Here is a 57,671-nt window from a genome sequence, read left to right on the forward strand (position 1 = left end):
ACCGGCGAACTACCGGCTCCGCAGTAACCTGCATCACGCCGCTGAGGAGGAGATCCACGGCCCGTGGATGACGGTGGAGCTTGCCCGGCACGGGTACCGGATCTTCGCGGGCACGCTGTATCCGACGCTGCAGCGGATGCAGGACGAGGGCTTGCTGACCTCGCGTCACGACGTGGTGAACGGCAAGACTCGCCGGCAGCGATGACGACCAGGGGATCAGCTGCAGCAGCCCGACTGCGCGGTCGGCTTGGTCTCGGTGACGGTCAGCAGACCTCCGCTGATCCCCGTCGCGAGCCCGCGACCGGCCGGTGCGGAGATCGAGACCGCCTGCGGAGCCGGACCGCAGCACCCACCGGAGGCCTCCTCCGAAGCGACGGCGAGGTTCGAGGAGCAGACGCCGGTCTCCGGCAGGTTGAGCTGCACATCGCGAGCAGCCTCCCAGTCACCGGCCAGCGCCGCGACCACCGAGCGGGCCTGCTCGTACCCGGTCGCCAACAGGAACGTCGGCGCCCGGCCATACGACTTCGCACCGATCGCGTAATAGCCCTGCTCCGGGTGCGCCAACTCGTCGACACCATGCGGCGGAACCGTGCCGCAGGAGTGCTGGTTCGGGTCGATCAGCGGCGCCAGCGCACGGGTCGATCCGAGGATCGGGTCCAGATCGAGCCGCAACTCCGAGACGACCTCGTGGTCCGGCCGGAAGCCGGTCGAGTTCACGACGGTGTCCGCAACAACTTGCCGCTCGCCCGCCGAAAGCTCGACACGACCATCCGGAGTCCTCCTGGCAGCCTCGATCCGGAAGCTGCTGACCAGTTCTACCTGGCCGGACTGAACCAAATTCTTCAGTCTGGAGCCGAGAGCACCGCGGGCCGGCAACTCGTCGTCATCCCCGCCGCCATACGTACGAGCCTGGTCCGCGCCGCGCACCACCCAAACGACCTCCGTGCCTGGAACCTGGTCGGCCAGATCGCCGAGGTCGAGCAGGGTTGTGGCAGCAGAGTGGCCCGCGCCAACGACCGCAGTACGGCGGCCGGCGAAGCGGTCCCGATCACGGCCGAGCACATCGGGCAGAGCGCGCGAGATGTCGTCGGCGACTTCGGCTTCACCGCGGGCGGGGATTCCGGAACCACCTAGGACGTTCGGTCGACGCCAGGTCCCCGCTGCGTCGATTACGGCGCCGGCGAGGATCTCACTGCCGTCGGCGAGCCCGACAAGGAAAGGCGCCTCCTCGCGGCCCGCAGTACGGAGCCGGTCGAAGCCGACCCGGGTGACGGCGGCCGCCTGGGCGTCGTACCGGATGTGCTCGGCAAGCTCCGGCGCCTTGGCCAGCGGACCGAGGTAGGAGTCGATCAGGTCGCCGCCGGTAGGCAGGGTCTCCAGGTCGGGCGCGGTCCAGCCGGCCCGCTCGAGTAGGCGCCGGGCCGCGCTGTCGATGTCGTAGCGCCACGGGCTGAAGAGCTTGACGTGCCGCCATTCGTCGATTGCCGCGGCTACGTTCGGGCCTGATTCCAGTACGACGAAGTCCAGGCCGCGCTCGGCCAGGTGGGCAGCGGCGGCGAGCCCGACAGGACCTGCGCCGATCACCACGACCGGCAGGTCTGTCACCACGAGGTTCATTGAGTTTCTCCAAGTTGTGCAGGGGTTTTGACGAGCTGTCGAACGGTCGCCAGCACGAGGCCGGCCGAAGCAAGCAGTGTTTTGGGATCGACGCGGTCCGGTGTCTCGGCGGGGGTCTGGTAGCCGGGCATGCCCATCCCGATCCCAACGGCAGGTAGCCCTGCGGCGGCGTAGCGGCGGTTGTCCGACGCCACCGCGCCGGCCCGCAGCGGTACGCCTGTCTGGCGGCCGGCCTGATCGAGGGCGGCCAGCAGTGGCTCGGCCGGACCACCTGCCTCGACGGCAGCAGCGTCACCGAGCTGGGCCGCGCCGTCGATGTTGATCACATAGGTGCCGGACTGAACCTGAGGCGCATGGTGAGCCGAGCCTCGGGCTCCCGCCTCCTCACCATCGAGGAACGCCACGGTCAGCGCGACGCCAGGTTCATCGGCAAGGATGCGTGCGGCCTCGAGGACAACGGCAACACCTGAAGCGTTGTCGGCAGCCGCAGGCAGTCGCTGCTCCGGGTCGTCGCCCACCCCGTCGTAGTGGGCGGTCAACAAAACAGACACGGCGCCGGGTCGACTGAAGCGGCCGGCGCCGGGTCGACTGAAGCGGCCGTACACGTTGGTACCCGTGACAGTGATCGCCTGCAGGGGCATCGTCACGGTCACCTCACCGGCCAGTTCGGCATGGAGATCGGTACGGATCGACACGATCGGAACGTGACCGGTCGCCGGCCCCGCGATCATCTTGGGCATCCAGCCGGCCTCATCGACTCCCCGTGGAACCAGCAATCCGGCCGCTCGCTCGGACGAGGCGCGAGCGACTGTCGCTGCGTCGGCAGCCCTCACGACGACCCAGCGGTCTTGCCACGACTCAGCAGCTTCTGAGGTCAGCGGACCGGACAGCGGTTCGACCACCTCACTCGTGGTGAGCTGTTCGGCGAAGTCGCGCCGGTGTACCAGAGGCTGACCGTTGTAGCGCACGCTCGGAGTGGCCTGGAGTTCCTTCACGCCCGGGACAGTGAAGTTGTCCAGGGCAACGGATGCGCCGATCTGCTGCAGGCGATCTGCCAACCACTGCGCGGCAGCCTGACCGCCCGCGGTCCCGACACGGCGACCGGCATACCGGTCGGCCGCCAAGTCGTTGACGGTTGCCATCATCCGATCAGCGGAGGCGTCGTCGAGACTGGCAGCCGCGGCCACGAGCGGCCCCGGCGACGCCGTGGTCATCCGCAGCACCCACTGCCGGCGGCGACAGGCTCAGCAGCCGCGGTCGAACCGCAGCAACTGCCCGCCGCAACCGGCGCATCGGTACCACAGCAACCACCTGCGGCCTCTGCGGTCGAATCGCTACTCGGCGCGCTGCCGCAACAGCTTCCTGCTGCGGGCGGGTTGAAGGCTTCCGTCGGGCTGCTTGCGAAGCCGCCTGTCGGTGTCTCTGCGTTCATGTCTGTCAAACCTCCGTGTTGGTCAGTGAGGGAACTGGCGGTACGTCACGCTGCTGCGGGCCCGGCTACGTTGTGCTTCCGCACGGCAGGACGGCGTGCAGACCTGGCCGCATTCGTCGCAGAAGTCCACTCGCCCCCGGATACGGGTCAACCGCTGCAAGAGCTTCACCATCACAACCTCCTCGCCGCCGGGCGGCTGTCGCCGCCGGGACAACATTGATCTTCATCTAATCAGCGGTCCCCACCTTGCATCCTGTTTCGACAAGAGTCAAGATAGACACATGTCGAAACAGCAGCTTCTCGAGGAACGCAGCGGCGGATGCTGTACGCCGATCATGGTCGCGGCGCTGGATTCTGCTGCCGCCGGCGAGGGCGCGGCCGTGTTCAAGGCTCTCTCGGACCCGATTCGGCTCCGCCTGATGTCGATCATCGCGTCCGCCGGCAAAGAGGTCTGCGTGTGCGACATCACCGGCTACTTCGACGTCAGCGCGCCCACCATCTCGCATCACTTGCGCGTCCTCCGCGAGGCCGGACTGGTCGACTGCGAGCGCCGCGGCACGTGGGTCTACTACTGGCCACTGCCGGCGCGCCTGACCTGGGTTTCGACGCTGCTGTCAGTACCGGCCGCGGTCTGACGAGACCGCTTCACCTGCTGTTCATCGACGTACATCAATGTAGGCCGCGCACAGCGGCCGACCGTCAGGAGTTTCGCCATGCCCACGACCGCGGAAGACCTCGCTCTTCTCGATGTCGACACCGTACTGACACGCGCAGCGGACCGCCTCTCGGACCGCTTCGCCGGAGTCTTCAGTCCCGAGACCGTCGACCGCTATGTGCACGAGTCGTACGTCGCGCTGTTCCGCACGGCCAAGGTGCAGCGCCATCTGCCCGCGCTGGCTGAGCACTTCGCCACCGACCGGCTGACTGCCTTGGCTCACGCCAAAGGCGCGGTGACGAGCCCAGTGCCGCAGGTTCTGTTCCTGTGCGTCGCGAACGCCGGGCGCTCGCAGATGGCGGCAGCCCTGCTCAGCCACCATGCCGAGGGCAAGGTGGTCGTCCGCTCGGCCGGATCGCAGCCCGCCGGCGACATCGAGGAGCCGGTCGCGCCGCTGCTGGACGAGCTCGGCATCGAGATGATCGACGCCTACCCGAAGCCGCTGACCGACGACGTGGTCCGCGCTGCGAACGTGGTGGTGACGATGGGCTGCGGCGATGCCTGCCCGGTCCTACCCGGCAAGCGGTACTACGACTGGGCCATCGAGGACCCAGCCGGCCAGTCTGCCGACGTCGTCCGCAGGATCCGTGACGACATCGACACCCGCGTTCGCGCCCTGCTGGCCGAACTGACGCACGTCTCGTGACCTCCCCTACTCCGACCACTGGAGCTGAATCTGTGAGCGACCTCGTAGCCGAGACCAGGACCACCGACGACGGATCGGTCGTCGCCAGGCTCTCCTTCCTGGACCGGTTTCTGGCCGTCTGGATCCTGCTGGCCATGGGAGCCGGGCTGCTGCTCGGCCGCGTGGTCCCCGGCCTGGACGACGCCCTCGACGCGATCAAGGTCGGCTCGGTCAGCCTGCCGATCGCGATCGGCCTGCTGCTGATGATGTACCCGGTACTCGCCAAGGTCCGCTACACCGAGACCGCCCGCGTCACCGGTGACCGTCGCCTCCTGATCGCGTCCCTGGTGCTCAACTGGGTGCTCGGGCCGGCGCTGATGTTCGCGCTCGCGTGGCTGCTGCTGCCGGACCTCCCGGAGTACCGCACAGGTCTGGTGATCGTCGGCCTGGCGCGCTGCATCGCGATGGTGCTGATCTGGAACGACCTGTCCTGCGGAGACCGCGAAGCGGCCGCAGTACTGGTGGCGATCAACTCCGTCTTCCAGATCATCGCGTTCGCGGCGCTCGGCTGGTTCTACCTGCAGATCCTGCCGGGCTGGCTCGGACTCGAGACCACGAGCGCCGAGTTCTCCGTCGCCGCGATCGCGCTGAGTGTCCTGGTCTTCCTGGGCATCCCACTTGTCGCCGGGTATCTCACCCGGACGATCGGCGAGCGCATCAGGGGCCGCGACTGGTACGAGAGCCGCTTCCTCCCGAAGATCGGCCCGATCGCGCTGTACGGCCTGCTGTTCACGATCGTCATGCTGTTCGCACTCCAAGGCGAGGCGATCACCAGCCAGCCGCTCGACGTGGTGCGCATCGCCCTGCCGCTGCTCGCGTACTTCCTGATCATGTTCGGCGGATCGTTTGCCCTCGGCCACCGTCTCGGCCTCGGCTACGCCAGGACCGCCAGCCTGGCTTTCACTGCCGCAGGCAACAACTTCGAGCTCGCCATCGCCGTCGCGATCGGCACCTTCGGTGTCACCTCGGGACAGGCCCTGGCCGGCGTGGTCGGACCGCTGATCGAGGTGCCGGTTCTCGTCGCGCTGGTCTACGTGTCACTGTGGGCGAAGCGGCGTTTCTATCCCGAGACTGTCAACTAACACCGCTGCAAGGAGCGCCTCCGTGTCTGACATCCTCCCCGAAGTCCTGTTCGTCTGCGTGCACAACGCCGGCCGCTCGCAGATGGCCGCCGCGTTGCTCGACCACCATGCCGCCGGGCGTGTCGTCGTCCGGTCCGCGGGCTCGCAGCCGGCCGACCAGCTCAATCCGGCGGTCGTCGCGGCGATGGCCGAGCTGGGCCTGGACATCTCCAAGGAGTTCCCCAAGCCGCTCACCGACGACGCCGTCAAGGCCTCCGACGTGGTCATCACGATGGGCTGCGGCGACGAGTGCCCGTACTTCCCCGGCAAGCAGTACCTCGACTGGAAGCTCGAGGACCCGGCCGGCCAGGGCATCGACGCGGTACGGCCGATCCGTGACGAGATCGACACCCGCGTCCGCGCGCTCCTCGCCGAGCTCGTACCGTCCACCGGCTCGGTCAGCTGAACCGGCCAGTCAGACCACCGCGCGAGGTGCGCGCGGTGGTCATCGGCGGTGGCCAAGCAGGTCTGGCCACCGGGTTCTACCTGCGCCGCGCCGGCCTCGTTCCCGGCGAGGACTTCGTGATCCTCGATGCGGCCGAGCAACCCGGCGGCACCTGGGCCCGGATGTGGCCGACCCTCCGCACCTTCTCACCCACCCAGCACTCATCACTGCCAGGCTGGATGATGCCCGCCTGGACGGCCGACGATGGCTATCCACTGGCAGCTCACGTGGTCGACTATCTGACCCGATACGAGGCGCGCTACCAACTCTCCGTACTGCGGGGCGTGCGGGTCTCGTCAGTCCGGTACGGCGACCGCGGCCGCCTCGCCGTTTCCACCGATCACGGCAACTGGATCGCCGAGCACGTCGTATCCGCAACGGGTACTTGGTCCAGGCCGTTCGTCCCGACGTACCCGGGCCGGTTCGGCGGGCGCCAGTTGCACACAGCGCAGTACCGACAGGCTGTTGACTTCGCTGGTGAGCGGGTGATGATCGTTGGCGGCGGCAACTCCGCGGCTCAGATCCTCGCCGAGGTGTCCGAAGTCGCCGACACCACTTGGGCCACTCTCCGCCCGCCGCGCTTCCTGCCCGACGACGTCGACGGCCGAGCACTCTTCGAGATCGCCACCAAGCGTCGTCGGATGCGCGAGTCGGGCGGACCCGACACCGGCGGCGTCGCAGGACTGGGTGACATCGTCATGGTCGACAGCGTCCGTGCCGCCCGCGACCGCGACGTGCTCCACGCCCGCGGCCCGTTCGAACGACTCACCGAGTACGGCGCCCGCTGGCCCGACGGCTCCCAGCTCACCGTGGACACCATCATCTGGTGCACTGGCTTCCGCCCCGCGCTCCATCACTTGGCGCCCCTGGCTCTGCGCGCTCCCGACGGCCTCATTCCCACCGAAGGCACCCAGGCCGCCAAAGAACCCCGCCTACACCTGGTCGGCTACGGCGACTGGACCGGGCCCGCCTCGGCAACCCTCATCGGAGTAGGCCAAAGTGCCCGCGCTCTGGCAGTCAGGATCACAGAAGCTCCTTGAGCAACCCCCGGACCTGCAGTTCGATCTCGTCCCGAATCCGCCGCACCGCGGCCGGCGAGCGGCCTTCAGGATCATCGATCGGCCAATCCAGGTAGCGCTTCCCCGGGTACACGGGGCAAGCGTCTCCGCACCCCATCGTGATGACGACGTCAGCAGCCCTGACGACCTCGTCCGACAACGGCTTCGGATAGGTACCACCGAGGAACACGCCCACCTCGTCCATGGCAGCGATCACCGTGGGATCGACGGCCGCAACCGGAAACGACCCGGCCGACCTGACCAGGATCCGGTCGCCGGCCAGTTGGTGCAGCAGACCCGCCGCCATCTGGGAGCGCCCCGCGTTGCGCACACAGACGAACAGCACCTCAATGCCGGAGCCGCTCGTCTTGCCACTCGCCTTCGCCAGGGCAGTGAGCCGATCCGCCGCGAAACTGGCGGTCAACGACGGCAAGAACCTCCGGATCCGCGATCTCGAGGCAAGCATCTCGTAGCTCTCATCGACATACCGTCCGACCGTCTCAGGCGAGAAGACGCCGGCGAAGCGATCTGCCAGTTGCGCCGCGATGTGCTCGAGTTGCCGATGGACGACCGCTCCAGCAAGGTCCATCGAACTTCGGCCGCCGCCGGCAGGCTGGGCTGTGGACGTATGCTCCGGAACCTCGATACCCAGCAACGTCGCCAACTCCGCCAGCGCGTGATGGGTCGGCCGGTAATAGGTGAACGACTGCCGCCGCTCCCGGAGCAGCAGCCCCGCCTCGCACAGTTGCCGCAGGTGGTGACTGATCGTCGTCTGTGCCCCATCGGCCTCAGCCGCTAGCTGACCTCGGCTGACCTCTCCCCCAGGATGCGTCAGCACGATACTCATCAACCGCAGCCGTACCGGATCCGCAACCGCACCCAGCAACCTAGCGCGGTACTCCGCGTCCTGCCGCGACAACGGCACTTCCAGCGACGGCCGATGAGGCGGATTTGACATGCGTCGATCTTCACATTCGTCTATATGCCGGTCAAGCAAGTGCCCGCTCAGATCGAACCGTCAGCCACTCTCGCCCACGCGGTGATCAGGCCGGGTGCCGCGCCACAGGCTGTAGGCGAAGACGCCGAAGAATGCCGTCGTGATGGCTGTCCCCCACGGCGCGACGCCCGACAGCGTGAAGGCGAGGAACCCGCAGATCACCGACAGCGGGGACCACCATTTCACCAGTCCGGCTCGCCACGCGGCGACGGCGGCGAGCGGCAGCGCGAACACGAACCCGGCGATCCCCGGCGTCACGATGACCGGCACGCCCCACATCGTTTCCATCACTTCCTGCACCCGCAGTGTGGTGTCGACGCCCGCGACCTGGCCGATCGCCGAGTCGTAGTAGTCGATCATCAGCAGCCCGGGCAACGTCGAGATTCCGAGCCAGCCGAGGAACGCTGCCACGTTGGCGATCCAGATGCCGCGATTGCGCACATAGCCGGCGAGCAGGATCGCGGGGACGATCCAGAACGCGTATCCGAAGTGGAAGCCGACCGACTTGAACTGCAGCGGGTCGGGGTTGGCGGCGTACGCCTCATAGAGCACTCGACCGTCCTCACCGACGGCCGGGTCTCCCACGGCTCCGATGGTCACGAACAGGCCCGCGAGAACGGGGGCGGCGACGAGGAACCAACGGCGGGCCGCGCGGCCCGACGCGACACCACGGCGGTGGGCGGCGGAGCCTTGGGCAGCGGGACGCTGGGTGGCGACCATCGAGGTCGCGAGGCCGGCGTCGGCGGACTGGGAATGCATGGGATCAACCTCCTTGGCGATACCTCCACGATGCGTTCGGCACCCGTCCGCCACATCGGCCGCGAGGCCGACCTTCTTCTCAGCCGCGCGATGGAGGTCCGTCGATTGTCGGGTCGCCCGCGACGACGAGGCCATGCTCGTAGGCGTAGATCACCGCGTGCACCCGGTCGCGCAGCCCCAGTTTGCCGAGCACGTTGCTGACATGGGTCTTGGCGGTCGCGTCGGACACGAACAACTGACCGGCGATGCCGGCGTTCGACAGCCCGCGCCCCAGCAGCGCCAGCACCTCGCGCTCTCGGGGTGTCAGCGCCGACACCTCCGGATCGGACGATGCGGGACGCGGCGCCGGCAGACGCACGAACGCGTCGATCACCCGCCGCGTGACTCCCGGCGCCAGCAGTGCGTCGCCGGACGCCACCACCCGGATCGCAGCCACCAGTTCCTCGGCCGGCGCATCCTTGAGCAGGAACCCGGACGCACCGGCGCGCAGCGCCTCGAAGACGTACTCGTCGAGGTCGAAGGTGGTCAGCACGAGGATCCGCGACGGCGTGCCCTCGCCGACCAGGCGGCTGGTGGCCGCAATGCCGTCCAGCACCGGCATCCGGATGTCCATCAACGTCACATCGGGCCGGAGCCGCCGGACAACCTCCATCGCCTGCTCGCCGTCCGACGCTTCCCCCACCACGCGGAGGTCCGGCACATCCTCGAGTAGCGACCGGAAGCCGGCGCGCACCATCCCCTGGTCGTCAGCCACGACGATGCTGATCACAGTCGCTCCCGCATCGGCAGGCTCGCCTCGAGCTGGAAGCCGCCGTCCGGACCGGGGCCTGTCACCACTGACCCGCCGTACAGGGCGACCCGTTCCCGTACGCCGACCAGGCCGTGACCGCCGGCACCCTCCTGGGCACCCCGGCCGTTGTCGGCGACGGTGACCGTGAGGGTGGTCTCGCCGTACACCAGGCGCACGCTGGCCTGGCCGGCCTGCGCGTGCCGCAGCGCGTTGGTCAGGCCTTCCTGCACGATTCGGTACGCCGCGAGGTCCATACCGGGTGGCAAGTCGACACGCTCGCCCTCGACACACACGTCAACCCCCAGGCCCGCCGACCGTACCTGCTCCACCAGTCGGTCGAGTTCGCCGAGCCCCGGCTGCGGCGCCAGTGAGGGCGAGTCGCCGTCCTTGCGCAGTACGCCGAACAGCCGCCGCATTTCCGCCAGCGCCTGCCGGGCGGTCGTCTCGACGGCAGCGAGGTCAGCCGCCTCTCGCCGCTGCTCCGGCCCCAGGCGCCGGCGTACCGCCTGGGTCTGGATCGCAACAACACTGATCGAGTGCGACACGATGTCATGGAGCTCACGGGCGATCCTGGCCCGCTCCTCTGCCACCGCGGCCGCGGCCCGCGCTTGCTGCTCCCGCTCCATCCGGTCGGCCCGCGCGACCACCTCCGCCAGTCGGGCGGAGCGCTGGCGTAGACCGACCCCGACCGCGAACGGCCCGCCCAGGAACACGATCGCCGCCGCCACGTCACTCGGCTCGAGCCCCTCGACGACCATCCCCGCCAGGAAGGGAACTCCCAGCACCGCGATCCCGGCATAACTACGCGGCGGGACAAGCTCGGCGCCAAGGGTGAACGACACCAGTACCAGCGCCAGCAGAGTGGAGAACTGCCCCTCAGGATTGACCGCCAGATTACTGCCGATCACCACCGCGGCAACCGCAATCGGCCAACGCCGCCGCCACGCCAGCGCAGCCATCGCCGGAACGGCGACCAGCGCGTGCCAGACCGGCGTCCGCACCGTGCTGCCGAAAACCGACTCGGCCACAACCAACACCACGAACGCGCCCGCGAGCAAGGAGTCGCCCACCGGCGGCGCGGAACGCACCATCCAGGAACGCGCTCGGGAGCCATCAACCGCGACCACAACCCGACGCTAGCGCAGCCGAGACCCGCCAGACATCGGCCACACGACCGAGATCCCCACAACACAGCGCCACCTGCAGCTCGCCGTCGACGACGACCAACGCGTCCAACACGTCGGTACGTACCCGGCTACGGTCGACGGCACCGACCACGGGATCGACCACGGGCTCCCGGGGCGCGGTAACCACGGACTGGCGGCGACGGTGGCATCAGTCGCCTTAGCAGGCCCCGTGACGAGCCAGAACTCGGTGATCGTTCAACCGGAATGCAGCGCAGCCGACGGCCCGAAAGACCCGCGATCCGGAGCCGGATGACATTGGCGTATTCCTGAGCCAGCTCGACTGGAGCGATGTGCTCCTCGATCATGTGCTCGCCCAACCACAGCTGCACGCTGTAGTAGCTGGGAGATCGCCTGGTCACGGGGTGCGTGCCACGCGATGGCTCACTTGTCACTCAGGCCTCTCACAACATCGACAACCATCGCTGCCGCCACGACCCCGGTGCCTACGATCAAGATCCACATCTGAGTAACCACTGTTGGATCACCATCGCCTTTGCCGGATTGACTTGGCCTCTTGTGGCGAAGCTATGGGCTGGCGGGCGGCACTGACTGTACAAAATGTGTGACTCACGGCTAGGCATCCTGTGGAGACGATCCAGTAGCAGGCATGGATGACCAGGCGCAGCCGATCGGCCGCCGTGTGCGGTACTGGCGTCAACGTCGTGGCATCGACCGCCAACGCTTCGCCGACATGGTGGGTCGATCTACGTCTTGGTTGGACAAAGTCAAGAAGGGCGACCGTAATCTTCTGCGCTTACCGATGCACTCAGTATTGCGCCGGAGGTACTAACGGACGGTCCGGCGGCCCGTCGCGCCGCGGACTGCGTGGACGCTGCCGAAGTGCGAGCAATTCGGTCTGCGCTGGGTCGCTACCCCGTATTTTCCGTCAGGATGTCGAATGCGATGCCGTCGTCGATCGCTTGGGGAACAACCATCGGCGCAACAGGGTCTTCGCCGCGCAAACGTGGCGGCACCTCGAGTGGCTGCCCCTGACGCGGCTGAATGAGGGCGGTCGCGCATTGGAGTACGTCACGAGTATCGATCCAGCGATGATCGCGTCACTGCCCGCCTGAGCGTAGGGCGAACTATCTGCTCGACTTGACCACTTCGTACACCTACACCGGCCGCTACCCAGAGGCGGTCCAGTCTCTGACTGAGGCCGAGCGACTGGCCCCGCAAGAGGTCCGATGCAGGCCGTTGGCTCATGGCCTACTTCGAGCGCTTCTCAACAGCACCACGGGATCACTCAGCCAGACACTCCAGCTGTCAGGCGAAGGGAGAAGCGTCGGCTTCGGCCCGGAACGTCTCGGTGACCTCGTCGGCCAGCTCCTCGTCCAGCGACTCGGTCAGCTCCTGGCCGCGCTCGGACTGGGTGAGCGACGACTTGGTCGGCGGACGCTTGCGTGGCTTGCCCTTGTCGGGCCCACCGGTGACCTCCTTGTAGCCCCCGAGCCGCAAGGCGTCGCGCGCCAGGGAGGGTACGGCGTCCCCGATCTCTGCGGCCAGGTCGCGGACCAGGCTCGGGTCCCGGCTCCGGTCGCGCGCGAACAAAGTGTCGGCGTCACGGATCAGCGACTCCCGCATCCGTGTCGCCTCCTCGCTCTCGCTGGTGCCGGCCTTCCGGTGGATGCGCACGATGGCCACGCGCGCCGCGAGCCGTTCGGGCAGCTGCTCGGGCAGTCGGACGAGGCCGTCGATCTCGCGCAGCCACCTCAACGCCTGGTCCACATCGCCCGTGTCCTCTGCGATCCGCGCGGTCAGCAGCCGGATGTCGATGTACGTGTCGGTGTCGTGCCGATCGGCCGCGACGCCCGCCCACCAGTCGGCCCCGGTCAGTGCCTCAGCGAACCGGTGCAGCGAGGCCAGGGCCTCCACCTCGATCGCGGCAGTGAACGGCAGGCTGACGTCGGTGCGTCGCTCCGTCAGTACGGTCAGTGCGTCCTCGGCCTTGCCTGCGTCGAGGAGACGCCGAGCCGTCAATGACGCCTGGCGGGCCCAGGTCAGGTCGTCGGCGGCGGCCAGCAGCTCGGGTTGGACCGTGAGGCCCAACCGGGCGGAGAGGTAGACCTGGCTGGAGGTGGGAAGCTCTTCGACAATCCCGGCCAGCTCCTCGACCGCTCTCTGGTTGAATGCGCGGTCCAGGGTCGCAGTGGCCTGGCCCAAGCAGAGCCGGTAGTACAGCTCCTCGACCTTGGCCGCGAACGAGTTCTGCTTCGCGAAGTACCGGTACGCCGCACGCTGGATCCGCTCCACCACTCGCGGCGAGCTGGCTAGGACCAATGGCAGGACGACCTTGCGCAGGTCGGGTCGAGCGACGAGTTCGTGGGGGCTTAGGCGCTGCACGAGCGCGACCTCTCGTGCCAGTCTCTCGAACAGCTCACGGGCGCGGCTGTCGGTCATGTCCGACAGGCCTGACGGCCTGGCCAGCACGTGACGGATCACATCAGGGGTGATTCGGCGAACAACCATGCACCCGTTCACGAGCCGCCGGACATCGGCGTCGTCGATGTGCGCGACGACACGTCGGTACAGGTATGGCAGCGAGACCTCGTTCATGCTGAACAGGAACTGCTGTTGCGCTTCCTTGCTCGACATCCCGTCCTTGAGCCGGTCGCGCAGGTAGTCCGCGGCCAGCCGCAGGCTCAGCGGCTGAGTGGAGACCGCTCGCTCGACCGAGGACAGGAACTCCTCGGGCAGCTCGAAGCCGGCCAGCGACCTACGGAGGAGCTGCATGGCCGACTCGCGGTCCAGCCCCGTCAGATGCAGGTCAACAGTCTCGTGCCGGTCCATGGGCACTCGACCGCACATCACGACCCGCAGTCGCGGGCTGTGGTCTTGGAAGCGGTCGAGGAATCCCCACAGGGTGTCAACCGCCTCGGGTGACTGGCGCTGAGCCACCTCGAAGGTGTCCAGCACCCACAGGTGAGGATGATCACGCTTGCCGACGGCGGTCTCAACGATGCCGGCATAGCGCGCGAGGAGAACCTCCTCGTCGGCGATCGTGTCCTCCGTGCGCACGGTCACCTCGCTCTTGGAGGCGCGCGGCGCCAACCGCGACACATCCGCAGCCGCGATCGTGGTCCGCACCGCCTGGCTGAGGGCGACCGCTTCGGCGGCGACCTTGGGGAACAACGCGGCCAACTGGCCTGCGGCGTCAGCAAGCAGGGTGAGCGGTTGGTCGATCCGGAGCTCCTGACGGTCGAAGCTCAGGTACGCGAAGGGGAAGTGATGCGCGGTGCCTGCATCGACGTGGTCGAGGATGAATCTCGCCAGGAGGGTCGACTTTCCTACCCCGCCCGGGCCGTAGATGAGCAGCGGCGGCCGTTCGTTCCTCCTCATGGCCCGGCGAACGCGACGCCTGGTCGACGTCGTTCGCGAGCTCGCAGGCAGCACCTCTGCGTAGTCGGAGAGCTGCTGAAGCTCCGCCTTGCGGCCGACGAAGCCGTCCGCTACGAGCATGCGTAGCGGTCGCAGCAGGTTCTCGATGGTGCGCTCGCCGCGCGCCTCCTCGGGGGTCGGGATCTGCACCTTCGTGCCCGAGAGCCACTCGGAGGCGGTCGCCGTGCCCTGGAGCTCTTCGAGAGACTGGTTCTTGAGAGACTGCGCGCTCTTGTTGATGTAGCGACGGGCCATCACGAACCCGACGTCGTTGAGGTCCGTGCCACCCTCGAAGTCGGTCAGCCGGCCGTCGCGGTCGAGCACGGCGAGGGTCTCCTTGCGTACGTCGGCGCGCAGGCTCCACTTCTCGCCCGCCCTGGTGACCACTGGTTCGCAGTCCTGAGCCAGGAACTGGTCGATCACCGGATCCACGTGGGGCCGGTCGGTGCTGCCAGGCAGAGAGGCGACGTCGAAGGCGCTCAGCAGGGCTACGAATTCGCGCAGCTCCTGCACGCGCCCCCCGGACTTGGCCGGTCCCGTGGACCTGATGGAATCGAGGATGCCCTCGAACTTGGCGCTGGACAGGTCGTGCAGCTGGGCCATCTCACACTCCCCTCAGCCCGCGGGCCACTCTGCTGAGCTCGGCTGCCTTTGCGCGCATCGCCGCCACCGGCACAGGATCGGGGGCGGGTTTGCCGAACAGCTCGGTGACGAACGCGTTCACCTGTGCTTTGGTCAGCTTGGTGTTGGCATCTTTAGCAACGTCCACGAAGTACTGCTTCACCTCTTTGAGGGGGATCTCCGACGCAAGCGGCTCGCGCAGCACGAACGGGTCGACGTTCGGGTTAGGGATGGCACGGTTATACGCGAGTAGGACGACCCTGCATTCGCCCAGCTCGTCGTTGCCCGCGGCAGCGGCGATGTCCCCGACGAGGGCGACAGCTGCCTCAGTGAGGTTGCTCCCGTCGAGGCCGTCGAAGACCAGGCACGTGGGATCGAGGCTCCCGAGCCTACGCACCAGTTGCGGACGCAGGATGCGTGCGTTCGTCGCGTCTTGGGCGCTCGGGTCGAGGCTCTTGACGTCGGGCCAGTCGGTCCATCCGAGTGAGTTGGCGATCATGTGCGCGACGTCGACCGGGTTCGCCTGGGTGTCAGTGAACCTGGACAGGTTGATCAGCGTGGTGGCCATGTTCGCGAATCTCCTGGCCACGTGGGAGGCGAGCACCCAGGTGTAGCTGCGGCCCGACGACCGCGGCCCGCCGACCACCATTGTGCGGATGCCGTCGGGGCCGAACAGGGAAACGAGGTTGTGGCGCAGCGTGGACCGGTTGACGAACGGACGGGGTCCGACGAGCGTTGTCTGGGACAGCTCCTCCAGCGTCGGAGGGGAGGCAGCCACCCCCGCTGCCTGCTCGGCCGCCACCTCCGCGTCGCACGCGAAGCGCAGGGCGACGATGCGTTGCTTCACGGTGGCGAAATTGTCGTCCGCCTCTACCGCCAGCAGGAACTGGCGCACCAAGTGGACCCTGGCGACCCTCTCCAGCACATCACCCCAGATCTCGCGAACGGTCTGGTCCCAGTTGATATCGATCTCAGCAACCCCCACGGACACCACGAGCCGCTTCAGCGATGTCTTGTCAACGATCCCCACGATCGCGATCTCCATCAGCTCGCTGCCTCTGGCGCTGTTGGGGTCGAACGGCTCGTCGTAGAAGGACACCGGCTATGTCACCTGCGCTGCTTGGAGGCCCGCCACTACGCGCTCGATGCGCCGGCCCTGGTTGCGGATCTGGGTCAGGCCGTTCGTCCTCACCTCGACCCACTGTTGGTGGAGTGCGACCAGACCCCATTGCTCGTTGAATACCGGGGAACCCGACGACCCGCCCTCGGTGTCAGTGAGGTACTGGACGACGTCATCGTCGACGGAGCGGACCACATTGTGGATCATGCCGATCTTCTTCGGTGCCCCGCTCGGGTGCTGGATGATGTACACGCGATCATCGACCCTGACAGGTGCGGCCCCGGTCAGCTCGACGACCGGCGCGTCCGCCGGCATGGGGTCCGCGGTGCGCACGACGGCCCAGTCGTGGTCGGCCGCACCGACGATCGACGCCGGATCGCAGTTGACGATCGTCGGTGCCAGGTCGAGCCCCGCGAAGGTCCGTTCGTAGCCGAACCACGCCTCCACGGCGGTAGCAGGCGCATGGCCATGGTCGCGGTCGAACAGCACGTGCTCGTTGGTGAGGATGAGGTCCTCGCCGATCCGGAAGCCGGTGCCTAGGAAGTGCTGGCCACTCATCGTCACCAGGAGGCGACAGACGGCGGCGCCGAGCTCGACCCCACGACGGAGGAACGCGATGTCGAGGAACGTGGGCTCGGCCTGAATCACCTTCTCCAGTCCGGGGCCGCCGAAACCCTTCCAGGTCGCGTCCGGTGCAGGCGTCGGGGTCGTGGTCACGGGTGCGGGCGCGACCAGTTCGTCGATGCGAGCCGCGACAGCCGTGTCACCGGACTGCCTCACCTGGTCCAGTAGCAGCCGCAGCTTCGCCTGGCGGTGAGCCATGTCCAAGATGTCCGCCCATACCCAGCGCATCGGCTGGTCCCAGTTGATGTCGATGATGCTGAGAGCGGCCTGCCCCATCAGGAGGCGGACCTCGGGCTTGGACTGGTAGACGGATGCGAGCAGGTTCCACAGGTCCCGTGCGGCGGGGTCGTTGAGATCGAGCGGCGGCGTCTTGTCGATGAAGTGTGTCACCGGGCCCTCACTGGAACTTGATCTGTCTGACGTCGGTGAGGACGGGTGGCACAACGCTCTCGGGCTCCACGAACGGATCGATCGCGGCCAGCGGGCCGAAGCAGAGGCCCGTGCGAGCCTCGATCGAGCTGATAGCGCGTTGCGAGCTCTCGTGCTCGCCGAATACGAACTCCTCGTCCTTGAGATGGCTCAGCTGGGACATCGTGTAACCGGTGGCGCAGAGCTGTCGGGTTTCATCGTGGACGAACGCTATGACCTTCCAGAACTCGACGGGGATCTTCACCCCGAACTTCACCGGGTCGTCGTCGGCGAAGAAAGGTCCGGTGAACACGCAGATCTTCACGTCGCTCTTGCGGGCGTTCTGCAGCGCGTACTCCTCGAGTTGCAGCCAGACGCCGCCGTTGAACGTCTGCATTTGGGGCGCCACGTTCGTGACGTGCATCGTGTCGGCGTTGGCCCGCTCGGCTGTCTCCTTGGTGCCCCAGTTGGGGTACTCGCGGCGCGTCATGTGACCGCGCGCGAACTTCGGAGAGTTGCCGTAGCAGGCCTCCTTGATCTGCGCGTCGGCCGGGATGCGCGGGTCGTTGCGCCACCCGGGCCGTCCCAGATCGGGGATCTCCGTGCCGCCGTCGATATTGACGGCGCTCCACCGCAGCAGCTTGCGCCGGATTCCCATCAGGACCGAGAAGTGCTCGTACTTGAGCACCTGCTGCTGCTCACCGGCGAGCTCGAAGGTCAGCACATCGTCGAGGTCTGCTGTCACGACGGGGAGTGGCACGGCGAAGCCGTCGCCGAGGAAGGCTGGGTCGTATCCTTCGCGGTCGAGATAGTCCTCGACGCGGGTCTCGACGAAGGTCTCGCCCGCCTCGTCCGGTCGTAGGCTGGACTGCCCAGTTGCGACCGTCACCCCGGGTGCTGCCCCAGCGGCGTAGGGGTCGCCGAGCTGGACAGTCACCGTCAGCGGGACCAGCAAGCTCAGCGTCGACGACTGCGTGGGCGTCACCGCCTGCGCCGTCGTAGCCAGACCCACCCGCTCACGCTCGCCGGCGGGCCGGGCGCGCATGGACCGCCCGCTACGCAGGTCGTCGAGCCGTTGCGCGACGACCCGGCTGGGCACGGCCAGGTTGCCCTGGAGGAACCTGCCCGCGAAGTGCAGCCCTACTGCGTCGCCGGTGTCGAGGGACAGCAGCACCGACCCGGAGTTGCCCCCCAACGTCGAGCAGTCGTGGACCAGGGCCCCCCCGCGCGGCTCCATGAGCTGTCCCGGGGCAAGGCGCTTCTTGTCGTAGACGTTGCCGAAGATCTTGTCCATCAGGTCGGCGTCGGGGATCCGACTGTCGCGGGCCGGGTAGCCGATGACCGCGACCAGCTCGTCGGGCTGCGAGGTCTCCGACAGCCTGATCGGGACGGGTGGCTCGTCGCCGGCGATCTGCGCCACCCGGAGGAAGGCGAGATCTGGACCGTCGGGGCCTTCGACATGAAGGATCTCGCTGAGCCGGAACACCAGGCTGTCTTGGCCGCCGATCTCCTCGAGGAGGTCGATCGAGGCGGTCATGGCGGTGCCGCTGAGCCCTTCGCGAAACACGAACGCAGTCCCGGTGTCCCGGCCGAACTCGCCGGCAACGTGGCGGTTGGTGATGATCGTGTCGGGCGCGATGAGCCATCCGGTGCCGAGCCAGGCGAGGCTGTGGCCTTCGACCTCGATCCTGCCGACCGACCGCGCCGCCCGCGTGATGCGTGCGCTGGCGGTGGTCAGCCGATCGCGCCAGGTGACGGTGTCGGCCGCCTCCAGCACCAGCTCTGCCTGGCCCCGCTTGATCGCAAGCACCGGACGGCCTCGACGCAGCATGATCGACTCGGCGCCGAACTCATCGCCGATCCCTTCGAAGCCCGGGCCTTCGGCGTCGGCGCGTTGGGCCAACTCCTGGTGCAGCACGCTGTCGCGTCGCCGTACGGCCGTGTTCATCGCCTTGAGACGGGCCAGGTCGCTCATGCGCGCTCTCCCTTCGTCGGCCGGCTCTCACAACATCGGCGCCAGGATCGGCGCGATGCCGCCGTACTCCGGATTGTCATGCAGTGACCGGATGAGGTTCTCGAGGACACCCTTGGTGCTGGCCTTGTCGAGGATCCGGTGCCACACCTCCTCCGCGGAACCGCGGTCGTCGACCGTCCCTCGGGTCACCCCGGCCTCCAGCGCAAGGTTGATTGCGGTTTCGGTGCTGCTGAAGGTCGTGTAGAGAGTTCTTAGGAGCAGCTGGACCGTCGGGTTGGCGAAGTCGAGTGGCGCGTCGTGGACTGTCCACGTCCCCGGCGCTGGGCCGGGCTGAGGTTGTGGCACCATGGGCACGCCCGGGGTACCCCACGCGTCGAGCCAGGCCGGCTTGGCCGCGGGGCGGAACCCGATGTTGAAGTCCCACACCACAGGGTCGCGGGCCAGCTCCCACAGCGGCTCGGCGTAGTTGTTGGTGCCCGCACGTCCACTGGTGTGCAGCCCGAGGACGTCGCCACTCGCGAGCTCGATCAGCGGTCCGCCGCCGGACCCACTGAGGCTGCTGCAGTCGTGCAGGAGGCCAGGTGCCTCGCCCGCGCTGATGGTGCCGAGACCGAGAGACCTTCCGGGCTGTACGAAGAAGAACTTCTCCGGGTCCTCGCCGAAGATCTTCTTCATGTCCTCGGGGTCGTTGCGGGGGTCGGCCGCGGCGCAGGAGACGAGCGCCACCTCCTTGCCGCCGAGGTCCTCCGGGCTCGCGGAGGCGACGCTGAGTGGATCCGCCAGATCGTCACCGTCGACCAGCTCGAGGAGCGCAACCCTGAAGTACGGGTGCAGGAAGAGCACACGGGCGACGTCCTTGGTGCGTCCGTTGGCGAACTGAACCGACAGCTCCGTGCCTTGCTTCACCGTCACGCTTGTGCCGGCTCCGTCGGTGGCTGTGCCCACCGCGAACGATGCGGCGAGCACCAGTCCCGGCCCGGCGAGGAAGCACGAGCCAACCCACGAAAATGCCCCGCCATGCGTCATGAGCCGGCCAACCGCCGCGACCGTGCGCTGGACGCGCTCGTGCGGCGGCTCGATGATGTCGGCGATGTGGGGCCATTGCGACCAGTCGATGGTCAGGTCGGGTGCCACCCGCAGTGCGGGCCGCGCGACACTGAGGATGATCGCCACGGGTTACACCCCGATCTCGGCCAGCACCGCAGCGCCGGCGACCTGCTTGCGCAGGTCCTCGATCACCAGTTGGAGGGGGACGCCCTGGTTGTCCGTCGTGCCCCCGAAGTGGTGGAGTGCCACGGCGTCGAAGTTACGATCGAGGACCACCGAGCCCGAGCTGCCCCTCTTGGTGTTGATCTTGTAGCGCAAGCGGGTGAGGTTGGTCGACAGGTTCGCGCCCGACGGACTCGCGAACGACAGCAGCAGCGGCAGCTGGGTATCAGATGTTGCCGGGTGGCCCAGCACCCACAAGGGTTCGTCGGCTGAGATCGGGGTGTTCCTCGCGCTGAGCGCAAACGACCCACGCGGATCGCCGGAGTTGTCGGGGCCGATGCCCTGTGACCCGACAGGTTCGGAGAGGTGCACCAGGGCGTAGTCGAACAGACCCATCGCGGGGCCTTCGGGGCTGAGTTCGACCGGATCGGCCGCGAAGCCGCTGGACGCGACCTTCCACTCGGGCGCGAAGGGCACCGGGCGACCGGGGTTGACCACGGCGCCCTTGGTGTCGCGCTTGTGGTCGAAGAGCGCCACGCCGTCGCTGCCCTGGTCGCCGAGAGTCTGCGTGACGTGCCAGTTGGTGAGGATGTGTTGGGGGCCGACGAGGAATCCCGACCCTGCCGCCTCGCCCCGCACGATGATCTGGCACACGCGCACCTCGCTGGCCGCGAGCCGCGAGCGGAAGAGTGCTGGGTCCTCGAATGCAGCCATCGCGTTGAGCAGCGTCTCTGTGCCGGTATCGCCCTGGACGGCGACGTCGGCCGGCAACCTGCCGAGGACATCGAGCGAGGGACGTCGTAACAGGGCTGCCGCGCGCACCTTCGCCTCGTGTCCCGCCAGCGTCTTGCGCAGCGCGTCGTGGAGACCCTCGACCTCGGGATCGGCGAACACCTCGAAGACGAGCTGCTCAAGCCGGTCTGCGAGGCGTGCCTTCTCGAGCACATCGTGGACGACGAACTTGACCGGGCCGTTGAAGTCGATCGATCCGGTCGCTAGCCCGGCGCTCTTGGCCAGCAGCATGATCTGGTTGGTCATCGGGTAACCGACCACGATCGCTGCCACAGCATCGCGGAGGTCGGTTCGGGTCCAGTCCAGCGGCAGGTCCTCGAACCATGCGGTTTCCATGTCGCCCCCCCAACTTCCCAGCAGCTGCCGGGGCACGTGGCATGACGCCGCGACAGCGAGTCTGGAGAATCTCCCCGCGCCCATTGTGTGCCCGCCGTCGCTGTGCTGTGAAGGAGTCATTTGCAGCCGCGGCGATATACGTGTCGCCTCATGCGCCTTCGGGGCCTGCCGACCTCGAGGCGACGATGCTTCAGGTGGGCGTGACGGTGACGTTCCCCGTCGACGCCCGAGCAGCCGAGCCATCGCGATGACCACGCCGATGTGATGACGTGTAGCGCACTCGGGTCGCCTCGCAGTTCGCTGCCTTCGGACTTACTACCCGCCGGCGGACCTCCCCTGCTCCCGCCTGGGCGAGCGGCGGACGCAAGGCGAAGGGTTTCGTCGGGTTGGCCGTTCATCGCTTGCCATCAGATGCGAATCGACGTTTCGACATGTGCCACAAGCGCCGACCTGTTCCTCCGAAACTTTGTTACTCGAACTCGTGACGATTCCATAACCGAAGCCAGCGGAACCCATCGCTCGGTGACGGGCGGCGTGAGGCGGTTGACCCAACGTGATAGTTGCCTCACTCTGTTCTCCACTCCTGGTAATGCTCTTCTTGGGGAAGGCTGTCACTCGGGGCTGGTAGGTGCGAGGTTAATCTGGCGCTGGGGTGAGGGGTGGTCATGGAGGCGAGCGAGTGGGCCGAGATGGTTTCGGCTGCGGTAGGCATCGCCCTGTCGCGTCAGAACATGGAAGTGAGTGAGTCAGAGCGCAGCGCTCTTGACGAACTGATCGCGGATGCCGGTGACCGCCTTGCCTCAGATGAGGACTACCGAGAGTCCGCCACGGTGGTCGAACTGCAGTCAGCTGCGGAGGCCTTGGTGCGAGGGCTGTTGCATGTGCGGTCTTCAGGAACGGAATTCGGGCTTGAAGGGTTCACCATCTCGACCGATCGCGTGCGTTCATGGATATGTCCGCTGTATCCATTTTGTTAGTGTGAAAGGCAGCAAAGATGCCCGTCTTGGATGAGCCCCAAAAATCCACGTCAACTCTTGTAGCGGACCTGACAAAGCAGTTGATCACACTATCAGCGCGTTCATCACCTTGACGGTGACGTTCTCAAAGGATTTGCTCAGTCTGGTCGACAACCCATGGATGCTGCGAGTGTGTTGGATCCCTTTTTGTCGTGAGTGTCGCGGCCGGCGGCTTGGCCTTGATGTCGCTAACGGGCAGGGTTCAAGCTTTGGCCCCGGCGCAGCCTACGCTCTCATTCGGGGGTTCCCTTAAATGGTGGTCGATTCTTCAAGTAGTCACGTTCGGTCTTGCGTTGCTCACCATCGTCGTCGTTGGCATGTCAGTCCTCGGGGAAGCCAAGTAAGTTGCATGAGTGGCTGTCGGCGATGATCACTTCACCGGGGGACGCTAGTGTGGCGTATCACAGGACAAGGATGATCGCGCAACACCAACTCTTTTGCTGTTTCCCATGACACTTCTTAGACAACGAGTCCGCTGACCAATTTTCCCCCAGTTCGGCCAGCCCCGAAAGGACACGATCCGTGTCCCGAATTCGACCCCGCGCCGCACGGCGTTCACAGTTACCACCTCCCCGCCGGGCATCCATGGGGACATGAGCGCAACAAGCGACAGACTGCACGAACCGAGGGAGATCAAGCACGGCCAGACCTTCGAAGTGACCGTCGGCGGCATGCTCGGCCCGTCAACTGAAGTCGTCATCGCCGACCTCTACACCGTCAACTCAAGCCCCATCGGTCGACCCAACTCGCGCTCGTACTGACACCCGCCGCAGCCACCACCCCCTGGCCCGGCGAGATCAGGTCATACCGCTAGCCAGTACATACACTGGAACATATGTTCGATAAACGACAGCCTGTGGTCAGGTTGGGTCTGATGTCTCAGGACTTCGGTGACGTTCGCGGTTTGTTGGTGTGTGGTCCGGGTGGCTTGCCGTTGCCGACGTAGGTGAACCCGGGTGCGGGTCGGGTGTGCTCGATGAGGATTTCGCCCTTGGAGGTCGGTGACGGTGATGTTGTCGCCGGTCTTGTTGCCGTTGGTGTTGACGAGGACCTGCCGGAAGCCGTACTGGGCGCCGACCAGGTATTGGGCCTGTTCAGGTAGAACGTGCCGGCGCTGGTCAGCTTCTTGATGACGGTGTCGTCGGGCAGGTCGGTGAGTGCGGGGGTGGGCTTGGGTGCGGGCCGGGGTCGATGGATGCGGGGGCGGGCGGTCTGTTCACGGCTGGGGCGGGGGCCTCGGTCTTGGTGGCGGCCCGCCAGGCGGTCAGGGGTGTGACGCGGCCGGGCAGGCCTTGGTGGGGCCGCTGGGTGTTGTAGATGCGGTCGAAGGCGTCGACCTGGGCCTGTAACTGGGCCGGATCGGTGGCCAGTGGTTGCTTGTCGAGGTAGCGGAACAGGGTCTGGTGGAAGCGTTCGTTCTTGCCCTGGGTCGTCGGCTTGTAGGGCTTGCCGGTGATCGGCTCGACGCCCAGGGCCATCAGGTGGACGACGAGCTGACCCAGGAGCCCACGGCGCGACGGGTTGAGCGCGGACCCGCTGTCCGACAGCAGCCGCTGCGGTACGCCGTGGGCGGTCACGGCCTTGTCGAACACGGTGATCGCTGCCTCGGACGTCTCCCCAGGCGACGTGGGAGGCGAGTGCGTAGCGGGAGTGGTCGTCGATGAGCTGGAAGATCACGCACTTACGCCCACGGGTGAGCACGTACTCGGTGGCATCGAGTTGCCAGCAGGCGTTCGGGGCGGGATAGGTTCGGTTTGAGGAGGTTGCCGCGAGGTGGCTTGCTTCGCGGGTGGTGGATCCGGCTACAGCTATGAAGTACGAGTCGTCCTTGCGGCTGCACGTCGTACCTGTGTTTGGGCGGCGGCAGTTGCGGATGATCGAGCCTTCGGAGATCGCGGCGTGGGTGGCGGGGCTCGATGCGCGGTTCGGGTCGTCGACGGCGCGTACGGCGTACCTCGTGTTGCACGGGACGCTGGAGGTTGCCGTTGACGATGAGGCAATCAAGCGCAATCAGGCGAAGGCGCGAGTGGTCAAGGTGCCGGCGGAGAAGGGCGGGAAGACTACCGCCTGGTGCGACGAGGTTGTGCTGCGGATCGTGGAGGCGCATCCGCCGCAGTGCAGGCCGATCGCCTCGATCGGTGCTGCGTGCGGGTTGCGGCAAGGTGAGTTGTTCGGGCTCGCCGAGGAAGACCTCGACTTCGACGAGATGGTGATCCGAGTCCGGAGACAGGTGAAGAAGCTCGGAAGGGAGTTCATCTTCGCGCTGCCCAAGAACGACACCGAGCGGACTGTGCCGATGTCAGAAGGGGTGGCTCTGATGCTCACGGAGTACATCGAGACCGCGAAGCCGCGGGCCTACACGTTGCCGTGGGAGAAGGTCGACGGGAAGGGGCACACGGTCGACCTTCTGTTCCGCTGGACTGACGACAAGCACATCCGGGCGCGGACGTACGACGAGCTGGTGTGGAACCCGGCGCTCTTCCACGCGGGCGTCATACTGGTGCCGACGAAGGACGCGCGGGGCAGGCGGCAGTACTTCTCCAGCCGGGAGAACGGGATGCATGCGCTGCGGCACTACTACGCGAGCATCACCTTGGCCGATGGCGTCAACATCAAGGAGCTGGCGCAGTACCTGGGGCACGGCGATCCCGGGTTCACGCTCCGGCTGTACACCCACATGCTTCCTTCGCATGAGCGGGCACGGAAGGCTGTCGACTCGCGGTTGGCTCGGTTGTTCGCGCTGGAGGCTCACGGAGCGGTGACGGAGCTGGCCGCCGGCCGGTCCCCCACGATCCATTGGGAACCCGACGGCGGCCAGTCTCTCGATGACCCTGGAATCAGCCTGTGACCTGCGGAAACGCCTACCGGAGATCGCGCGGGCAATGACCAGGCGCTGGATCTCCGACGTACCTTCGAAGATGGATCTCCTCCAGCCTCACGCCGTGTGAGTCGAAGGACACCACATATGGCGTCTGACCTGTGGGTTTGCTTCTCAGTGCTGATCAACCGTGATCGTGGTTTGTCAGCGTCCCACGGAGCTGTGACGGAGCAGGAACTTGCCGATAGCAACGTTGTTTGACGCAAGAACCATCTACTCAGGAGCTACTTGGGTAAGGCCCGATCCGGCGCTCCGCGGCCTGTGGACGCCCGGCCGATGCAGTTCACCTACTGACCACGACTAGGCCCCTCGCCCGCCGCGCACGAAGGATTCGTCCCGGCTCGCTCATCGCTGGCTTTCGTCACACGGTCGGTCGGGCGTGGAGCCCGGACCGTGCGCTTCGTCGATGGAACGAACCGAGACGGATCCATGGCCGTGCGTCAGTTGGGCTGGGTGCCCGTCACCGTGACCTCGGCCAGGCTGATCACACCGGCGCTGGTGGCCGGCGATTGCACCTTGACGTAGCGGGCCACGGTGTTGGTCGGCAGACTGGTGACCGCCCCCGGCGTCGCCCCGAGGTTCAGCTTGGTCACCGTGGAGTCGGCCATCAGCTGGGCGTAGGTCCGGCCCGACATGCTGGCGGTGGAGAGGAACACCACCGCGTTGTTCAGCTTGTCGGCCGAGGCGTCGGTCCGGTTGTGCACCGTGACGTTGCCGACCCGGGAGTTGGTCAGCAGGTCGACCTGCCACCACGGCTGCGAGCTGGACGCCGTCCGGCTCACCGACCCGGCGGCGAAGACGCCGTTGGTGTTCCCGTCCACGGCCCGGGCGGCGGTGCCGACGTCGGTCGACGACTGCGTGGCCGGCCGGTTGGTGGACAGGTTCACGGCGCCGGTGGTGCCGCCGACCTGCACCTCGGCCAGGTTGAGGGTGGTGAAGATGCTCGACAGTTGCACCCGCACGTACCGGCCGGTGGCGTTGCCCGCGTTCAGGGTCAGGCTGTTGGTGGTGGACGAGAACGCCGAGAACGACATCTCCTTCACCGAGTCGTCGGCCCGCAGCGAGGACATCGACCGGCCGTTCATGTCGGTCGAGGAGATGAACACCGAGCCGCTGCCCATCCGGTTCGAGTCGGTCCGGCTCCACACCGTGACCGTGGAGACGGCCGCCGCGGAACCGAGGTCGACCTGCCACCACGGCTGGGTGGAGAGGTTGGTCTGGGTCACCGAGCCGCTCGCGAACACGCCGTTGGTGTTGCCGTCCACCGCCCGGGCCGCCACCGCGGTACCACTGGTGCTCGACTGGGTGGCGGTCTTGCCCCGGGCCAGGTTCGGACTGGTAACGGTTACCGTCGTGGTCGCCGCCGCGCTGTCCACCCTGCCGTCCCGCACGACAAGGCTGAAGGTCAGCGTGGCCGGTGTGGGCGGGGCGGTGAAGGTCGGCTTCTGCACCGTCCGGCTGGACAGCGTCACCGCCGGCCCACCGGTCTGGGTCCACGTGTAGGTGAGTGGGTCGTTGTCGGCGTCGCGGCTGCCGGAGCCGTCCAGGGTCACCGTGGTACCAGTGTTGACCGTCTGCGCCGTACCGGCGTTCGCCACCGGCACCTGGTTGACCGCGGTGGTGGTCACCGTGGTGGTCGCCGCCGCGCTGTTGGCCTGGCCGTCTCGCACCACCAGGCTGAAGGTCAGCGTGGACGCCGAGGACGGGGCGGTGAAGGTCGGCTTCGCCGCCGTCGTACTGGACAGCGTCACCGCCGGTCCACCGGTCTGGGTCCATGCGTAGGTGAGGTCGTCGCCGTCGGCGTCGGTGCCGGACCCGTTCAGGGTCACGGTCGTACCAGCCACGACCGACTGCGGCGCACCGGCGTTCGCCACCGGGAGACGGTTGTTCGACTCCGAGAGCGGCCGCGGGGTGCAGTTGCTCACCGAGACCGTGAAGGGCGAGACGTCGTTGTCCGTCTCGATCATGGCGCCGTCCTCGGAGCCGCTGAGCGAGATGGTGTGCGCCTGGCCGGCGTTCACGCGGGTCTCCCGCCACTCGTCCGTACCGCGCTCCCACTCGACGATCAGGACCCGGCCGGTGACCACGCGGACGGTGCACCCGTCGGCCCAGGCGCCCATGTACGGGTAGAGCGGAACGCCCGACTCCGTGTAGACGTTGCGCGCGTTGTCGCCGGAGCGGCCGTTGCCCTGGTAGGCCGTGCCGACCGGCCAGGTGATCACGCCGCCGTACCAGTCACCGGGGTTCTCGCCCGTGCCGGCGTAGCGCCAGCGGGCCTTGACCCAGGAGACCGGGTCACAGGTGGTGGGGTCGGTACAGGCGGGCGGCGTCGGCGGGACCGGCGGGCCGGGCACGAAGGCGTACTCGAACGGCGAACCGCTCTGCACGCTGACGATGCTGCTGCCGCTCAGAGTGGTCGGCACGGTGTAGCTCTGGCCGGCCGACAGGTTGGCCAGCGACGCGTGCGAGTCCCCGACCGGGCCGGAGAACACGGTGGCGCTGCCCGAGGTGACGGTGATCTTCCAGTTCGCCACCTGCGGGGCCGGCGCGTAGACGTCGTGCGAGGCGGTGTAGCCGTAGCGGGCCCGGCTGGGGTCGGTCTCGGCCGGCCAGACGGCGGCGTACCCGCTGTCCGACGGACCCCACGGGCACGGGCTGCTGGTGCAGGTCCAGGTCACCCGGGCCGCCTCGCCGTCGCCGGCCGGCGGGGGCGTGATCGGCCCACCCGGAGTTAACGTGTACTCGAACGCGGCGCCGCCCTGCACGCTGACGATGCTGCTGCTGCTCAGCGTGCTCGACACGGTGTAGCTGTCGCCGGCCGACAGCGCGGCCAGCGACGAGTGCGAGTCGTCGGCCGGGCCGGCGTACACGGAGGCGCTGCCGGAGGTGACGGTGATCGTCCAGCCCGCCACCTTCGCCGCCGGGGCGTACACGTCGTGGGAGACGGTGTAGCCGTAGCGGGCCCGGGTGGGCTCGGCCGTCGCCGGCCAGACCGCCGCGTTGCTGGTGTAGCTCGTACCCGACGGGCAGGGCGTGCCGGTGCAGTTCCAGGTGGCCAGCACCGAACCGTAGCCGGACGCCGGCGGCGTGGTCGGATCGCCCGGAGTGAAGATGACCCGGAACGCGCCGTCGTCCTGCACGCTCACGATGCTGCTGTTGCTGAGCGTGCTGGACACGGTGTAGCTCTCGCCGGCCGACAGCGCGGCCAGCGACGAGTGCGAGTCGTCGGCCGGGCCCGCGTAGACCGTGGCGCTGCCGGAGATGACGGTGATCTTCCAGCCGGCCACCTTGGACACCGGAGCGTAGACGTCGGCGGACACGGTGTAGCCGTAGCGGGCCCGGACCGGCTGGGCCGCGGCCGGCCAGACGCCCGCGTTGCTGGTGTAGCTCTGGCCCGACGGGCAGGGGCTGCTGGTGCAGTTCCAGGTGGCCAGCACCGAGCCGTCACCGGAGGCCGGCGGCGGGTCGGTTGGGGCGCCGGGGGTGATCGTGTACTCGAACGACCCACCGTCCTGCACGCTGACGATGCTGCTGCTGCTCAGCGTGCTCGACACGGTGTAGCTGTCGCCGGCCGACAGCGCGGCCAGCGACGAGTGCGAGTCGTCGGCCGGGCCGGCGTACACGGAGGCGCTGCCGGAGGTGACGGTGATCGTCCAGCCCGCCACCTTGGGCGCCGGGGCGTACACGTCGTGAGAGACGGTATAGCCGTAGCGGGCCCGGACCGGCTCGGCCGCAGCCGGCCAGACCGCCGTGTTGCTGGTGTCCGACGGGCCCCACGGGCACGGGCTGCTGGTGCAGGACCACGTCGCCACAACGGAGGACGCAGGATCACCCTCGGCTGCCAGCGCGGGCGCGGCGGCGAGGCCTAGCACCATCGCGACCGCAGTGGTGAGAACGAAAAATGCGGTCGCAAAACGTTTCTGCATGCCGGCCCCCCGGATTGTGACTCTCCCCTTGCGGCAAACCGTAGCCCAAGTCGCTCTCTGTCAACCGAAAAGGAAGCGAAAAGATGCAACCACGAACCATTCGTTACCGACTTCATCACGCTACGGAAAAACCCCATCACTCATTGACGAGAAATGGAGAGATCGCGCCACGACCGTACCGCCTCCCGTGGGAGCGCCCGGACGGAGAACCGCACGAGGTGAAGATCCTGTTCCGCTGGTACAACGACCGGAACATCCGGGCGAGCAGCTACAACTCCCGCATCTGGTACCCGGCCTTGGCCCACGCGGGCGTCATCCCACAGCCGACCAGAAATGCGCGGGGAGCCCTCCACTACCTCACCGACCGCGAGACCGGGATGCATGCACTCCGGCACTACTACGCGAGTGTTGCCCTGGCGGACGGCGTCAACATCAAGGAGCTCGCCGAGTACCTCGGCCACAGCGACCCCGGCTTCACCCTCCGCCTCACACCCACATGCTCTCGTCCTCACACGACCGCGCCAGAAAGGCAATCGACTCGAGGCTCAGCCGAGTCTTCTCGCTGGCGACTCAGGCGGCCGACGGCCACCTCCCCCCAGCCTGGTCGTCACTGAACAGGACAATCCCTGCGAGACCCTCCCGAGCCAGCCGATCTCTGGCCGGCTGATCATCGAACGCCTGCCGGATGTCGTCTGGTGGATTCGCACCGACCGGATCCTCGACGACCCATCGCGCCTCACCCAGATCAAGCGGGACCTGGCGAGCGTACTCACGGCCGAGCTGGGTCATCAGGAACGCGCGAACGGTTTCGACGAGAGACCGTCTTGGCTCACGGATACAGACCAGCCCGTACCACGGGTTGGCCTCCGATGCCACCGCGTCGTTGCTGAGTTTTGGCTGCGACGCATGACGCTGCGCCGTACGCGCGAGAAGCAGTGAGATTCCGTGCTGGTTGGGGTCCAGGGGACCATGCGGGCACGGTCCGGTCTGGTCATGTGTCGGCGTTCTCGGAGGACGGTCGCTGTAGAGGCAGTAGAAGGCTGGAAGACCGCTTGCGCTTGCGTTGCGCACAAGGCGGTCGACCTGTTTCTCCGCAGGCTTCCCCGGCGCTTTCGCCTTCAGTCCCCAACTCCCGTTGGCGTCGCGGCGCTTAGCTTGCACCCTCATCCCGGCATAGTCGGAGCCGCTTCTGAACCACCACTCCCAGTCCGCACCGTTCTGAGCCTCACGATCAGCAGCAAACCGGACGACCTTCAACTGTGCCGGGAACGTGCTGGCCAGAGCCAGCAAAATCCAATCCGTCAGCGAGGTCTCCCAAGGCATCAACCCCACCGCCCGGCCTTGCCCGAGCGCGGAGTGAACACTTGCGGCGAGCTCCCGAAACGGAGGACACAGCTCGCCCGACAACGATGGCGGACTATGACGGCGCGTCAGCGGAAGGATCATAGACGCCATGTCTCCTCAATGTCTGACCGCGAGTTACGGGGTGCGGCTCTTCGTGTACTCAGCCTTGACCGAGTCGTAGTACTTGTCGTCGTACGACGACAGGTGGGCGACGGCGTCGCCGGACCAGACGTAGCTCGAGCCATTGCTGTGTTTCCAGGCATATTTCTGGTTGTCACGCAGGCCCTCTTTCCAGCAGATCGCCGCATAGTCGTACGACGTCAGCTTTCGCCCTTTCCGGCGCTTGTTCACTCTCGCCAGCAAGTCGCTCGTGCTGTAAGGGTGTGTCTGATTCGGATCCATCTTCTTCCAGACGATCTGACCCTTGGCCGTTGACGAGACCGCGACAGCCAGATCGGCGCTGGTCAGCTTCTTGACCGATTGAAGATTGATGTCGTACACGGTCGCCACACGGGCAGTATCACTACCGGCAGCCTCGGCTGCGTCCATGAGACGACGCAATTCGTCGAGGAAGTCCTGAACCTCTGCCACCGCAGAAGCGCTCTTATCAACCCGCATGAACTGCACTGCATCGCCAGGCGCAGAGGCGCCGAGAGGGAGCAGTTGCCACGTGATCGAGTCGGCCAGATCCTTGTTGAACTTCGCAACCATAAAGTCCCGGAAGTTCAGGACGTTCTGCTGGAGAAAGGGATAAATCACCGAGCCGAGGCTTGGAGCGTTGTACAGGTGAATCGCTCGGTCGCGGTACTCGGCTAACGCCTTCACATTCGCGAGGATCGCCGCGCCGTCGGTCCCCTTCGGCCACAACTCGCCGGCGTCGACTCGCCCGAGCGCATCGTCGAGAGCAATCGATCGGTAGCGCTGATTCCGCTGCTTGCGGTAGAAGATGCTCTGACCCGCTCTCCGGAGAGTCGCTTTGATCCGGGCGCGGACATACGACGAGCTCGTCTGGAAGCCAGCGTTGTTCTATGCGGGTGTAATCGCGGAGCCGAAGACGGATCGGCGTGGGCGGCGGCAGTATGTGTCGAGTCGGGAGAACGGGATGCATGCGTTGCGGCACTACTACGCGAGTATCACGCTCGCTGACGGCGTCAACATCAAGGAGCTGGCGGAGCACCTGGGCCATGGACACCCTGGGTTCACGCTGAGGCTGTATACCCACATGCTGCCCTCATCGCCCGAGCGGGCGCGGAAGGCTGTCGACTCCAGACTCTCCCGTCTCTTCTCTTTGAAATCTCACGGAGCAGTCACGGAGCAGGCCGCCGTACGCTCCCCCACTACCTCTTGGAAGCCGGGCGGCGGCCTGTACCTAGGAGACCCTGGAATCGGGCTCTGACCTGCGGAAACGTCTACCTGATGCGCATCCCCGAGATCGCGCGGGCGATCACCAAACGCTGGATTTCTGAGGTGCCTTCGAAGATGGTGTAGATCTTCGCTTGGCTGCCCGTCGCCGTCGCCTCTGCGCCGGCCGCAGGGTGGCGTGGACGACGGGCGCCGACGGCGCATGCCGGGATCGCAGCCACTCTCCCAGCCGGCGATCATTCACACGATCAATAGTTCTATTTATTGCATTTGATTCTATTTCCTGTTGTCTCTTTATTCTTTTCTTTTGGTTCTATTTTGATTGTCGTTGTCTGTTTTACGGCTCTAGCGGATGCGCATGCCCGAGATTGCGCGGGAGATCACCAGGCGCTGGATTTCGGAGGTGCCTTCGAAGATTGTGTAGATCTTTGAGTCTCGGTGCATGCGTTCTACTGGGTACTCGCGGGTGTAGCCGTTGCCGCCGAGGATTTGGATGGCTTCTTCGGTGACCTTGACGGCTACTTCGCTGGCCTTGAGTTTGGCCATGGAGCCTTCGCCGTGGCGGTAGTCGGGTTGCTGGCCGCGCATCAGGGCGGCGGACATGAAGGCGGCGCGCCAGACCAGGAGGCGGGCGGCGTCGATCTCCATTGCCATGTCGGCGAGTTTGAAGGCGATGCCCTGGTTGTCGATGATCGGGCGGCCGAACTGTTCGCGGCCCTTGGCGTAGTCCAAGGCGAACTCGTATGCCGCGCGGGCGATGCCGATTGCTTGGGAGCCGACGATGTGGCGGGTCATTTCGAAGGTTGCCATCGAGGCGTTGCCTCGGGAGGCCGTGCCGGTGTTCTCGCGGGCCTTCGCCAGGCGGGCGTCCAGCTTTTCCTTGCCGCCGAGGACGTTCGCGGCGGGGATGCGGACGTTGTCGAAGAAGACGTCGGCGGTGTGGGAGGCGCGCAGGCCGTGCTTCTTCAGCTTGGTGCCCTGCTCCAGGCCCTTCACCTCAGACTTCGGTACTACGAACGCCGCCTGCCCGCGGCTCCCCAGCGACGGATCCACGGTGGCCACCACAACGTGGATGTCAGCGATCCCACCATTAGTGGCCCAAGCCTTCTGCCCGTTGATGACCCACTCGTCCGTCTTCTCGTCGTACGTCGCCTTGGTGCGGATCGCGGACACGTCTGAGCCCGCGCCAGGCTCGGAGGAGCAGAACGCGGCAACCCGTACGTCGTCCGCCGTCCCATAGCAGCGCGGCAACCACTCGCTCCACTGCTCAGGAGTTCCGTTGGAGAAGACGGCGGAGCTCGCCAGGCCGGTGCCGACCAGGGACATCCCGATGCCGGCGTCGCCCCAGAAGAGTTCCTCCTGGACCAGCGGCATCAGCAGGCCGGACGGGTCGATGAACAGGTTGATGCTGGCGTCCATCCCGTACAGCCCGATCTTCGCGGCCTCCTGGATCACCGGCCACGGAGTCTCCTCCCGCTCGTCCCACTCCGACGCGGCCGGCCGCATCACCGAGGCGGCGAACTCGTGCGCCCAGTCCCTGACCTCGCGCTGCTCGTCGTTCAGGTTGAGGTTGAAGGTCTGCCACTCGGGCTTCGACCGCTCGGCGGCCAGTTCGCCGGCCAGGCCCATCACGTCAGCCGACACCACGGGCTTGCTGGACTCGGTCATGGTCATCGATTCCTCCGGACGAACTGCAGGGTCAAGACGGATGAACTGCGGTGTGAGAGCGGACGAACCGCGTGATTGCAAGAACGAAGCACGTGCGGGAGTGATGTTACCCATGAGTGTAACTATCGTTTGCACCGAGGGGTACCGATATGTCTAAGATCGGTGCATGAGCTCCGCGCTGCTCGCGATCGGACGCCGCCGGACCACGGCGGAGCGTCGTCGCGACCGGGAGCGGGACATCATCCGCGCCACCCGCGAGTTGTTCGACGAGCGCGGCACGATCGACGCCCAGATCGACGACATCGCCAAGCGGGTCGGTATCAACAAGGCGCTGATCTACCGGCACTTCGCCGGCAAGGAAGAACTCTTCGCGCTCACCCTGGTCGACTACCTCGGGGAGCTCGACGAGCGGCTGCAGGCCGTCGACAGTCCGCGCAAGGCGCCGATGAACCGGTTGCGATCGCTCAGCGAGGTGTTCGTCGACTTCTGCCTGGAGTATCCGGCCTTCGCCGACTGCGCGATGAGCCTGCTGCGGCGGACCGGCGAGGAGTTGTTCGGCGAGATCACCGAGCCGGTGATGGTGAAGCTCGGGGCCGCGATGGCGAGCGCTCTGGACCGGATCTCAACCATTCTCAAGGCGGGGCAGCGGTCCGGCGTCTTCGACGAGGTCGACACCGACTACCTGGCCAACCACCTCTACACGCAGACGCTCGGCGCGATGCACATGGCGCGGATGGGCCTCATCGTGTCGCGCGACGCGCCGGCCGGAGAGGCCGGTCGCCCGGGCCACCCCGTCGTGCACCAGGCAGACATCGACACCGTCCGATCAACAGCCATCACCGCGACCCTCGCCACCGCCGTCGGCCGCAAAGCCCTCCCCAGTACTACGAACGCCAAAGTGGCGGCCAAGCCAAGCAGTCCAGCAAAGCCAAGCACCACGGCCAAGCGAAGCGCCCTGGTCCAAGCCAGCACCCCGGCCAGACCAACCACCGCCGCGAAGGCCACCAGCAGACCGACCACCAAGGCCACCGCCCGGCGTAACTCACGCACCGCAGGAGAGAACCAGTGACCGAGACCCGCAAGGTGGCAGTCGTCGCCGGCAACCGCATCCCGTTCGCCCGGCAGGACAAGACCTACCGGCACGCCTCCAACTCCGACATGCTCACCGCCGCGCTGAACGGCCTGGTCGACAGGACCGGGCTAGGCGGCCAGGAGCTCGGCGAAGTGGTGGCCGGCGCCGTACTCAAGCACGCCCGCGACTGGAACATGGTCCGCGAGGTGGTCCTCGGCTCGAAGCTCGCGCCGACCACCCCCGCGTACGACATCCAGCAGGCCTGCGGCACCGGCCTCGAGGCGGCGATCCTGGTCGCGAACAAGATCGCGCTGGGCCAGATCGACGCCGGTATCGCGGGCGGTGTCGACACCGCCTCCGACGCGCCGATCGCGGTCAGCAACGAATTGCGCAACGTGCTCCTCGACCTCAACCGGGCCAGGTCGGTCCAGGAGCGCCTGAAGGTGCTGACCCGGTTGCGACCGAAGGACATCGTCCCCGAGATCCCGCGCAACGCGGAGCCGCGGACGCGGAAGTCGATGGGCGAGCACGCCGCGCTCACCGCGCTCGAGTGGGGTATCACCCGCGAGGCGCAGGACGAGCTGGCCTACCGCTCCCACATGAACTTGGCCGCCGCCTACGACCGGGGTTTCCAGCAGGACCTCATCACGCCGTACCTGGGGCTCGAGAAGGACCAGAACCTCCGGCCGGACACCACCGTCGAGAAGCTGGCGAAGCTGAAGCCTGTATTCGGCAAGGGCGAGACCGCGACGATGACCGCGGGCAACTCCACTCCCCTGACCGACGGCGCGTCGACGGTGCTGTTGTCCACTGACGAGTGGGCCGCCGAGCACGGGCTCAAGCCGCTGGCGTACCTGACCCACTCCCAGACGGCCGCGGTCGACTACGTGAAGGGCGCGGAAGGCCTGCTGATGGCCCCCGCGTACGCCGTACCGCGGATGCTCGCGCGCGCCGGCCTGACCCTGCAGGATTTCGACTACTACGAGATCCACGAGGCGTTCGCCTCCCAGGTGCTGGCCACCCTCAAGGCGTGGGAGGACCCGATCTTCTGCAAGGAGCGCCTCGGCCTCGACGCGCCACTGGGCGAGATCGACCGGGACAAGCTCAACGTGAACGGCAGTTCGCTGGCGGCGGGTCACCCGTTCGCCGCGACCGGCGGCCGGATCGTCGCCGCGCTGGCCAAGCAGCTGAACGAGAACGGCGGCGGCCGCGGCCTGATCTCGATCTGCGCCGCCGGTGGCCAGGGCGTCGTCGCCATCCTCGAACGGTGACATTCAAAAGCTTGAGAGCAGGAGCTACAGAGATGACGGATCGCTACCAGACCTTCACCCGGACGCCGCTCGGCCGGACCCTGGTGAAGAACCTGGGTCTGCCCGACCCGACCCCGCTGCCGCGCTGGACCGAGGGCTCCCCCGTGATCGAGGGCCAGGTCGTCTTCGGCGCGATCACCGAGACCGACACCGGCAAGGCGATCCAGGCCCTGCTGCGTGACTTCGGAGCAACCTTCAGTACTGCGGCCGAAGGCGTCGCGTCCAGCTCGTTGCGCCCGAAGGCCCTGGTGTTCGACGCCACCGGCGCCACCTCGACAGCGGACCTGTCCTCGCTGCAGCGCTTCTTCTCCCCGCTCATCCGCCAGCTCGGTACTGCGGGCCGCGTGATCGTCGTCGGCCGTACTCCGGAGCTGGCGGCGACACCGGAGCAGCAGGTTGCTCAGCGCGCGCTCGAGGGGTTCACCCGCTCGCTCGGCAAGGAGGTGAAGCGCGGAGCCACCGTCAACCTGGTCTATGTCGCACCTGATGCCCAGGACCAGCTCGACTCGACGCTGCGGTTCTTCCTGTCGCCCAAGTCGGCGTACGTGAGCGGTCAGGTGGCTCGCGTCGGCACTGGTCCGCTCGTCGGCAACGACCCGGCCGCACCGCTGGCCGGCAAGGTCGCGCTGGTCACCGGAGCAGCCCGCGGTATCGGCGCCGCGATCGCGCAGACGCTGGCGCGTGACGGAGCCACCGTGCTCGGCGTTGACGTACCGCAGAACGCGAACGACCTGCGCAAGGTGATGACGAAGATCGGCGGCAGCGAGTTGCTGCTCGACGTGACCGCGATCGACGCCCCGCAACGGATCGCGGCCGCCGGCGCCGACCTCGGCGGGCTCGACATCGTCGTCCACAACGCCGGCATCACCCGCGACAAGCGGCTCGCCAACATGCGCACCGAGGCGTGGGACGCGGTGCTCGACGTCAACCTGCGGGCGCCGGAGCGGATCACCGCCCACCTGCTGGAGTCCGGCGCGTTGAACGACGGCGGTTCGGTGATCGGCGTCGCCTCGATCGCGGGGATCGCCGGCAACAACGGGCAGACGAACTACGCCACCTCCAAGGCCGGCGTGATCGGCCTGGTCCAGTCGCTGGCACCTCGGCTCGCGGACCGGCAGATCCGGATCAACGCGGTCGCGCCGGGCTTCATCGAGACCGAGATGACGGCGAAGGTGCCGTTCGCGATCCGTGAGGTCGGGCGCCGGATCAACTCGCTGCAGCAGGGCGGTCAACCGGTCGACGTGGCCGAGACGATCGCCTGGTTCGCCGATCCGGCCTCCGCCGGAGTCACCGGCAACGTCGTCCGCGTCTGCGGCCAGAGCATGCTGGGCGCCTGAGATGCCCACCCGCCGGTACGACGACTCGCCGGGCTTCGGGGCGCTCTACGCGCGGACAGTTAAGGCCACACTGCGCAAAGCGGAGTACGAGCCGGACAGCGACGGCCTGACCCTCGAGCTCCCCCGTACGGCGGTCGACCAGGACCACCTGGCGGCGTACCGGGAGGTCACCGGATTCAGCGCCGGGCCTGCTCTTCCGGTCACCTATCCGCACGTCCTGGCGTTTCCGCTGCACCTGGATCTGATGTCGGACCCGTCCTTCCCGTACAAGCCAATGGGGATCGTGCACCTGTCGAACACGATCACCCAGCTCAAGCCGATCCCGATGCACGCCGAGCTCTCGATCGAGGTGCACAGCAGCCCCGAACGCCCGCACCCCAAGGGCACCATCTTCGACGTGCTGAGCTCGGTCAGCGTGGACGACGAGGTCGTCTGGACGGACTCGACCACCCTCCTCAGCCGCTCAGCTGGTACGCCCTCCGCCCATGCCGACCTGCTGCCCGACCCCGAACTTAAGCCGACAGCGTCCTGGGATCTCCGCGCGAACCTCGGCCGCCGGTACGCCGCTGCCTCGGGTGACCGCAATCCGATCCACCTGTGGAAGCTCTCGGCCCAGGCGTTCGGCTTCCCGCGCCAGATCGCCCACGGCATGTGGGCCAAGGCCGCCTGCCTGGCATCGATCCAGCGCGCCGGCGGTCTCCCCGACGCGTACACAGTCCGCGTCGACTTCCGCAAACCTCTCCTGCTGCCGTCGCGGGTCCAGTTTTCTCACCAGCGGTCCACCGACACCGTCGATTTCGCCCTCTACAGCGAGGACCAGTCGACAACGCACCTGATCGGCCAGCTACAAACCCGCTGACCGTCAACTGCTGACGAACGCTGCGCCCAGTTCCTCCATTCGTTTGACCGCGTACGCGGGATCGATCAGCGACTCAGGAGTGTGGATGCCTGGAGCCGGCGCTTCACCCTGGAGACCAAGCAATCGTTCGACTCCTAGCGCAAGGCCGAGCGCGGTCAGCGGGCGCTGTCCTGCCGGGTGGACGAGATAGCGGCAAGTGGTGACCGGCGTGCCGGCCGGACCTACTCCTTCGAGGTCGATCCGGACCTCCATCGACGGGAATTCGCCGCGGCGCCGACCTGCGGATTCACCAACGGCGAAGTCGAACCGGACGTACGGCGCACCCGTCGCGAGGGCGAGACTCGGTACGTCGAGGATTGCGATTGTCTGACCGGGGAGCACTGTGCCGTCGAGAGTGGGCACCTCCACCTGTACGTCGGCGCCGGTGACCCAGGTGAAGACGCCGTCACGGCGCTCCAATCCCGCCGAGGTGACAGCCGCCCACCGCTCCAGATCCGCCAATCCCGCGGGGCCGCCGACATCCAGTTCGTCCAGTACTGCGCCGACTCGGATGGTGTCGACCCGCTCGAACTCCCGGGCCAGGTCCAGAATCGCGAGGACGACGCTGCCGGCGCAAAAGTGGCTGGCCACCAGGACCGGCGCGGCGCTCGCACGCTGCGCGCCGGCGACGACCTCGGGCGCGATTTCGACCAGACCACTGGAGATGCTGACGTACGGCAACCCGCGCTGCTGCGCGTAGCCCAACCCGTGCAGGTGGCTGTCCCAGAGCGTGGCGACCACCGCCGAGAAGCCTTGATCCTCCGGGAGGCCGAGGTCGCGGCGTTGGATATCAACAGTGACGGCGTTTGCGGCACCGAGTTCGTCGGCGACTCGCCGCGCGCGCTCAAGGTCGCGTCCGGCGATCGTCAGTGGCAACTCCGGATGCCATTGGCGCAGGAGGGCGGCGGTTCCCGCACCTGCCTGACCAGATCCGCCCAAGATCAGTACCGGTTTCGTCTGCTCCACTACGACTCCTCTCCATTAGCTACATTTTGTAGCCTACACTTTGTAGCTTAGGCTGAGCGGTGAACGCAAGGAGGGAAATGACCACATCACCGGCACGTTTGCCCAAGGGAGCAAGGCGGGAGCAGTTGCTCGAGGCCGCTCTGGGGATCGTGCGCACCCGAGGCGCGGACGGCCTGACCCTGGTGACTCTTGCGGAGGCGGCTGGGGTGAGCAGGCCGATCGTCTACGACCACTTCGGCACCCGCGCCGGCCTCCTGATCGAGCTCTACCGACGGCTGGATGAACGCCACCAGGCCGCGGTGGTCGAGGCGTTGCGAACTGCCGCACCAAGCGCTGACGCCGTCGCCCGCGTCATGAGTACGGCGTACTTCGCCTGCGCGACCGACATGCCGGAGTTCACCGCCATCTCCGCGGCGCTGAAGGGGAATCCCGAGGTGGAGGTGCTGCAGCACGAGTTGCTTGACAGCTACACGAGCGTGATGGCGGGCGCGCTAGTGCCGTACTCTCGGCTCTCCACCGAGGCGCTTCAGTTGCGCTGCGTCGGCCTGCTGGGCGCGGCCGAGGCGATCGCCGCCGAGCTCAACCGAGGCCGGGCGACCGTCGCCGACGCGATCAACGCCTTGGCCGACCTGATCGTGGGCAACCTCGATCGCTAGTGTCCTGAGTCGACTCAGCGGCGGCCGCGGAAAGTGCGGCGAAGATCTTCGACGTACTCCGTGGGGATCTCCCACGGGATGAAGTGGCCGCCGTGCGGGTGGGCGGTGATGTTGACGTGGTTGTACCAAGCGGCTCGGTCGCTCGCGAGGAAGTGCTCTACGCGCTGCTCCGGGGTGGTGATGCCGGGTGGGTTCTCGTAGCCGACGAAGGTGATGCCGGTCGGCGCTTCGACTACAGGCGTGCGGTCGTGGGACGGGGTCCACGGGTAGCGGTTGTTGTTGGCGTAGGTGCGGATCGACGTGTCGATCGCGTTACCGGCCCAGTAGATCGTCGCGTGCGTCAGCAGGTCGTCCTTGCTGAACACCTTCTCCAGGTCGCCGCCGTTGTCGGACCAATGGGCCCAGCGCGCCAGGATCCACGCCAGCATGCCGACCGGAGAGTCCGTGAGCGCGAAACCCAGTGTGGAGGGATCAAGAACGTGCGCGGCCAGGTGGACCGCGAACCGCTTTTCCCAGGAGACAATCTGGGCGTGGATGTCGTCCGGGAGTCCCTCCGGCAGCGGTTTACCGCCGCTCAGGTCCCAGGCGCGGTCGCCGTTGAAGAAGTCGAGCTTGAGTGCCGACCCGATGTGGATCGCGTGCAGTTCGTCGGCGTACTTGTGGCCGAGCTGGCCTGTCACCAGCGCGCCGACGTCGTTCCCGGCGGCGGCGTACTTCTCATGACCGAGCACCCCGGTCATGAGCTCGTGCCACACATCCGCGATCTTCCAGAAGTTCATGTCCGGCTGATCCGTCAGCGGCGTCGAGAACCCGAACCCCGGCAGCGACGGCACGATCACGTCGAACGCGTCCGCGGGATCACCGCCGAAAGAACCCGGATCGGCCAGCGGGTCGATCACCTTCGACCAGTGCCAGAACGTCCACGGCCAGCCGTGGCTCAGGATCAGCGGCGTCGGATTCGGGCCGACTCCCGGTTTGCGCAGGAAGTGCACCGGTACTCCGCCGACGTCCACGCGATAGTGCTCGTACGCGTTGATCGCCCGCTCCGCGGCGCGCCAGTCGAACTCGTCGGCCCAGTACTCCACCAGCTCCTGCAGATACGCGCGGCGTACGCCGTAGTACCCGTCCTCGTTGCCCGCGTCGAGCGGCCACTTGGTCGCCGTCAACCGCCGGCGCAGGTCATCCAGCACCTCGTCCGGCACGTGGATCGGCGTTTGCTCGAGCATCAGGCCTTCCCTTCGATCTCGACCAGCCGGTCCAGCACCCGGGCTGTACCGGCGAGCACTTCACGTTCTTCGTCGGTCAGCTGATCGACCAATCGGGTGAGATTCGCGACGCGGTCTTCGTGCCGGGAGCGCACGATTTCCTCGCCCTCAGCCGTCAGCGAGAGCAGAATCGCCCGACCGTCGCGGGGATCGGGACGGCGCGCCACGAGCCCGTCCTGCTCCAGCTTCGCGACCAGGCTGGTCAGCGCGGGCTGCTTCAGCTGCTCGGTGGTGGTCAGATCGGTCAGCCGCAGCGGCCCGCGCCGCTGCAACGTGTGCAGCACGGACAGCGCCGAGAAGTTGAGCCGCCGGACGGCCGGCAACCGGATGAAGATCGTGTTGAAGTTCTCGATCGCGGTTGCCAACTCGTCGACGTTCACCTTCCCGAGGTTACATCAAATTTCGATGTAGTGGATCGACGGCGGCCACCAACTCCCGCAGTACGGCCGAGGCGTCCGCGGCATCGCGCTGCTTGCCGTCGCGTTCGCGCAGGGCGACCTGGTACGCCGCCGCCTCGCGCGCGCCGATCACGGCCTGGAACGGAGCCAGGCGGTTCTCCCGGATCCGCGCACCCAGACTCCCCTCCTCGGAGTACGCGATCTCCGCGCGGAGACCCAGGTCGCGCGCAAGGCGCAGTACGTCGGCCGCAGCCTTCTCCTCCTTCTCCGAGATCGGCAGTACGACCAGCTGCACCGGCGCGAGCCAGGCCGGGAACGCCCCGCCGTGTACTTCGATCAGCTGGGCGACGGCGCGCTCGATGCTGCCGACGATCGCGCGGTGCACCATCGCCGGCCGATGCTTGTTGCCATCGGCCCCCATGTACTCGAGCCCGAACGCGGACGGCTGGTGGAAGTCGACCTGGACGGTGGACAGGGTGGACTCGCGCCCGGCCGAGTCCTCGATCTGGATGTCGATCTTCGGACCGTAGAACGCGGCCTCACCGGGTGCTTCCTCGTAGTCGATCCCAGCACCGTCCAGCACGTCCCTCAGCAGCTGAGCCGCGCGCGCCCAGTTCTCCCCGTCGCCGACGTACTTGCTGTCGGGATCGCCGAGCTTCGCGTCCTCCGCCGGCATCGAGAGCAGGTAACGCGACGCGCTGATGCCGAGGTCGCGGTACGCCTGATTGATCAACTCCAGCGCGGCGCCGGCCTCCTCGGCGACCTGGTCCAGGCTGCAGAAGATGTGCGCGTCATTGAGCTGCATCGCACGGACTCTGGTCAGCCCACCGAGGACACCGGACAGCTCGGACCGGTACTGGCCGCCGAGCTCCGACATCCGCAGCGGAAGCTCCCGATAGCTGTGCGCCCGCGAGCGGAACATCAACGCATGGTGCGGACACAGACTCGGCCGCAGCACCACCTGCTCCCCACCGATGTCCATCGGCGGATACATATCCTCGCTGTACTTCGCCCAGTGGCCCGAGATCTCGTAGAGCTCGCGCTTGCCGAGGACGGGTGAATAGACCTGCTGGTAGCCGGCTCTTCGCTCGACGTCGACGATGTACCGCTCGAGCGCCTGGCGAATCGCGGCACCAGCCGGCAGCCAGTACGGCAGACCCGCGCCGATCAACGGATCCGAGTCGAACAGGCCGAGCTCGCGGCCTAGCTTGCGGTGGTCGTACATGGTGTGAACTCCTCGAGATGGTGAGGCGAGTGTCCACATGGCGAAGCCCCGGGCACTCGCCCGGGGCTTCGAATAAGACAGACAGCTGTCAGCGCACCGGGACGTACTCCGGCGTCGTCGTCACTACTGCGCGCTGCAACATGAAACCGAGAATAGCAGGTGCTTTGAGGAGCTATCCGCGCCCGCTGGGGGTGGCGGCGTCGACCGGCGGTTTGCCCGCGCGCGCCATCAAGCAGGCGAGGCTCTCCGACGCCTGCGCTGTCATGCTCCGACAGCGGAAGCCGGTTCGGACGACAGCAACCGCGTTCGCCGGCGGGCGCCCGGCCGGCCCATGGGCGAGGGGGAGCGGGTGGGGAGGCTTCGCGTCAGGCCCGGCCGAGGACGCAGAACTCGTTGCCTTCCGGGTCGGTCAGAACCTTCCAGGGGAAGTCGCCCCGGCCTAGGTTGGCGGGCGTCGCGCCGAGGGTCTCAAGCCGGGCCACCTCCGCCGCTTGAGCGTCAACGGGGTCGGGCAGCAGGTCGAGATGGATGCGGTTCCAGCTGTCCTTCACGTGGGGCGTACTGAGGAACTCCAGATACGGGCCGACACCCCTGGCGGAGCGCAGCAGCGCATGATCGTCGATCACCTCGTGCGGGGTCCAGTCCATCGCCTCGCCCCAGAACCGGGCCATCGCCCGCGGATCCGCGCAGTCGACGACCACCGCGGCGATCGGCCCGGTGTCCCGGTAGATCTCGCGAGGCTCCAGGACGCAGAACACGTTGCCCTCCGGGTCGGCCAGAACTGTCCGCGGAAGGTCGCCCTGGCCCCCATCGACGGGCGTCGCGCCGAGTTCCTTCAGGCGCGCGACCAACTCCGCGTGATGGGCTGCAGAGGTGGTGGCGAGTTCGATGTGCGCGCGGTCTTTCACTGTTTCGGGGTCCGGGACGGCGATCACATCGATGCTGACACCGGCGGGGACCGGCCAGGCGGAACCCACGGGCATGACGCTGGTCGCACCGGGTTCCTCACTGGAAACACCCCAGTCGAGCGCCTCCCCCCAGAACCGGCCCAGCGCCGAGTCATCCCCGGCCTTGAAATTCACCTGAACAAGCTGCAGCGCCATGCCGCCAACCCTATAGATCTGACAGTCGAACCCGCCGAATCCAGACGCCGGCCGGAAGCCGATCACGAGCTCACCAGGCCGACCGACTTGGTTCGAGCCACCAAGGGGCGGGCGGGTGGTGCCATCCGTACGCCGAACCGCCCCTGGGGGCACCGACGAGCGTGCTTAGTCGTCTAGGTCTAGGCCTACCGGGCGGATGAGGCCTTCCTGGGCTACCGAAGCGGCAAGGCGGCCGTCTTGGGTGAAGAGGCGGCCGGTGGCGAAACCCCTTGCACCCGAGGCAGAAGGAGACGCCTGGTCGTACAGGAGCCACTCGTCGGCGCGGAACTCGCGGTGGAACCACAGGGCGTGATCAATTGAAGCCGGCTGGATGCGCTTGTCGCCGATGATGATGCCGTGCGGCAGCAAGCTTGCCCCGAGCAACGTCAAATCGCTTGCGTAGGCCAGAACACAAGCATGCAAGGCCGGATCATCAGCAAGCTTGCCTGCGGCCCTGATCCAGAACTGCCGACCGGTCAGACCAGCCAGCCGTACGTCGAGCGCAGCCCACTCCTTGTTCCAGTCCTCGGCCTTGCGACCGCTCGCCGCTTCGAAGACCGACGCGAGCGTCGGCGCCTCGTCCGGCGGGACCAGATCGGTCGGCATCGGGTCGGAGTGATCCAGACCGCGCTCGGGAACCTGATAGGACGCCGACATGTAGAAGATCGTCTTGCCGTTCTGCGACGCGACCACCCGGCGGCTGCTGAACGACCGCCCGTCCCGGATCAACTCAGGCTCGTACACGATCGGCACCGACGTATCCCCCGGCCGCAGAAAGTACCCGTGCAGCGAGTGCACGATCCGGTCAGGCTCGACCGTCGCACTCGCCGCGGCCAGCGCCTGGCCGAGCACCTGCCCGCCGAACACGCGCTGCGCGGATGTCTGGGGCTGCCGGCCACGGAACTGGCCGGTGTCGAGCTTCTCCAGGTCGAGCAGGTCGACCAGATCCTCCAAGGACTCGGGCATGCCTCATCCTGACAGTTCCCACCCGTACGCCGGGCCGCGCGGTTCGCAGTACGGGTGTGGGACCGCTCACGTGGGCCTTTCGGTGAGCTTTCGGTCGCTCCTTGTAAGTTGGTGAACGCTCAACCATCAAACGACCGACTGACAGGAGTAGCTGTGAGCCGTCTCCGCACGCTGAACCGCCCGGTGCACGCATCCCGGGACCTGGTCCTGCTGATCGCCCGCGTCGGCCTGGGTGTCGTCTTCATCGCCCACGGCTGGCAGAAGTTCAGCACGAACGGCCTGGACGCCACCGCGGCCGGCTTCGACCAGATGGGCGTGCCCGCTCCGACGCTGTCGGCGTACTACGCCGCCGGGGTCGAGCTGATCGGCGGCGCCGCGCTGATCCTCGGCGTGCTCACCAGCGTGGCCGGCCTGCTTCTCGCGGTGGACATGGCCGGTGCGTTCCTCTTCGTCCACGCTTCCAAGGGCGTCTTCGTGGCAGCCGGCGGCTGGGAACTCGTGGTCGTTCTCGGGCTGTTCGCGCTCACGATCGCCACGGTCGGCGCCGGACGCTTCTCCCTCGACAACGCGCTCACCCGCAGTACGGCCGGCCGCGCCAGCGTCTCCGCCTAACCGAACGCACTGGGCAAAACCACTGCCCAAGCGAGAACGCGGCGGCCGGGCACCTGAGTGCACCGGCCGCCGCGTCGCGCAAGAAGAAGGTCTTAGTTGTCGTCTTCGCGGTTCAGTTCGGCGAGGAACTGCTCAACCTCAGCGCCGAGCTCCTCAGCGGACGGAGTCGAACCAGCCAGCAGACTCCCCCGGCTGACCGACCCAGCAGCCGCGTCGTACTGCGTTTCGAGGGCGTTCACCACGCTCGCCGCCTCATCGGACGCCTCGATCTGCTCGTCGACCATGCGCCCGGTGACCGCGGCCTCGTCGAGGAGCGCCTTGCTGGGGAGCAGCAGTCCGGTCGCGGCGGAGATCGCGTGGACCAGAGCCAGTGCCGCACCCGGGAAGCGGTTCTCGGCCAGGTAGTGCGGGACGTGCACCGCGAAGCCCATCGCGTCCTTGCCGGCCTCGCCGAGGCGGACCTGCAGCATCGTCGCCGCGCTCGCCGGTAGGCGCATCTCGCCGTCCCAGATGTTCGAGCGGGTCACGAGTTCGGGGCGCGTCGCGTGAGACGTCAGGCCGAGCGGACGGGTGTGCGGAACGCCCATCGGGATGCCGTGGACGCCGACGGTCAGGGTGACGTTGTAGTGCTCGATCAACTGCCGCACTGCACCGGCGAACCGGTTCCAGTGGTTGTCGGGCTCGACGCCCTCCAGCAGCAGGAACTCCACGCCGGCATCGTCCTTCATCAGGTGCAGGGACAGCTGCGGCGGGGTGTAGTCGATGAACCGGTCCTCGGCGAACGTCACCTCGGGCCGGCGGGCGCGGTAGTCGTGCAGGAGGTCCACGTCGAACCGCGCGAGCAGCCGATGGTCAAGGACCTCGAGAAGGTGATCGGCGGTCACGCGGCCGGCCTGGCCGGCGTCCATGAACCCGTCGAGGGAATGCACCAGCACCTTCGGCGTCGCCGCCGGGCCGGTCGCCACCGACTCGTCGACGATCTCGTAGAGGTCGTCCGGTCGCAGCATCTTGATCTCCTTCTCACTGGCCAACAGGGCGGGTAGGCCCCTCTATCCTGCCTTCACAGAAGACAACGTCACTCCGGCGGGCAGGAATTCCGGCTGACGAGATCTTTGTCTCCTCCCCACTTCTCCCCGCCCGGCGGCCTCTCGGGGGTCAACCCCTGAGAGGGTTGGTTGCCTCGCGGGAAACCGAGGGGGCAACCCTGCCTTTGCGGGGTTAACCCCTGAGAGGGCGGCGTCGGCGGGGTGTCCGGAAGTGGACACTACATGGGCAGGACGAGCGGTTTCGGAAAGCGCTTGCTAGCGTGCTCCTGTGCGTACTGAACCGACCTCCGTCTCCCCCGCCCCGCCGGCCGCGACCGCTGAGGCGTCCGGGCAGCCGACCGTGATGCTGGCGATGAACGAGTCCAGCCGGGTACGAGTGCTGGTTCCAGCGATCCGCGACCGCCTGGACCAGGTCGCCCGTGTCCTCCCGGTCGGACCCGGCGACAGCTTCCTCGAAGACAACGCCGTCCGCGCGGCGTTGAGCGAGGTCGACGTACTACTGACCGGCTGGGGCTGTCCCGCGATCACCCCTGAGGTGCTCAACGCCGCACCGAAGTTGAAGGCGATCATCCACGCGGCCGGCTCGGTGAAGGGGTTCGTCGACCCGGCCGCCTTCGAGCGGGGCATCCAGGTGTCATCCGCAGTGGTCGCGAACGCGTTGCCAGTGGCCGAGTTCACCGTCGCCACGATCGTGCTCAGCGGGAAGCGGGCCTTCCGCCTCGGCGCGGAGTACAAGCTGAGCAAGCACAAGCCGGACCCGAGCCAGCTGCCAGGCAACTACGGCACCACCGTGGGTCTCCTCGGAGCCTCCCGGATCGGACGGATGGTCGCGGAGCGCCTGCGGGCGTTCGACCTCGAAGTACTGATCAGCGATCCGTACCTGACTGCCGCCGAGGCCGCGGAGCTCGGCGCTGAGCTGGTCGAACTGGACGCGCTGTTCAGCCGGAGCGACATCCTCAGCGTGCACGCGCCACTGCTGCCGGAGACGGTCGGGCTGGTCGACGCGCGACTACTCGGTCTACTGAAGGACGGCTCGGTGCTGATCAACACCGCCCGCGGTCGGATCGTCGACGCCGCGGCGCTGGAGCACGAGTGCCGATCGGGACGGATCGACGCGGTACTCGACGTCACCGATCCGGAGCCGCTGCCGCCCGACTCGCCGCTGCTCGAACTGCCCAACGTCTTCGTCACCCCGCACCTGGCCGGCGCCGTCGGCAACGAAGTCGCCCGCTTGGGCGAGCTGGCCGTCAGCGAACTCGAGCGGTTCGCCGCGGGCGCTCCTCTGCACCACGCCATCAGTCCCGCCGAACTCGGGAGAATCGCATGACCCGCCTCGTGCTGCCTGACACCGACCGCGTCCTGTCCCGTCAGACCGGCTGGGTCCGCGCTCACTGGGAGGCGCTGGCCGACCACCTGCTCGACTCGCTCGTCCCGTACGTCTCCCCCGGCGCCGCCCGCGTCGTGCTTCCCGGCCGTCCGAGCCGTTCCGGCACCGACTCGGACGAACTGGAAGGTTTCGCGCGGTCGTTCATGCTCGCCGCCTTCCGGATCGCGGGCGTCCGCGGCGAGGGTTGCGAGAAGCTGATCGAGCGGTACGCGCGCGGCGTGGCGAACGGCGCGAACCCGGACCACCCGGAAGCGTGGCTCCGCCTCACCCCGCGCTCGCAGCAGATGGTCGAGGCGGCCGCGATCGCCGTCGCCCTGCACGAGTCGCGCGAGTGGATCTGGGACCGGCTCGACAGCCGCGCCCAGGAGCACGTCGCCGAGTGGCTCGGCGGCTTCATCGGGTCCACCACGCACGACAACAACTGGCGGCTGTTCCAGGTAGTGAGCGAGCAGTTCCTCGCCTCCGTCGGCGCGCCGTACTCGCAGGAGGACATCGACGGCGGGCTCGACCGGATCGAGGACTGGTACGTCGGCGACGGCTGGTACTCCGACGGCGACGGGCAGAACTTCGACAACTACATCGGCTGGGCGATGCACCTCTACCCGGGCCTGTGGACCCGGATGGCGGCGGCCACCCCGGGAGCGCAGTACGACGATCGCCTGAAGGTGTACCGGGAGCGGCTGAGCCTGTTCCTCGAGGACGCGGTTCACCTGGTCGGCAACGACGGCGCGCCCATCTACCAGGGCCGTTCGCTGACCTACCGGATGGCCGCGGCGACGCCGTACTGGATGGGCCAGATTCTCGACGCCACCCCGCTCTCGGCCGGCGCCACCCGTCGGCTGTGCTCCGGGATCGCGCGGCACTTCGTGCAGCACGGCGTACCGGATGATCGTGGGTTGCTCACGTTGGGCTGGTACGACACGTTCCTGCCGACGACTCAGGCGTACTCCGGACCTGGTTCGCCGTACTGGGCTTCGAAGGGCTTCATCGGGTTGCTGCTGCCCCCGGAACACCCGGTGTGGGCCGACCCGGAGGAGACGGTGCCTTTGGATGAAGCGGACCAGGTACGAGCGATGCCCGCGCCTGGCTGGCTCGTCCACGCGAGCCGCCACGACCAGGTGGTCCGACTGATCAACCACGGCGCCGACCACGCACCGCCGGCCGAGCCTGAAGGTGTCGAGGCTGCGGGAGATCCGCACTACGACCGGCTCGCGTTCGCGAACCACGCCGGTCCCGAGATCTCCGACGCCGCCTCGCTGCAGCGCGTCGACAACCTGACGTCGCTGGTCGACCAGAACGGCAAGTCGAGCTATCGGGGTCGGATCCGGCGGCTGGGAATCGGCGCTCGCTCGGCCTCCTCGTGGCACAAAGCCTGGCTCGGCACCGAGGGACCGTGGCGGATCGAGACCACATCAGTGGTGCACGGCGGCTGGGAGATCCGCTGCTCACTCGTCGAAGGTCCCGCGGGTGCACTGATCCGCAGCGGCGGCTACGCGGTGGCCGGGGACTCATTGCCCACAGCAACCGTTGGCGCCAGGCCCGCGTGGGCTTCCGCACGGAACGCGGACGGCCTGATGGCCGCTGTCGTCAACCTGCACGGGTACGACGAAGCCGGCGTGCACCGCGATCTCGGCGCCAACCCGTTCGGGCCGCACTCGGCGACGCCGTACCTGACCGTGTCGCACCCCGGCGAGCCACTGGTCCTCGTGCACGCGGTGCTGCTGACCCGCGACGCGATCCGCCCGGAAGCACTCGCCGAGGGCATCGACATCGTCGTGGCCGGTCAGGAGATCACCCTCACCCTCCCCGGCTACGACACCGAACTGGTGCGGTTGGGGAACCACTGATCTCGTAGTGTGACGACATGACCGAAGCGATCGAGCCCGGTGTCACCGACGCCCTGGCCCAGGCGGTGGCGACCGATCCCAGCACCGCGAACCAGGAGAAGTTGTGGGCCGCGACGTTCGCCCTGGAGCGCTGGTGGTTCGTCCAGCGCGGCGAACCGGACAACCCGCAGCCGTTCGTCGGCGTGCACCAGGAGCAGCCGTTCCTGATGGCGTTCACGTCCGCCCAACGGGCCCGCCGGTTCGCGATCGAGAACGGTCTGAGCCCGGCCGACACCGAGGTCCTGGTGCTCGCGCTGGCACCGGACGACGCCGTCGCCCAGGTGCCGGTCTGGCTGCGGGAGGGTATCGCGGCGATCACCTTCGACCACGGGATCAGCGGCTACTTCGCGCCGCTGGGCAACCTACCTGCGATCCGGTCGCATCTGCGCGGCGGCGCCTGACACGCCGTTAGGGCAGCCTGGCCAACCGTGAGAATCGGGTGCCGGAGCACTACATTGGCGTACATGAGCACGTACGCGAAACTCCTTCAAGAACAGATCCGTAACGAATTCACGGCGTCACAGCAGTACACGGCAGTGGCTGTCTGGTTCGACGACCAGGACCTTCCGCAGCTCGCGGCGCACTTCTACAAGCAGTCCCTGGAAGAGCGCAACCACGCGATGATGATGGTGCGGTACCTGCTCGACAAGGACATCCGTCCGCACATCCCGGGCAGCGGCGAGGTGGTGAACGACTTCGACTCCGCGCTGGAGCCGCTCGAACTCGCGCTGCAGCAGGAGATCACGGTCACCAAGCAGATCGAGACGCTGGCCCGCACCGCGCGCGACGACGGCGACTACATCGGCGAGCAGTTCATGCAGTGGTTCCTCAAGGAGCAGGTCGAGGAGGTCTCCGCGATGACGACACTGGTCAACGTCGCGAAGCGGGCCGGTGACAACCTGTTCCACCTCGAGGACTTCCTCGCCCGCGAGGTCGTCGGCGACACGGGCTCGGACCCGACCGCCCCGGCCATCGCCGGCGGCAGCGTCTGACCGCAGTATCGAAGGCGTAGTGCTCCGGGCCGCCGCGATGCGCGCGGCGGCCCCAGCGGGGGTGCCCTACCAGGAGCCGCCGCCTCCGCCACCTCCACCGCCGCCGGAGGAACCACCGCTGAAGCCTGAGGAACTGCCGCCCCCGCCACCGCTGCCAGCCGGGGCCGGCGGCGGGTCGAAGGTGTTGGCGACCGTCTGGCTGATGCTGCCGGCGGCGAAGCCCGAGGTGTAGTACGAGGGACCGTAGTACCAGTAGGGATCCGGCGGGATCCGGCCGGCCGCGACGAGCTCGGCGCACAGCCGCTGCCAGCGGTCCGCCAGGCCGAACGTGATTGCCCAGGGCAAGTACTTGCTGAAGATGTCCTCGCCCTCCTCGAAGCGGAGCTGGTCCGCCTCGGCCGTGGCCAGGTAGGTGCGGAAGCCGATCAGCTGATCCGTCACCGCGCGGCCGGCGGGATTGCGGATCCCCCGGGCCCGCTTGCCGATCCAGATTCCGATCGCCACCAGCACGGCGACCACCGGGATGATGACGATGGCCGCGCGACCGAGACCACCCGTGGCCGCGCCGATCGCAGTACCGGCTATGCCTGCGCCGAAGACCCAGAAGCCGATGATGCCCAGGCAGGCCAGCTTGAAGCCGCTGGTGAAGCTGGAACCGCCGCCTGCGCGCGGCATCCGTACGTACCAGCCGCGCTGCCTGATCTGCTCACGAAGCTGCCTGACCATCGCGTCGTGCGCCTGCCGCATCGACGTGTCACCCGTCGGGCGGCGCTCCAGCACGATCTCGGAGCCGGGCTGCAGCGAGGGGAACAAGCCCTGCATCAGGACCTGCTCGTGCGGGACCGTCGCGACCGCGGGGTTGAGCAGTACGGCCTTCTGCTCGGCGCCGGAGTTGTCGATCCGGACGCCACCGCGGACGGCCAGGTCGATCAGCGTCGCCGCGGTCTCGGTCGTGTTCGCCTTCGCGTCGATCAGCAGACCGCCCTCGGCGACCGGGATCCGCGGCGGCGAGAACGCGACCGGGATCTGGTCCTCCGTGAGGTCGTCCTTGATCGGCTGGGCGCCCATCCCGTCCGGCGGGAAGGTGCCGGGCGGCATCCCGGCGAAGCGCAGGTCGCGGTTGCCGTTGCGGCTGTAGAGCACGGCGGCGATCAGGGCGCCGACAGTGACCAGGCCGGAGCCGACCAGCCCCGGGATCGTGACCCCGGCACGCTCCAGCGCGCCCGGCGCGTCGACGACGATCGGAGTGTCGTTGCTGACCGCACCCGCTTTGATCCCGGCGACGATGGTGAGTTCCTCATCGTCTTCGAGGTTGCTCTGGGTGAAGACGCCGCGATCGCCGGAGACCGAACTCTGGTCGCAGGGGTTCGTGCCGCGGATGAAGCAGGCGGTTTGCTGAACCCCCTGGGGAACGGTGACGTTGACGGCGACCCGGGCCAGTACCGCGTCCCACTCGCTGCCGGTGGCATCCCAGTACAGCTCGCTGTGATCGTCGAAGTGCCGCAGCGCGCCGCGGACGTCGTACGTGATCACGTAGGTCGCCTCGGTGCCCCGGATCGTCTCGTCGGGGGATCCGATCTTGATCTGGATGCTCTGGTCGCGCTGGCTGTTCGACTTCACCGTGGTGGTGCTGAACTCGTCGGGCGCGTTCTGGCTGTCCACCTTGATGTTCGAGATCTCGTACTTCTGGTCCTTGGACTGGTCGTCCTTGTAGACCTCGCGGGTGATCAGGTTCCGGTAGATGCCGTGCCGGCCGGAGCTGCCGAAGTGGTAGGCGATGGTCTCCTTGACCTTGAGCACACCGTCGGTCGTCACCTCGTAGTCGATCTGGAAGTTCGTGACGATGTCGCCGACGTCCGCCGGCGTCGCCGAGGCGGGCGCCGCAGTCGCGAAACCGGCCAGCACCAGACCTGCGACGGCCGAGACGATCGCGGTGAAGATTCCCCTACGCATGTCCGGACAGTACCCAGCATTGGGGTCCGCGAGGCGGAAGTCAGTCCGAACTGTTGGCGCCCGCCGCCCGGATGGCCGCCGCCACCAGGTCGGCGGCGGTGGTCTCGCGGGTGCGGCGGCCGCGGTCGTAGTACTGGGTGGTGGAGATGGTGGCGTGGCCGACGTCGGCCTGGACGTGCTGGATCCGGGCGTCCTGCTCGAGCGCGATCGTCACGTAGGCGTGCCTGAGCGCGTGCGGATGGATGCGGTCGGCCACGTCGTCCAGCGCCGGACCAGCCTGTACTGCGATCCGCCGGAGCAACGTGTTGATATCGAACCGGGAGCAGCGCGTTCCTTCGCGGGTGGCGATGAGGGGTGTTCGGTTGGCGCTGGTTCGGCCTCGTAACGCGGGGGCTGTTGCCTGCGCGGCGGTGTCTCGCTCGGCTAGGTAGTCGGTGAGCGCTGTGGCGGCCAGGTCGGTCAGGTAGACCTCGCGGTGGACGCCGCCCTTGCCGAGGACTCGCAGCATGGGCTCGCCGCCGGAAACGACGAGGCTGTCGCGGTCTAGTCCTACTAGCTCGGAGACGCGGAGGCCGAGGGTGAGCAGGGCGACTATTGCGACGGCTCTGCGCGCGTAGAGGAAGCGGTGGCGGGTGCGATTGGGCAGCTCGGCTGCTGCGTCTAGGAGTGCGCGTAGTTGACCTGCTGTCAGCCTGATCGTCGGCGAGGCGTCTCTCGAGGTGCGACCGAGGCCTAGGCGGGCGCGGTTGAGTGCTGCTGGGTTGGCGGGGACTACGCCGGTTTCGGTCAGGTGGCCGTAGAACGCCGAGAGGGTTGAGAGCATTCGCTGTCTGGTCCGCTTCTCCGCTCCGGCTGCTTCAAGTTGATGTAGCCAGACCTTCACTTCGCGCCCGGTCGCGGCACGCGGATCCATCCCCCGCGCCGCACACCACCTGAACCACGCCAACTGGTGCAGCACCCCCACGCCCCGAGGCGGCCGCCCGCCGCCTGCTCCAGCCGACCCGCCGGTCTCGCCGGCCCCGCCCATCCGGTCCAGGGCGTCCACCCAGCTGGGCGGGAGGCCGAGGGCGTAGGCGTACGTGCGTCGGGTGCCGGCGTTGGCGTACTGGCTCAGCCAGTCGGCGATCTGCGCCTGCAACTCAGCCGGCTCCTCAACACCCGGCCAGGCGATCTCCTCCCCCGCAGGCAATCGTGCGGGCGTCCGCCGGCCGTCCAGTTCGGCTCGCAGCGCCTCGAAGACAGCCAACGGGTCGGATTCGCTCGACATTCGCCGATCTTCTCGCGCTCGCCCGGCCAACGTCCGGCGCCGCGCCGATCGCGCCAACGAAACACAGGTTTCGTGGGCTTCTTATGAGATTTTAGAAACGCCGAACCGGTTTCCGGGTTTTGAAACCGGATACATCTACGCTCACGGGCATGGAATCGGACACTGCGCGGTGCGGATACAGCAAGTGCCGGGCTGAGCTCCCGGCGCCGGGGATGCAGGGCGGCCGGCCGAGGAGTTTCTGCCGGGAAACGCGCTGGGAAGGCGGGCGGACCTGCTCCCAGATGGCGCGAGCGGAGCGGGAAGCTCTGGGAGCGCTCGGGCTGGACGCGGGGAGCACCACGTTCCGGCTGGACGCTGAGCGGCTTCGTGAGCACCTGGACAACATCCGTGGGCCGGTGGATGAGTTGACCGCGGCGCTGGCCGCCGTGACTGCGCGGCTCGATGAGGTTGAGACGGCGGCTGTGGCTGCCGTGGATGCGGCACATGGACAGGTCGCCGAGGCAGAGCGAGCACGCCTGGCTGCGGAGGAGGCTCGCGAGAGTGCCGAGCAGAGAACTCGGCAGAGCATCGCGGCCGCCGAGCGAGCTGCCAAGGAACGTGCAGAGGCTATCGATCGGGCATCAGCCGCAGCCCGTCAGGCACTCGACGCCACCGAGGCTCTTGGAGCGGCCCGTCAGCAAGCACAGGATGCGCTCGACGCCCGCGCGGCAGCCGAAGTACAGGCCGCTCGCGAGGCCGACCGCGCGACAGCCGTCGAACAACACACCCGCGACCTGCTGCTCAAAGCAGAACAAGCAGCCCGCCAAGCCGTCGCCACCGCCGAACGAAAAGGCGAGGAGGCAGTCCAAGCTGCCGTGCAGGAGGGGCGGGAGGCCGTGCTTGCCGTCAGAGCGGAGGCTGCTGCAGCAATCGCCGCCGCCGAGGAGCGGACCGCTGACGCGGAGAAGGCTGGCGAGGAACGTGTGCGGGAACTGATAGCTGCCGTGGAAGAGAACCGCAGGATCGCGGCTGCCAACGAGCTAGCGCTCGCCCAAGCCCATCAGGCGGAGACCGCGTTGCGGGCCGAGATCGAGGTACTCCGCGCCGAGCTGACCGCCGAGCGCCAGCGCGGGGCTCAGGCCGAAGTACTCCGCGCCGAGCTAACCGCCGAGCGGGAGCGCACCCACCGACTCCACCCCGACGACCTCAAGGCAGTTGTCAGCGCACTTGCTCCTCTCTCGACCACCTGACCCACCCAACTAGGGGTTGTGCTGAGCGGGCGGTTAGGGGAATGGTGGGTTGACCAGGAGGAACGTCATGGCAGACAAGACGAATACTTCCCAGGGCGCTGGTGCTGCTCCGGTCGCGGAGAGCCCGGCTGCCATTCGTAATGTGGTGCTGGTCGGGCCTTCGGGCGCCGGCAAGACCACGCTGGTCGAGGCCTTGCTGGTCGCGTCGGGTGTGCTGTCCAGACCGGGGTCCGTCGTCGACGGTACGACCGTGTGCGACTGCGACGACGCGGAGATCCGGCAGCAACGTTCGGTGGGGCTGGCACTCGCGCCGCTCCCCCACGACGGCATCAAGGTCAACCTGATCGACACCCCCGGCTACGCCGACTTCGTGGGTGAACTCCGCGCCGGGCTGCGCGCGGCGGACTGCGCGCTCTTCGTCATCTCCGCGAACGAGGGCGTCGACGAGCCGACCAAGGCGCTGTGGCAGGAGTGCGACCAGGTCGGGATGCCGCGCGCCGTCGTGGTCACCAAGCTCGACCACGCCCGGGCGAACTACGACAACGTGCTCTCTTCCGCGCAGGCCGCGTTCGGCGACAAGGTACTGCCGCTCTACCTGCCCGCTGGTGATGGGCTGGTGGGGCTGCTCTCGCAGACGCAGTACGAGTACAAGGACGGCAAGCGCAGCACGCACGCGCCGGACGAGCAGTACGCCGACCAGGTCGAGGAACTCCGCGGAACGCTGATCGAGGGGATCATCGAGGAGTCCGAGGACGAGTCGCTGATGGAGCGCTATCTCGGCGGCGAGGAGATCGACCAGGCGGTGCTGATCGAGGACCTGGAGAAGGCGGTCGCGCGTGGATCGTTCTTCCCGGTGATCCCGGTCTGCAGTGGCACCGGGGTCGGCACCCACGAGTTGCTCGAGGTCGCGACGAGCGGATTCCCGTCGCCGCTGGAGCACCCGCTGCCCGAGGTGTTCACGCCACACGGCGTACCGCGGGGCAAGCTCGCCTGCGACCCGGCCGGGCCGCTGCTGGCAGAGGTGGTGAAGACGACGTCGGACCCGTACGTCGGCAGGGTCAGCCTGGTGCGGGTGTTCTCCGGCACCATCAGGCCCGACACGACGGTTCACGTGTCGGGCCATTTCACGTCCTTCTTCGGCGAGGCCAACAGCCACGCGGACCACGACGAGGACGAACGCATCGGCACCCTGTCGTTCCCGCTGGGCCGGCAACAGCGACCCGCGTCGACCGTGGTGGCGGGTGACCTCTGCGCGATCGGGCGACTCACCCGGGCCGAGACGGGCGACACGTTGTCAGACAAGACGGAACCGCTGCTGCTGAAGCCGTGGACGATGCCCGAGCCGTTGCTGCCGATCGCAGTACAGGCTCATGCGAAGACGGATGAGGACAAGCTGTCGGTCGGTCTGCAGCGGCTCGCCGCGGAGGACCCGACGCTGCGGATCGAGCAGAATCCGGAGACGCACCAGATCGTCTTGTGGTGCATGGGCGAGGCGCACTCCGACGTCGTGCTCGACGCGCTCGCCAACCGGTACGGCGTGACGGTGGACACCGTGGAACTCCGCGTACCGCTGCGCGAGACCTTCGGCGGCAAGGCGAAGGGCCACGGCCGGCACGTGAAGCAGTCCGGCGGCCACGGCCAGTACGCCGTCTGCGACATCGAGGTGGAGCCGCTGCCCGAGGGCAACGAGTTCGAGTTCGTCGACAAGGTGGTCGGCGGATCGGTGCCGCGCCAGTTCATCCCGAGTGTGGAGAAGGGCGTGCGCGCGCAGATGGAGAAGGGCGTCGGCGCGGGGTATCCGATGGTCAACATCCGGGTGACGCTGCTGGACGGCAAGGCGCACAGCGTCGACTCGTCGGACATGGCGTTCCAGATGGCCGGTGGTCTCGCCCTGCGCGAGGCGGCCTCCGCGACCAAGGTCAACCTGCTCGAGCCGGTCGACCTGGTGTCGGTGCTCGTCCCCGACGATCTGGTCGGCGCGGTGATGAGCGACCTGTCGGGCCGACGCGGCCGCCTGCTCGGCACCGAACGCGTCGGCGAGAGCCGCACCCTGGTGAAGGCCGAAGTCCCGCAGGTGGAGATCACCCGCTACGCCATCGACCTGAGGTCGCTGTCCCACGGCGCCGCGTCGTTCACCCGAAGCTTCGCCCGCTACGAGGCGATGCCGGACTCCGCCGCGGCCCGGGTGAAGTCGACGGCCTGAGCGGACGACCTCAGCTCAGACGGCGGCGGATCTCTTTGGACTGGAGGTAACTGGCGACGTCGTCATAGCGCTCGGACTGGTTGGCGAACTCGATGTACGAGCGAACCCGATGGAGCCAGTCCAGCGTGGATGGCCTCAACGCTGTCAACGCACCGGAGAGGTGCTGCATCGACAACGGTGGCTCGCCGCCGGTCGCGAGAGCCTCGTCGATGACCTTGTCGACGCCGCGTTCGACCAGTGCGCGCAGGTCGGCGCCGCTGAACATCGCGGTCTGGGCGGCCAGCGATTTCAGATCCAAGCCGGCCGACGGGATCTCCTTCAGCACCACCGACAGAATGTCCGCGCGGGCGGCCTCGTCCGGCGGCGGCACGAAGATCACCCGGTCGAAACGCCCCGGC

The 57,671-nt window shown here is 67.5% G+C and carries 50 protein-coding genes and 2 pseudogenes (2 of these 52 running past the window's edge); 24 read left to right on the forward strand and 28 right to left on the reverse strand.

Going from position 1 to position 57,671, the window contains the following annotated elements:
- Positions 1-27, forward strand: the 3' portion of a protein-coding gene (gene phoU, locus ABD255_RS12825; protein ID WP_344213280.1) for a phosphate signaling complex protein PhoU. The gene continues 624 nt to the left of window position 1, outside the view; 27 of the gene's 651 nt are visible here — the last part of the coding sequence; the start codon falls outside the window, past its left edge; it ends in the stop codon at positions 25-27.
- A gap of 1 nt (position 28) precedes the next feature.
- Positions 29-205, forward strand: a complete 177-nt coding sequence (locus tag ABD255_RS12830; RefSeq protein WP_344213867.1) for a helix-turn-helix transcriptional regulator — start codon at positions 29-31, stop codon at positions 203-205.
- Between the two features lie 11 nt (positions 206-216).
- On the opposite strand, the gene ABD255_RS12835 is transcribed toward ABD255_RS12830, so the two are convergent.
- Positions 217-1,617, reverse strand: coding sequence for an FAD-dependent oxidoreductase (locus ABD255_RS12835; RefSeq protein WP_344213282.1), 1,401 nt, complete (start codon positions 1,615-1,617; stop codon positions 217-219).
- Complete coding sequence (locus ABD255_RS12840) at positions 1,614-2,831, reverse strand: M28 family metallopeptidase (RefSeq protein ID WP_344213284.1); 1,218 nt, start codon at positions 2,829-2,831, stop codon at positions 1,614-1,616. The genes ABD255_RS12835 and ABD255_RS12840 overlap by 4 nt, the downstream gene beginning before the upstream one ends.
- Positions 2,832-3,330: 499 nt before the next feature.
- Between ABD255_RS12840 and ABD255_RS12845 the strand changes: the two genes are divergently transcribed.
- The 5 genes from ABD255_RS12845 to ABD255_RS12865 all read left to right on the forward strand — a co-directional run bounded on the left by ABD255_RS12845 (position 3,331) and on the right by ABD255_RS12865 (position 7,055).
- Positions 3,331-3,684: an ArsR/SmtB family transcription factor gene (locus ABD255_RS12845; RefSeq protein WP_344213286.1), complete on the forward strand. Its 354-nt coding sequence runs from the start codon at positions 3,331-3,333 to the stop codon at positions 3,682-3,684.
- 78 nt (positions 3,685-3,762) lie between these two features.
- On the forward strand, positions 3,763-4,410 hold the full coding sequence (locus ABD255_RS12850; RefSeq protein ID WP_344213288.1) for an arsenate reductase ArsC: 648 nt from the start codon (positions 3,763-3,765) through the stop codon (positions 4,408-4,410).
- Between the two features lie 32 nt (positions 4,411-4,442).
- A complete protein-coding gene (gene arsB / locus ABD255_RS12855) occupies positions 4,443-5,531 on the forward strand; it encodes an ACR3 family arsenite efflux transporter (protein ID WP_344213290.1) in 1,089 nt (362 codons plus the stop codon).
- 22 nt (positions 5,532-5,553) lie between these two features.
- Positions 5,554-5,976, forward strand: a complete 423-nt coding sequence (locus tag ABD255_RS12860) for an arsenate reductase ArsC (RefSeq protein WP_344213292.1) — start codon at positions 5,554-5,556, stop codon at positions 5,974-5,976.
- Between the two features lie 35 nt (positions 5,977-6,011).
- Positions 6,012-7,055: an ArsO family NAD(P)H-dependent flavin-containing monooxygenase gene (locus ABD255_RS12865; RefSeq protein WP_344213294.1), complete on the forward strand. Its 1,044-nt coding sequence runs from the start codon at positions 6,012-6,014 to the stop codon at positions 7,053-7,055.
- Here the strand turns inward: ABD255_RS12865 and ABD255_RS12870 are convergent.
- The 10 genes from ABD255_RS12870 to ABD255_RS12915 form a co-directional block, all read right to left on the reverse strand.
- On the reverse strand, positions 7,039-8,031 hold the full coding sequence (locus ABD255_RS12870) for an arsenate reductase/protein-tyrosine-phosphatase family protein (RefSeq protein WP_344213296.1): 993 nt from the start codon (positions 8,029-8,031) through the stop codon (positions 7,039-7,041). The two genes, ABD255_RS12865 and ABD255_RS12870, sit on opposite strands and share 17 nt — an antisense overlap.
- Before the next feature lie 60 nt (positions 8,032-8,091).
- The gene (locus ABD255_RS12875; RefSeq protein ID WP_344213298.1) at positions 8,092-8,829 is read right to left on the reverse strand and encodes a hypothetical protein; all 738 of its coding nucleotides are present in this window, start codon (positions 8,827-8,829) and stop codon (positions 8,092-8,094) included.
- Between the two features lie 79 nt (positions 8,830-8,908).
- Positions 8,909-9,598 (reverse strand): response regulator, encoded by a 690-nt coding sequence (locus tag ABD255_RS12880; protein ID WP_344213300.1) that lies wholly within the window; start codon positions 9,596-9,598, stop codon positions 8,909-8,911.
- Entirely contained in the window at positions 9,595-10,710 is a 1,116-nt protein-coding gene (locus tag ABD255_RS12885; protein WP_344213302.1) for a sensor histidine kinase, read from the reverse strand. The genes ABD255_RS12880 and ABD255_RS12885 overlap by 4 nt, the downstream gene beginning before the upstream one ends.
- Before the next feature lie 1,362 nt (positions 10,711-12,072).
- The gene (locus ABD255_RS12890; RefSeq protein WP_344213304.1) at positions 12,073-14,787 is read right to left on the reverse strand and encodes a hypothetical protein; all 2,715 of its coding nucleotides are present in this window, start codon (positions 14,785-14,787) and stop codon (positions 12,073-12,075) included.
- 1 nt (position 14,788) lies between these two features.
- Complete coding sequence (locus tag ABD255_RS12895) at positions 14,789-15,904, reverse strand: hypothetical protein (protein ID WP_344213306.1); 1,116 nt, start codon at positions 15,902-15,904, stop codon at positions 14,789-14,791.
- Between the two features lie 3 nt (positions 15,905-15,907).
- Positions 15,908-16,939 carry a trypsin-like serine peptidase gene (locus ABD255_RS12900; protein ID WP_344213308.1) on the reverse strand — a complete coding sequence of 344 codons (1,032 nt, stop codon included), beginning with the start codon at positions 16,937-16,939 and terminating at the stop codon, positions 15,908-15,910.
- Positions 16,940-16,946: 7 nt separating this feature from the next.
- Entirely contained in the window at positions 16,947-18,932 is a 1,986-nt protein-coding gene (locus tag ABD255_RS12905; protein WP_344213310.1) for a DNA/RNA non-specific endonuclease, read from the reverse strand.
- A gap of 27 nt (positions 18,933-18,959) precedes the next feature.
- Positions 18,960-20,105 (reverse strand): trypsin-like peptidase domain-containing protein, encoded by a 1,146-nt coding sequence (locus ABD255_RS12910; protein WP_344213312.1) that lies wholly within the window; start codon positions 20,103-20,105, stop codon positions 18,960-18,962.
- 3 nt (positions 20,106-20,108) lie between these two features.
- Positions 20,109-21,269 carry a trypsin-like serine peptidase gene (locus tag ABD255_RS12915; protein ID WP_344213314.1) on the reverse strand — a complete coding sequence of 387 codons (1,161 nt, stop codon included), beginning with the start codon at positions 21,267-21,269 and terminating at the stop codon, positions 20,109-20,111.
- A 665-nt stretch (positions 21,270-21,934) separates the two neighbouring features.
- Between ABD255_RS12915 and ABD255_RS12920 the strand changes: the two genes are divergently transcribed.
- The 3 genes from ABD255_RS12920 to ABD255_RS12930 all read left to right on the forward strand — a co-directional run bounded on the left by ABD255_RS12920 (position 21,935) and on the right by ABD255_RS12930 (position 23,387).
- Complete coding sequence (locus tag ABD255_RS12920; RefSeq protein WP_344213316.1) at positions 21,935-22,246, forward strand: hypothetical protein; 312 nt, start codon at positions 21,935-21,937, stop codon at positions 22,244-22,246.
- Positions 22,247-22,878: 632 nt separating this feature from the next.
- A complete protein-coding gene (locus ABD255_RS12925; protein ID WP_344213318.1) occupies positions 22,879-23,046 on the forward strand; it encodes a hypothetical protein in 168 nt (55 codons plus the stop codon).
- 215 nt (positions 23,047-23,261) lie between these two features.
- Positions 23,262-23,387 (forward strand): hypothetical protein, encoded by a 126-nt coding sequence (locus ABD255_RS12930; protein ID WP_344213320.1) that lies wholly within the window; start codon positions 23,262-23,264, stop codon positions 23,385-23,387.
- Between the two features lie 76 nt (positions 23,388-23,463).
- Here the strand turns inward: ABD255_RS12930 and ABD255_RS12935 are convergent.
- Positions 23,464-24,031: pseudogene (locus ABD255_RS12935) on the reverse strand (integrase core domain-containing protein); the annotation flags it as partial.
- A gap of 19 nt (positions 24,032-24,050) precedes the next feature.
- On the opposite strand from ABD255_RS12935, the pseudogene ABD255_RS43665 reads away from it, so the two are divergent.
- Together ABD255_RS43665 and ABD255_RS12940 are read left to right on the forward strand one after the other, a co-directional pair.
- A pseudogene (locus ABD255_RS43665) lies at positions 24,051-24,293 on the forward strand (tyrosine-type recombinase/integrase); the annotation flags it as partial.
- 27 nt (positions 24,294-24,320) lie between these two features.
- Positions 24,321-25,133 carry a tyrosine-type recombinase/integrase gene (locus ABD255_RS12940; RefSeq protein ID WP_425554414.1) on the forward strand — a complete coding sequence of 271 codons (813 nt, stop codon included), beginning with the start codon at positions 24,321-24,323 and terminating at the stop codon, positions 25,131-25,133.
- Positions 25,134-25,603: 470 nt separating this feature from the next.
- Here ABD255_RS12940 and ABD255_RS12945 read toward each other — a convergent pair whose 3' ends face one another.
- The 5 genes from ABD255_RS12945 to ABD255_RS12960 form a co-directional block, all read right to left on the reverse strand.
- Complete coding sequence (locus ABD255_RS12945) at positions 25,604-29,089, reverse strand: PKD domain-containing protein (RefSeq protein WP_344213324.1); 3,486 nt, start codon at positions 29,087-29,089, stop codon at positions 25,604-25,606.
- Between the two features lie 570 nt (positions 29,090-29,659).
- On the reverse strand, positions 29,660-30,535 hold the full coding sequence (locus ABD255_RS12950; RefSeq protein ID WP_344213326.1) for a DUF6615 family protein: 876 nt from the start codon (positions 30,533-30,535) through the stop codon (positions 29,660-29,662).
- 33 nt (positions 30,536-30,568) lie between these two features.
- Positions 30,569-31,414, reverse strand: a complete 846-nt coding sequence (locus tag ABD255_RS12955; RefSeq protein ID WP_344213869.1) for a DUF3644 domain-containing protein — start codon at positions 31,412-31,414, stop codon at positions 30,569-30,571.
- Positions 31,415-31,842: 428 nt separating this feature from the next.
- Entirely contained in the window at positions 31,843-32,016 is a 174-nt protein-coding gene (locus ABD255_RS43670) for an acyl-CoA dehydrogenase family protein (RefSeq protein ID WP_425554408.1), read from the reverse strand.
- A 124-nt stretch (positions 32,017-32,140) separates the two neighbouring features.
- Entirely contained in the window at positions 32,141-33,469 is a 1,329-nt protein-coding gene (locus ABD255_RS12960) for an acyl-CoA dehydrogenase family protein (protein ID WP_344213328.1), read from the reverse strand.
- 160 nt (positions 33,470-33,629) lie between these two features.
- On the opposite strand from ABD255_RS12960, the gene ABD255_RS12965 reads away from it, so the two are divergent.
- Genes ABD255_RS12965 through ABD255_RS12980 form a run of 4 tightly spaced genes read left to right on the forward strand, consistent with a single transcriptional unit; the run spans position 33,630 to position 38,041 of the window.
- Positions 33,630-34,532, forward strand: a complete 903-nt coding sequence (locus ABD255_RS12965; RefSeq protein WP_344213330.1) for a TetR/AcrR family transcriptional regulator — start codon at positions 33,630-33,632, stop codon at positions 34,530-34,532.
- Positions 34,529-35,806, forward strand: coding sequence for an acetyl-CoA C-acetyltransferase (locus ABD255_RS12970; RefSeq protein ID WP_344213332.1), 1,278 nt, complete (start codon positions 34,529-34,531; stop codon positions 35,804-35,806). Before ABD255_RS12965 ends, ABD255_RS12970 begins: the two co-directional genes overlap by 4 nt.
- A gap of 32 nt (positions 35,807-35,838) precedes the next feature.
- A complete protein-coding gene (locus ABD255_RS12975) occupies positions 35,839-37,182 on the forward strand; it encodes a 3-oxoacyl-ACP reductase (protein ID WP_344213334.1) in 1,344 nt (447 codons plus the stop codon).
- 1 nt (position 37,183) lies between these two features.
- The gene (locus ABD255_RS12980) at positions 37,184-38,041 is read left to right on the forward strand and encodes a MaoC family dehydratase (RefSeq protein WP_344213336.1); all 858 of its coding nucleotides are present in this window, start codon (positions 37,184-37,186) and stop codon (positions 38,039-38,041) included.
- A 3-nt stretch (positions 38,042-38,044) separates the two neighbouring features.
- Here the strand turns inward: ABD255_RS12980 and ABD255_RS12985 are convergent, their stop codons facing one another.
- Positions 38,045-39,046: a saccharopine dehydrogenase family protein gene (locus tag ABD255_RS12985; protein ID WP_344213338.1), complete on the reverse strand. Its 1,002-nt coding sequence runs from the start codon at positions 39,044-39,046 to the stop codon at positions 38,045-38,047.
- Between the two features lie 77 nt (positions 39,047-39,123).
- On the opposite strand from ABD255_RS12985, the gene ABD255_RS12990 reads away from it, so the two are divergent.
- Positions 39,124-39,702, forward strand: coding sequence for a TetR/AcrR family transcriptional regulator (locus ABD255_RS12990; protein WP_344213340.1), 579 nt, complete (start codon positions 39,124-39,126; stop codon positions 39,700-39,702).
- A 14-nt stretch (positions 39,703-39,716) separates the two neighbouring features.
- On the opposite strand, the gene ABD255_RS12995 is transcribed toward ABD255_RS12990, so the two are convergent.
- From ABD255_RS12995 to ABD255_RS13015, 5 genes are all read right to left on the reverse strand, one after another.
- Entirely contained in the window at positions 39,717-40,928 is a 1,212-nt protein-coding gene (locus ABD255_RS12995) for an epoxide hydrolase family protein (RefSeq protein ID WP_344213342.1), read from the reverse strand.
- Complete coding sequence (locus ABD255_RS13000; RefSeq protein ID WP_344213344.1) at positions 40,928-41,347, reverse strand: MarR family winged helix-turn-helix transcriptional regulator; 420 nt, start codon at positions 41,345-41,347, stop codon at positions 40,928-40,930. The genes ABD255_RS12995 and ABD255_RS13000 overlap by 1 nt, the downstream gene beginning before the upstream one ends.
- Before the next feature lie 10 nt (positions 41,348-41,357).
- A complete protein-coding gene (thrS, locus tag ABD255_RS13005) occupies positions 41,358-42,590 on the reverse strand; it encodes a threonine--tRNA ligase (protein ID WP_344213346.1) in 1,233 nt (410 codons plus the stop codon).
- A gap of 365 nt (positions 42,591-42,955) precedes the next feature.
- Positions 42,956-43,759: a VOC family protein gene (locus ABD255_RS13010; protein WP_344213348.1), complete on the reverse strand. Its 804-nt coding sequence runs from the start codon at positions 43,757-43,759 to the stop codon at positions 42,956-42,958.
- Positions 43,760-43,858: 99 nt separating this feature from the next.
- Positions 43,859-44,698, reverse strand: a complete 840-nt coding sequence (locus tag ABD255_RS13015) for an acyl-CoA thioesterase (protein ID WP_344213350.1) — start codon at positions 44,696-44,698, stop codon at positions 43,859-43,861.
- Between the two features lie 153 nt (positions 44,699-44,851).
- On the opposite strand from ABD255_RS13015, the gene ABD255_RS13020 reads away from it, so the two are divergent.
- Positions 44,852-45,310: a DoxX family protein gene (locus ABD255_RS13020; protein WP_344213352.1), complete on the forward strand. Its 459-nt coding sequence runs from the start codon at positions 44,852-44,854 to the stop codon at positions 45,308-45,310.
- Between the two features lie 92 nt (positions 45,311-45,402).
- Here ABD255_RS13020 and ABD255_RS13025 read toward each other — a convergent pair whose 3' ends face one another.
- On the reverse strand, positions 45,403-46,317 hold the full coding sequence (locus ABD255_RS13025) for a proteasome assembly chaperone family protein (protein ID WP_344213354.1): 915 nt from the start codon (positions 46,315-46,317) through the stop codon (positions 45,403-45,405).
- Positions 46,318-46,624: 307 nt separating this feature from the next.
- On the opposite strand from ABD255_RS13025, the gene ABD255_RS13030 reads away from it, so the two are divergent.
- From ABD255_RS13030 to ABD255_RS13045, 4 genes are all read left to right on the forward strand, one after another.
- The gene (locus ABD255_RS13030; RefSeq protein ID WP_344213356.1) at positions 46,625-47,683 is read left to right on the forward strand and encodes a hydroxyacid dehydrogenase; all 1,059 of its coding nucleotides are present in this window, start codon (positions 46,625-46,627) and stop codon (positions 47,681-47,683) included.
- The gene (locus tag ABD255_RS13035) at positions 47,680-49,590 is read left to right on the forward strand and encodes a DUF2264 domain-containing protein (RefSeq protein ID WP_344213358.1); all 1,911 of its coding nucleotides are present in this window, start codon (positions 47,680-47,682) and stop codon (positions 49,588-49,590) included. Before ABD255_RS13030 ends, ABD255_RS13035 begins: the two co-directional genes overlap by 4 nt.
- Positions 49,591-49,607: 17 nt before the next feature.
- Positions 49,608-50,030, forward strand: a complete 423-nt coding sequence (locus ABD255_RS13040; RefSeq protein WP_344213360.1) for a hypothetical protein — start codon at positions 49,608-49,610, stop codon at positions 50,028-50,030.
- Positions 50,031-50,093: 63 nt separating this feature from the next.
- On the forward strand, positions 50,094-50,621 hold the full coding sequence (locus tag ABD255_RS13045) for a ferritin (protein WP_344213363.1): 528 nt from the start codon (positions 50,094-50,096) through the stop codon (positions 50,619-50,621).
- A gap of 66 nt (positions 50,622-50,687) precedes the next feature.
- Here ABD255_RS13045 and ABD255_RS13050 read toward each other — a convergent pair whose 3' ends face one another.
- Entirely contained in the window at positions 50,688-52,574 is a 1,887-nt protein-coding gene (locus ABD255_RS13050; protein WP_344213365.1) for a DUF2207 domain-containing protein, read from the reverse strand.
- Between the two features lie 40 nt (positions 52,575-52,614).
- Entirely contained in the window at positions 52,615-53,841 is a 1,227-nt protein-coding gene (locus tag ABD255_RS13055) for a tyrosine-type recombinase/integrase (protein WP_344213367.1), read from the reverse strand.
- A 149-nt stretch (positions 53,842-53,990) separates the two neighbouring features.
- Here ABD255_RS13055 and ABD255_RS13060 point away from each other — a divergent pair, with 149 nt between their 5' ends.
- Together ABD255_RS13060 and ABD255_RS13065 are read left to right on the forward strand one after the other, a co-directional pair.
- Positions 53,991-55,070: a coiled-coil domain-containing protein gene (locus ABD255_RS13060; protein ID WP_344213369.1), complete on the forward strand. Its 1,080-nt coding sequence runs from the start codon at positions 53,991-53,993 to the stop codon at positions 55,068-55,070.
- Between the two features lie 67 nt (positions 55,071-55,137).
- Positions 55,138-57,273 carry an elongation factor G-like protein EF-G2 gene (locus ABD255_RS13065; protein WP_344213371.1) on the forward strand — a complete coding sequence of 712 codons (2,136 nt, stop codon included), beginning with the start codon at positions 55,138-55,140 and terminating at the stop codon, positions 57,271-57,273.
- A 10-nt stretch (positions 57,274-57,283) separates the two neighbouring features.
- On the opposite strand, the gene ABD255_RS13070 is transcribed toward ABD255_RS13065, so the two are convergent.
- On the reverse strand, positions 57,284-57,671 hold the 3' portion of the coding sequence (locus tag ABD255_RS13070; protein ID WP_344213373.1) for an AAA family ATPase. 857 nt of this gene lie beyond the right edge of the window; 388 of the gene's 1,245 nt are visible here — the last part of the coding sequence; its start codon lies beyond the right edge, outside the window; its stop codon occupies positions 57,284-57,286.

Source organism: Kribbella sancticallisti, from assembly GCF_039530625.1.
Lineage (GTDB): Bacteria > Actinomycetota > Actinomycetes > Propionibacteriales > Kribbellaceae > Kribbella > Kribbella sancticallisti.

What these genes read in the sequence shown, in the direction of transcription:
- ABD255_RS12835 (WP_344213282.1), bottom strand. Translation starts at nt 1,617, where the DNA reads ATGAACCTCGTGGTGACAGACCTGCCGGTCGTGGTGATCGGCGCAGGT.
- ABD255_RS12840 (WP_344213284.1), bottom strand. Translation starts at nt 2,831, where the DNA reads ATGACCACGGCGTCGCCGGGGCCGCTCGTGGCCGCGGCTGCCAGTCTC.
- ABD255_RS12845 (WP_344213286.1), top strand. Translation starts at nt 3,331, where the DNA reads ATGTCGAAACAGCAGCTTCTCGAGGAACGCAGCGGCGGATGCTGTACG.
- ABD255_RS12850 (WP_344213288.1), top strand. Translation starts at nt 3,763, where the DNA reads ATGCCCACGACCGCGGAAGACCTCGCTCTTCTCGATGTCGACACCGTA.
- ABD255_RS12870 (WP_344213296.1), bottom strand. Translation starts at nt 8,031, where the DNA reads ATGTCAAATCCGCCTCATCGGCCGTCGCTGGAAGTGCCGTTGTCGCGG.
- ABD255_RS12875 (WP_344213298.1), bottom strand. Translation starts at nt 8,829, where the DNA reads ATGCATTCCCAGTCCGCCGACGCCGGCCTCGCGACCTCGATGGTCGCC.
- ABD255_RS12885 (WP_344213302.1), bottom strand. Translation starts at nt 10,710, where the DNA reads ATGGTGCGTTCCGCGCCGCCGGTGGGCGACTCCTTGCTCGCGGGCGCG.
- ABD255_RS12890 (WP_344213304.1), bottom strand. Translation starts at nt 14,787, where the DNA reads ATGGCCCAGCTGCACGACCTGTCCAGCGCCAAGTTCGAGGGCATCCTC.
- ABD255_RS12905 (WP_344213310.1), bottom strand. Translation starts at nt 18,932, where the DNA reads ATGAGCGACCTGGCCCGTCTCAAGGCGATGAACACGGCCGTACGGCGA.
- ABD255_RS12915 (WP_344213314.1), bottom strand. Translation starts at nt 21,269, where the DNA reads ATGGAAACCGCATGGTTCGAGGACCTGCCGCTGGACTGGACCCGAACC.
- ABD255_RS12920 (WP_344213316.1), top strand. Translation starts at nt 21,935, where the DNA reads ATGGAGGCGAGCGAGTGGGCCGAGATGGTTTCGGCTGCGGTAGGCATC.
- ABD255_RS12925 (WP_344213318.1), top strand. Translation starts at nt 22,879, where the DNA reads ATGAGCGCAACAAGCGACAGACTGCACGAACCGAGGGAGATCAAGCAC.
- ABD255_RS12930 (WP_344213320.1), top strand. Translation starts at nt 23,262, where the DNA reads ATGAGGATTTCGCCCTTGGAGGTCGGTGACGGTGATGTTGTCGCCGGT.
- ABD255_RS12945 (WP_344213324.1), bottom strand. Translation starts at nt 29,089, where the DNA reads ATGCAGAAACGTTTTGCGACCGCATTTTTCGTTCTCACCACTGCGGTC.
- ABD255_RS12950 (WP_344213326.1), bottom strand. Translation starts at nt 30,535, where the DNA reads ATGATCCTTCCGCTGACGCGCCGTCATAGTCCGCCATCGTTGTCGGGC.
- ABD255_RS12960 (WP_344213328.1), bottom strand. Translation starts at nt 33,469, where the DNA reads ATGACCATGACCGAGTCCAGCAAGCCCGTGGTGTCGGCTGACGTGATG.
- ABD255_RS12965 (WP_344213330.1), top strand. Translation starts at nt 33,630, where the DNA reads ATGAGCTCCGCGCTGCTCGCGATCGGACGCCGCCGGACCACGGCGGAG.
- ABD255_RS12975 (WP_344213334.1), top strand. Translation starts at nt 35,839, where the DNA reads ATGACGGATCGCTACCAGACCTTCACCCGGACGCCGCTCGGCCGGACC.
- ABD255_RS12980 (WP_344213336.1), top strand. Translation starts at nt 37,184, where the DNA reads ATGCCCACCCGCCGGTACGACGACTCGCCGGGCTTCGGGGCGCTCTAC.
- ABD255_RS12990 (WP_344213340.1), top strand. Translation starts at nt 39,124, where the DNA reads ATGACCACATCACCGGCACGTTTGCCCAAGGGAGCAAGGCGGGAGCAG.
- ABD255_RS12995 (WP_344213342.1), bottom strand. Translation starts at nt 40,928, where the DNA reads ATGCTCGAGCAAACGCCGATCCACGTGCCGGACGAGGTGCTGGATGAC.
- thrS (WP_344213346.1), bottom strand. Translation starts at nt 42,590, where the DNA reads ATGTACGACCACCGCAAGCTAGGCCGCGAGCTCGGCCTGTTCGACTCG.
- ABD255_RS13015 (WP_344213350.1), bottom strand. Translation starts at nt 44,698, where the DNA reads ATGCCCGAGTCCTTGGAGGATCTGGTCGACCTGCTCGACCTGGAGAAG.
- ABD255_RS13025 (WP_344213354.1), bottom strand. Translation starts at nt 46,317, where the DNA reads ATGCTGCGACCGGACGACCTCTACGAGATCGTCGACGAGTCGGTGGCG.
- ABD255_RS13035 (WP_344213358.1), top strand. Translation starts at nt 47,680, where the DNA reads ATGACCCGCCTCGTGCTGCCTGACACCGACCGCGTCCTGTCCCGTCAG.
- ABD255_RS13040 (WP_344213360.1), top strand. Translation starts at nt 49,608, where the DNA reads ATGACCGAAGCGATCGAGCCCGGTGTCACCGACGCCCTGGCCCAGGCG.
- ABD255_RS13045 (WP_344213363.1), top strand. Translation starts at nt 50,094, where the DNA reads ATGAGCACGTACGCGAAACTCCTTCAAGAACAGATCCGTAACGAATTC.
- ABD255_RS13050 (WP_344213365.1), bottom strand. Translation starts at nt 52,574, where the DNA reads ATGCGTAGGGGAATCTTCACCGCGATCGTCTCGGCCGTCGCAGGTCTG.
- ABD255_RS13055 (WP_344213367.1), bottom strand. Translation starts at nt 53,841, where the DNA reads ATGTCGAGCGAATCCGACCCGTTGGCTGTCTTCGAGGCGCTGCGAGCC.
- ABD255_RS13060 (WP_344213369.1), top strand. Translation starts at nt 53,991, where the DNA reads ATGGAATCGGACACTGCGCGGTGCGGATACAGCAAGTGCCGGGCTGAG.
- ABD255_RS13065 (WP_344213371.1), top strand. Translation starts at nt 55,138, where the DNA reads ATGGCAGACAAGACGAATACTTCCCAGGGCGCTGGTGCTGCTCCGGTC.